General features: G+C 71.5%; 49 protein-coding genes and 1 pseudogene (2 of these 50 cut by a window edge). 20 read left to right on the forward strand and 30 right to left on the reverse strand.

Translation table 11 applies throughout. From position 1 onward, the window contains the following. From ACHBTE_RS12880 to ACHBTE_RS12905, 6 genes are all read right to left on the reverse strand, one after another. Positions 1-251, reverse strand: the 5' end (the start) of a protein-coding gene (locus ACHBTE_RS12880; protein ID WP_394723873.1) for an ABC transporter substrate-binding protein. Its footprint begins 751 nt before the window's first position; the window shows 251 of its 1002 coding nt (coding positions 1-251); its start codon is at positions 249-251; its stop codon lies beyond the left edge, outside the window. A 97-nt stretch (positions 252-348) separates the two neighbouring features. Further along, complete coding sequence (locus ACHBTE_RS12885) at positions 349-1332, reverse strand: PLP-dependent cysteine synthase family protein (RefSeq protein ID WP_394723874.1); 984 nt, start codon at positions 1330-1332, stop codon at positions 349-351. Further along, positions 1329-2468, reverse strand: coding sequence for a histidinol-phosphate transaminase (gene hisC / locus ACHBTE_RS12890; protein ID WP_394723875.1), 1140 nt, complete (start codon positions 2466-2468; stop codon positions 1329-1331). The genes ACHBTE_RS12885 and hisC overlap by 4 nt, the downstream gene beginning before the upstream one ends. Next, the gene (locus ACHBTE_RS12895; protein WP_394723876.1) at positions 2465-3868 is read right to left on the reverse strand and encodes an MATE family efflux transporter; all 1404 of its coding nucleotides are present in this window, start codon (positions 3866-3868) and stop codon (positions 2465-2467) included. The genes hisC and ACHBTE_RS12895 overlap by 4 nt, the downstream gene beginning before the upstream one ends. 29 nt (positions 3869-3897) lie before the next feature. Next, complete coding sequence (locus tag ACHBTE_RS12900; RefSeq protein WP_394723877.1) at positions 3898-4878, reverse strand: ornithine cyclodeaminase; 981 nt, start codon at positions 4876-4878, stop codon at positions 3898-3900. A gap of 50 nt (positions 4879-4928) precedes the next feature. Next, positions 4929-6323: an alanine racemase gene (locus ACHBTE_RS12905; RefSeq protein WP_394723878.1), complete on the reverse strand. Its 1395-nt coding sequence runs from the start codon at positions 6321-6323 to the stop codon at positions 4929-4931. A gap of 374 nt (positions 6324-6697) precedes the next feature. Between ACHBTE_RS12905 and ACHBTE_RS12910 the strand changes: the two genes are divergently transcribed. After that, entirely contained in the window at positions 6698-8083 is a 1386-nt protein-coding gene (locus tag ACHBTE_RS12910; protein ID WP_394723879.1) for an MFS transporter, read from the forward strand. A gap of 69 nt (positions 8084-8152) precedes the next feature. Here ACHBTE_RS12910 and ACHBTE_RS12915 read toward each other — a convergent pair whose 3' ends face one another. The 4 genes from ACHBTE_RS12915 to lnt form a co-directional block, all read right to left on the reverse strand. Beyond that, positions 8153-10099: a helix-turn-helix domain-containing protein gene (locus ACHBTE_RS12915; protein ID WP_394723880.1), complete on the reverse strand. Its 1947-nt coding sequence runs from the start codon at positions 10097-10099 to the stop codon at positions 8153-8155. 85 nt (positions 10100-10184) lie between these two features. Beyond that, on the reverse strand, positions 10185-11030 hold the full coding sequence (locus ACHBTE_RS12920) for a 3-hydroxybutyrate dehydrogenase (protein ID WP_394723881.1): 846 nt from the start codon (positions 11028-11030) through the stop codon (positions 10185-10187). A gap of 54 nt (positions 11031-11084) precedes the next feature. Then, positions 11085-11564 carry an NUDIX domain-containing protein gene (locus ACHBTE_RS12925; RefSeq protein ID WP_394723882.1) on the reverse strand — a complete coding sequence of 160 codons (480 nt, stop codon included), beginning with the start codon at positions 11562-11564 and terminating at the stop codon, positions 11085-11087. Between the two features lie 88 nt (positions 11565-11652). Next, the gene (lnt, locus tag ACHBTE_RS12930) at positions 11653-13305 is read right to left on the reverse strand and encodes an apolipoprotein N-acyltransferase (RefSeq protein WP_394723883.1); all 1653 of its coding nucleotides are present in this window, start codon (positions 13303-13305) and stop codon (positions 11653-11655) included. Positions 13306-13776: 471 nt separating this feature from the next. On the opposite strand from lnt, the gene ACHBTE_RS12935 reads away from it, so the two are divergent. Further along, positions 13777-14781, forward strand: coding sequence for an O-antigen ligase family protein (locus ACHBTE_RS12935; RefSeq protein ID WP_394723941.1), 1005 nt, complete (start codon positions 13777-13779; stop codon positions 14779-14781). 37 nt (positions 14782-14818) lie between these two features. On the opposite strand, the gene ACHBTE_RS12940 is transcribed toward ACHBTE_RS12935, so the two are convergent. After that, positions 14819-15361 (reverse strand): hypothetical protein, encoded by a 543-nt coding sequence (locus ACHBTE_RS12940; RefSeq protein ID WP_394723884.1) that lies wholly within the window; start codon positions 15359-15361, stop codon positions 14819-14821. 104 nt (positions 15362-15465) lie between these two features. Further along, positions 15466-16251, reverse strand: a complete 786-nt coding sequence (locus tag ACHBTE_RS12945) for a glutamate racemase (RefSeq protein ID WP_394723885.1) — start codon at positions 16249-16251, stop codon at positions 15466-15468. 57 nt (positions 16252-16308) lie between these two features. Here ACHBTE_RS12945 and ACHBTE_RS12950 point away from each other — a divergent pair, with 57 nt between their 5' ends. Beyond that, on the forward strand, positions 16309-17484 hold the full coding sequence (locus ACHBTE_RS12950) for a glycosyltransferase (RefSeq protein WP_394723886.1): 1176 nt from the start codon (positions 16309-16311) through the stop codon (positions 17482-17484). 25 nt (positions 17485-17509) lie between these two features. Here ACHBTE_RS12950 and ACHBTE_RS12955 read toward each other — a convergent pair whose 3' ends face one another. Further along, complete coding sequence (locus tag ACHBTE_RS12955; protein ID WP_394723942.1) at positions 17510-18796, reverse strand: TerD family protein; 1287 nt, start codon at positions 18794-18796, stop codon at positions 17510-17512. Between the two features lie 298 nt (positions 18797-19094). On the opposite strand from ACHBTE_RS12955, the gene ACHBTE_RS12960 reads away from it, so the two are divergent. From ACHBTE_RS12960 to ACHBTE_RS12975, 4 genes are all read left to right on the forward strand, one after another. Further along, on the forward strand, positions 19095-19529 hold the full coding sequence (locus tag ACHBTE_RS12960) for a DUF6643 family protein (protein ID WP_394723887.1): 435 nt from the start codon (positions 19095-19097) through the stop codon (positions 19527-19529). A gap of 43 nt (positions 19530-19572) precedes the next feature. Then, the gene (locus ACHBTE_RS12965) at positions 19573-20400 is read left to right on the forward strand and encodes an MOSC domain-containing protein (RefSeq protein ID WP_394723888.1); all 828 of its coding nucleotides are present in this window, start codon (positions 19573-19575) and stop codon (positions 20398-20400) included. A 177-nt stretch (positions 20401-20577) separates the two neighbouring features. After that, on the forward strand, positions 20578-21183 hold the full coding sequence (locus tag ACHBTE_RS12970) for a hypothetical protein (protein ID WP_394723889.1): 606 nt from the start codon (positions 20578-20580) through the stop codon (positions 21181-21183). Between the two features lie 110 nt (positions 21184-21293). Further along, a complete protein-coding gene (locus tag ACHBTE_RS12975) occupies positions 21294-23738 on the forward strand; it encodes a right-handed parallel beta-helix repeat-containing protein (protein WP_394723890.1) in 2445 nt (814 codons plus the stop codon). Between the two features lie 69 nt (positions 23739-23807). Here ACHBTE_RS12975 and ACHBTE_RS12980 read toward each other — a convergent pair whose 3' ends face one another. Then, positions 23808-26144: a hypothetical protein gene (locus tag ACHBTE_RS12980; RefSeq protein ID WP_394723891.1), complete on the reverse strand. Its 2337-nt coding sequence runs from the start codon at positions 26142-26144 to the stop codon at positions 23808-23810. A gap of 295 nt (positions 26145-26439) precedes the next feature. Between ACHBTE_RS12980 and ACHBTE_RS12985 the strand changes: the two genes are divergently transcribed. Next, positions 26440-27267 (forward strand): DeoR/GlpR family DNA-binding transcription regulator, encoded by an 828-nt coding sequence (locus ACHBTE_RS12985; RefSeq protein ID WP_394723892.1) that lies wholly within the window; start codon positions 26440-26442, stop codon positions 27265-27267. A gap of 72 nt (positions 27268-27339) precedes the next feature. Next, positions 27340-27819, forward strand: a complete 480-nt coding sequence (locus tag ACHBTE_RS12990) for an SRPBCC family protein (protein ID WP_394723893.1) — start codon at positions 27340-27342, stop codon at positions 27817-27819. Between the two features lie 760 nt (positions 27820-28579). Here the strand turns inward: ACHBTE_RS12990 and ACHBTE_RS12995 are convergent. Further along, a complete protein-coding gene (locus ACHBTE_RS12995) occupies positions 28580-29704 on the reverse strand; it encodes a PLP-dependent cysteine synthase family protein (protein ID WP_394723894.1) in 1125 nt (374 codons plus the stop codon). Between the two features lie 340 nt (positions 29705-30044). On the opposite strand from ACHBTE_RS12995, the gene ACHBTE_RS13000 reads away from it, so the two are divergent. Beyond that, a complete protein-coding gene (locus tag ACHBTE_RS13000; protein ID WP_394723895.1) occupies positions 30045-30368 on the forward strand; it encodes a hypothetical protein in 324 nt (107 codons plus the stop codon). 184 nt (positions 30369-30552) lie between these two features. After that, a complete protein-coding gene (locus ACHBTE_RS13005; RefSeq protein ID WP_394723896.1) occupies positions 30553-31101 on the forward strand; it encodes an ATP-binding protein in 549 nt (182 codons plus the stop codon). Between the two features lie 70 nt (positions 31102-31171). Here ACHBTE_RS13005 and ACHBTE_RS13010 read toward each other — a convergent pair whose 3' ends face one another. Genes ACHBTE_RS13010 through ACHBTE_RS13020 form a run of 3 tightly spaced genes read right to left on the reverse strand, consistent with a single transcriptional unit; the run spans position 31172 to position 34766 of the window. After that, entirely contained in the window at positions 31172-33733 is a 2562-nt protein-coding gene (locus ACHBTE_RS13010) for an ABC transporter permease (protein ID WP_394723897.1), read from the reverse strand. Beyond that, positions 33730-34479: an ABC transporter ATP-binding protein gene (locus ACHBTE_RS13015; RefSeq protein ID WP_394723898.1), complete on the reverse strand. Its 750-nt coding sequence runs from the start codon at positions 34477-34479 to the stop codon at positions 33730-33732. The genes ACHBTE_RS13010 and ACHBTE_RS13015 overlap by 4 nt, the downstream gene beginning before the upstream one ends. After that, positions 34476-34766, reverse strand: coding sequence for an SHOCT domain-containing protein (locus ACHBTE_RS13020; protein WP_394723899.1), 291 nt, complete (start codon positions 34764-34766; stop codon positions 34476-34478). Before ACHBTE_RS13020 ends, ACHBTE_RS13015 begins: the two co-directional genes overlap by 4 nt. A gap of 226 nt (positions 34767-34992) precedes the next feature. Between ACHBTE_RS13020 and ACHBTE_RS13025 the strand changes: the two genes are divergently transcribed. Genes ACHBTE_RS13025 through ACHBTE_RS13040 form a run of 4 tightly spaced genes read left to right on the forward strand, consistent with a single transcriptional unit; the run spans position 34993 to position 36836 of the window. Then, positions 34993-35574, forward strand: a complete 582-nt coding sequence (locus ACHBTE_RS13025; protein ID WP_394723900.1) for a TetR/AcrR family transcriptional regulator — start codon at positions 34993-34995, stop codon at positions 35572-35574. 27 nt (positions 35575-35601) lie between these two features. Continuing rightward, complete coding sequence (locus tag ACHBTE_RS13030; RefSeq protein WP_394723901.1) at positions 35602-36174, forward strand: DUF4865 family protein; 573 nt, start codon at positions 35602-35604, stop codon at positions 36172-36174. 17 nt (positions 36175-36191) lie between these two features. Further along, positions 36192-36368 (forward strand): DUF1272 domain-containing protein, encoded by a 177-nt coding sequence (locus ACHBTE_RS13035; protein WP_394723902.1) that lies wholly within the window; start codon positions 36192-36194, stop codon positions 36366-36368. A 21-nt stretch (positions 36369-36389) separates the two neighbouring features. Beyond that, positions 36390-36836 (forward strand): tautomerase family protein, encoded by a 447-nt coding sequence (locus ACHBTE_RS13040; protein ID WP_394723903.1) that lies wholly within the window; start codon positions 36390-36392, stop codon positions 36834-36836. 161 nt (positions 36837-36997) lie between these two features. Here the strand turns inward: ACHBTE_RS13040 and ACHBTE_RS13045 are convergent, their stop codons facing one another. The 3 genes from ACHBTE_RS13045 to ACHBTE_RS13055 form a co-directional block, all read right to left on the reverse strand. Continuing rightward, on the reverse strand, positions 36998-37447 hold the full coding sequence (locus ACHBTE_RS13045) for an RpiB/LacA/LacB family sugar-phosphate isomerase (RefSeq protein ID WP_394723904.1): 450 nt from the start codon (positions 37445-37447) through the stop codon (positions 36998-37000). A gap of 134 nt (positions 37448-37581) precedes the next feature. Next, positions 37582-38820: an ROK family protein gene (locus tag ACHBTE_RS13050; protein WP_394723905.1), complete on the reverse strand. Its 1239-nt coding sequence runs from the start codon at positions 38818-38820 to the stop codon at positions 37582-37584. A gap of 36 nt (positions 38821-38856) precedes the next feature. Continuing rightward, complete coding sequence (locus tag ACHBTE_RS13055; RefSeq protein ID WP_394723906.1) at positions 38857-39501, reverse strand: alpha-ketoglutarate-dependent dioxygenase AlkB family protein; 645 nt, start codon at positions 39499-39501, stop codon at positions 38857-38859. 90 nt (positions 39502-39591) lie between these two features. Between ACHBTE_RS13055 and ACHBTE_RS13060 the strand changes: the two genes are divergently transcribed. Further along, positions 39592-40725 carry a methyltransferase gene (locus ACHBTE_RS13060; protein ID WP_394723943.1) on the forward strand — a complete coding sequence of 378 codons (1134 nt, stop codon included), beginning with the start codon at positions 39592-39594 and terminating at the stop codon, positions 40723-40725. Here the strand turns inward: ACHBTE_RS13060 and ACHBTE_RS13065 are convergent. Beyond that, entirely contained in the window at positions 40715-41575 is an 861-nt protein-coding gene (locus ACHBTE_RS13065; protein WP_394723907.1) for a ketose-bisphosphate aldolase, read from the reverse strand. The two genes, ACHBTE_RS13060 and ACHBTE_RS13065, sit on opposite strands and share 11 nt — an antisense overlap. Positions 41576-41631: 56 nt before the next feature. After that, on the reverse strand, positions 41632-42513 hold the full coding sequence (locus tag ACHBTE_RS13070) for an SIS domain-containing protein (protein ID WP_394723908.1): 882 nt from the start codon (positions 42511-42513) through the stop codon (positions 41632-41634). Between the two features lie 135 nt (positions 42514-42648). On the opposite strand from ACHBTE_RS13070, the gene ACHBTE_RS13075 reads away from it, so the two are divergent. The 3 genes from ACHBTE_RS13075 to ACHBTE_RS13085 all read left to right on the forward strand — a co-directional run bounded on the left by ACHBTE_RS13075 (position 42649) and on the right by ACHBTE_RS13085 (position 46300). Continuing rightward, positions 42649-43428 carry a DeoR/GlpR family DNA-binding transcription regulator gene (locus ACHBTE_RS13075; protein WP_394723909.1) on the forward strand — a complete coding sequence of 260 codons (780 nt, stop codon included), beginning with the start codon at positions 42649-42651 and terminating at the stop codon, positions 43426-43428. A gap of 291 nt (positions 43429-43719) precedes the next feature. Continuing rightward, complete coding sequence (locus ACHBTE_RS13080; protein WP_394723910.1) at positions 43720-45555, forward strand: glycoside hydrolase family 15 protein; 1836 nt, start codon at positions 43720-43722, stop codon at positions 45553-45555. Positions 45556-45646: 91 nt separating this feature from the next. After that, positions 45647-46300, forward strand: a complete 654-nt coding sequence (locus ACHBTE_RS13085) for an isochorismatase family protein (protein ID WP_394723911.1) — start codon at positions 45647-45649, stop codon at positions 46298-46300. A 52-nt stretch (positions 46301-46352) separates the two neighbouring features. On the opposite strand, the gene ACHBTE_RS13090 is transcribed toward ACHBTE_RS13085, so the two are convergent. Continuing rightward, positions 46353-47345, reverse strand: a complete 993-nt coding sequence (locus ACHBTE_RS13090; protein WP_394723944.1) for a hypothetical protein — start codon at positions 47343-47345, stop codon at positions 46353-46355. 234 nt (positions 47346-47579) lie between these two features. Here ACHBTE_RS13090 and ACHBTE_RS13095 point away from each other — a divergent pair, with 234 nt between their 5' ends. Beyond that, on the forward strand, positions 47580-49871 hold the full coding sequence (locus ACHBTE_RS13095) for a heavy metal translocating P-type ATPase (protein ID WP_394723912.1): 2292 nt from the start codon (positions 47580-47582) through the stop codon (positions 49869-49871). 84 nt (positions 49872-49955) lie between these two features. On the opposite strand, the gene ACHBTE_RS13100 is transcribed toward ACHBTE_RS13095, so the two are convergent. From ACHBTE_RS13100 to ACHBTE_RS13125, 6 genes and pseudogenes are all read right to left on the reverse strand, one after another. After that, entirely contained in the window at positions 49956-50408 is a 453-nt protein-coding gene (locus tag ACHBTE_RS13100; RefSeq protein WP_394723913.1) for a phospholipase, read from the reverse strand. Positions 50409-50603: 195 nt separating this feature from the next. Then, positions 50604-52340 (reverse strand): DNA polymerase/3'-5' exonuclease PolX, encoded by a 1737-nt coding sequence (gene polX / locus ACHBTE_RS13105; protein WP_394723914.1) that lies wholly within the window; start codon positions 52338-52340, stop codon positions 50604-50606. 62 nt (positions 52341-52402) lie between these two features. After that, positions 52403-53666, reverse strand: a pseudogene (locus ACHBTE_RS13110) (DegT/DnrJ/EryC1/StrS family aminotransferase). 144 nt (positions 53667-53810) lie between these two features. After that, complete coding sequence (locus ACHBTE_RS13115) at positions 53811-54938, reverse strand: GNAT family N-acetyltransferase (protein ID WP_394723915.1); 1128 nt, start codon at positions 54936-54938, stop codon at positions 53811-53813. A 175-nt stretch (positions 54939-55113) separates the two neighbouring features. Beyond that, a complete protein-coding gene (locus ACHBTE_RS13120) occupies positions 55114-55881 on the reverse strand; it encodes a class I SAM-dependent methyltransferase (protein WP_394723945.1) in 768 nt (255 codons plus the stop codon). Positions 55882-55974: 93 nt separating this feature from the next. Then, positions 55975-55980 carry the end of an aminotransferase class V-fold PLP-dependent enzyme gene (locus ACHBTE_RS13125; RefSeq protein WP_394723916.1) on the reverse strand. It continues 1212 nt past the right edge of the window, so only the last 6 of its 1218 coding nucleotides appear in the window; its start codon lies off the right edge, out of view; it ends in the stop codon at positions 55975-55977.

Raw genomic sequence — 55980 nt, forward strand, 5'->3', positions numbered from 1 at the left:
TTCTCGATCTCATAGCCCGATCCGGCGATCCGGTCCCCCACCCCCAGGTGGATGAGGATCTCGGCGGCGGTCTGGTTCAGCGTCACGACCTTCTGCGGCGCGGCCTTGTAAGTCACGTCGGTGCCGCAGTTCTTGATGGTGAACGGGTAGGTCGTCCCGCCCTTCGCCGCCGTCGTCGCCTTCCCGGCAGCATCGGCGGCCGAGTCGCCGCCGCACCCGGCGACCGCGAACATAGCCGCGGCTGTAAGCATTGTGGTAATCATTTTCATTTTCATCGGCTGATCGTACCAATCCGTAAGTGGTGCCAGAAGGGCGTCGCGTCGCAGTGATCGGCTCGTCGGCCGGGTGCTACCCCAGCATCGCGGCCAGCCGGTGGACGACCTGCTCGTCGAACAGGCCGTTGGCGGCCATCCAGTCGTCGTTGAACACGGTGTCCAGGTACTTGTCGCCGCCGTCGCAGACCAGGGCGACGATGGTGGTCCCGGGCCCGGCGCTCCGGGCATGCTCCAAGGCCTTGTAGACCACGCCGCCGGCCGAACCGCCGATCAGGATGCCGAAGTTCCTCGCCAGGTAACGGCAGGTCTCGAAGGCCTCCGAGTCGCTGGCCTTGACCCCCTCGTCGATCACTTCGTAGTCGACGACGCCGCCGATCTCCGAGCCCTCGGGCGTACCGGTGCCGGACTGGTGGTACGGCGCACCCGGCCCGCCGAAGACCACCGACCCGACCGGCTCGACGCCGATGATCTTCAAGTCCGGGATGCGCTCCCGCAGGACGCGGCCGGTGCCGCAGAGCGAACCACCGGTGCCTACAGCCCCGTACAGGTAGTCGATGTCGTCGCCGAGGTCGTCGTGCAGTTCGCGGGCGAGTGGCCGGTAGCCGTTGGGGTTCCCCTGATTACGGTGTTGGGCGGTCCAGTACGCGCCGTACTCAGCCGCGAGTCGCTCGGCCACGGTGTCGCGTTCGGCGGTGGCGAGGCCCTCCTCGTCCCCGGCGACGTTGAGTATGTCGGCGCCGTAGGCGAGCATGCCGCGCAACTTGTCCGTGCTGGAGTGGTTGTCCACCACGGCGGTGAACTTGTATCCGCGTTCGGCGGCGATGAGCGCCAGGCCGAGCCCGGTGTTGCCGGAGGTGGACTCGACCAGCCACCCGCCGGGGGCGAGCAGCCCCGCCTCCTCCGCCTCGTCCACCATGTTCCTGGCCATCCGGATCTTGGCGGTGCCGGTGGGATTGAACTGCTCCAGCTTCAGCAGGACGGTCGCCGAAGCGTCCGCAACTGACAGTTTGAGCAGGGGCGTTCGGCCTATCAGGTCGGATACCTTGCTCTTGATCACAACTTTCCCTTCGCGCAGATCTCCGTCAGACACCGCACGAACACGTCGTTCTCCTCGGGCGTCGACAGGGAGGCTCGGATGTAGGTCTCGTATCCCGGCTCGCGCCACGCTTTGGCGATGATTCCGGCGCGGAGCAGCTCCTGAGCGACTTGGTCGGAGCGGCATCCGGTGTCGATGAACAGGAAGTTGGTCGAGGACGGGACCACCCGCAGTCCCGCGCCGCGCAGCCGGTCCGTGACCCTGGCGATCTCCAGACCGGTCCGGCGTACCGTTTCCGCCAGGTGCTCGTGGTCGCCCAGCGCGGCGATGGCGGCGTCCTGGGCGGGTTGGTTGACGTTGTACGGGGTACGGACCCGGTCCAGTGCCTGGATCAGGGTGGCGTCGGAGGCGATGCCGTACCCGACCCGGAAGGCTGCCAGACCATATGCCTTGGAGAAGGTGCGCAGTACGATCCACGGCCGGTCCTGGCCGCGCAGGGCCTCCAGTCCGTCGGGGTACTCGGGGTCGGTCCGCGCGAACTCGCCGTACGCCTCGTCGAGCACGAGCAGCGCCGATTCCGGCATGGCGGCCACGACTTGCTCCAGTTCGCCGGCGCTGAGCATCGCGCCGGTGGGGTTGCACGGGTTGGCGAGAAAGACGAGCTTCGGTCCCCCGGCCAGTGCGTCACGCCAGGCGGCCGCGTCGAATCCGAACTCGGCGGTCACAGGGACCTTGACGACCCGGGCGCCCATGACGCGGGGGAAGATCTCGTGCAGGGCGAACCCGGGCGCCTGGGTGACCACCAGGTCACCGGGATCGAGTACTGCCTGGCACAGCAACTCCAGGATGTTCTCCGAACCGTTGCCGAGCACGACGTGTTCGGCGGGCACGTCCAGGTTCGTCCCGATGGCCTCGGCCAGCCGCTTGCCGGTGGGATCGGGGTAGCGGGAGACACCGCCGGCCAGGGTGCGTCGTACGGCTTCGGCGACCGTGGGAGAGATGCCGTACGGGTTCTCGTTGTTGGAGAGTTTGATCACGTGGCCGCCGCTGAGGGCGGCCACCTCGTCCGGGTCGGCGCCGGGATCGTAGAGCGGCAGGCCCGCCACTTCGCTGCGTATCAACGACGCCGAAGTGGCTGGTGCGAGGACGGGGTTCATGACGGCTCCGGTTGCGGGACGGGGGCGCCTGACGTCTCCCGGTGGAGCCGGTCGACGCGGCGCAGGAACGCGACCAGCAGGATGGCGGCGGTGGCCGCGAGGCCGATGGTCTGGCCGATCCAGACGCCCTCGACACCGAAGTCGGCGGTCACCCCGAGCAGGTAGCCGGCGGGCAGCCCGATCAGCCAGTAGCCGACCAGGGAGATCCGGAAGGGCCCGGCGGTGTCGCCGATGCCGCGCAGGATGCCGTTGCCGATGTTCTGCGTGGCGTCGAAGACCTGCATGAGGGCGGCGATCAGCAGTCCGGTCACGGTGAGCGCGACGATGTCCGAGTTGTCGGCGTGCTCGGCCGAGATGAACAGGGACACGATCGGGTTCGGGATCGCCAGGTACAGGACGGCGATCACCAGCGTCGCGATCATTCCCCAGGCCGTGCCCAGGAGTCCCATGCGGCGTGCTGTCGTGTAGTCGTTCACGCCGTCGGCCTCGCTGATGTGGATCGACGCCGCGTGGGACAGGCCGGCGGAGATCATGAAGACGATGTAGACGATCTGGTTCAGCACCGTCTGCGCGGCCAGGGCGTTCACGCCCAGGGAACCGACGATCAGGGTGAGCACGCTGAAGAACCCGGCCTCCGAGGCATACGTTCCCGAGATCGGCAGGCCGAGGCGCCAGACGGACCGGACCGCGCCCCCGTTCCAGCGCCGCGCGTCGGGCGAGGTGAGGTGCGGGCGCAGGACGCTGTCGCGCAGGATCACCGCGATGAACGCCAGGAAGGACAGCAGGAACACCGTGACGGTGGCGATCGCGACGCCGACGAATCCGAACTCCGGCAGGCCGAACTTGCCGTAGATCAGTGCGTAGTTCAGGCCGATGGTCACTCCGACCGAGGCCAGTGTGATGGCCAGCAGCGGGCCGGGGCGCTTGAGGCCGGTGGTGAAGTGCCGCAGGTTCTGGAACCACAGGCAGGGCAGCATGCCCGGGGCAAGGACCACCAGGAAGTCACCTGCCTTGTCGACCACCTTCGGGTCCTGGCCCAGCAGGATGAGCAGCGGGCCGATCAGCAGCAGCACCGCGCAGAACGCCACACCGCAGACGGTCGCCCAGAAGAAGCCCGCGAACAGCAGGGCGCCGATCCGTTCCCGGTCGCCTTGCACCCGCGCCTCGGCCACCAGATTGCTGACCCCGGTGACCAGGCCGGTCCCGGTGGTACGCAACTGGTTGAACAGCGCGATGGCCAGACCGGCGGCGGCGATCTCGACCGCCCCGAGCCTGCCCAGCATCACGATGTCCACGGTGGTCAGCGCGACGTAGGCGAAGTTGGTCAGGATCAGCGGAAACGCGAGCTTCAGCAGCGCCCGCGAGTTCCTGACCCACCAGCCGACGCCGGCCTCTGTCATGTCGGTCGTGTCGGTTGTCCGGGTACTGCTCACCAGAAGTTGACCTTTTCCCCGCGCCCGCTCGCCTGCGCGAGATCGGCTATGTACCGGCCCAGCGCGGCGTCCGTGACCGCCATGCCGCTGTTGTAGGCGAAGACCACGTCGTCCGGAGTGCGCCGGGCAGGTGCCCGGCCGAGCAGGACGTCGGGCAGCTGGGCGTCGACCGACGGCAGGCTGCCGTCCTCGCCCCGCAGGTCGTCGCAGGTGGCGTGCATCTGGGCGGTGTCGGTGGCGATCCGGTAGTCCGCGCCGTGGCACACGTCGGCGTGCACGCCGTACCCGAGGAGTACGGCGACCGAGCCCGGCTTCATCCAGTCGCGCCGGACCTCCTCCGTGGCCGACAGGCCGGCGGCGCCGATCACGATGTCCGCCTCACCGGCGGCCTCCCGGAGATCCTTGACGATCTCGACCTCGCGACCGTCGACACTGTCCTGGACCGCGCGCAGACCCTCGGGGTAGGTGCCGAACACCTGCAGGCGCTCCAGCTTCGGCAGGGCCGCGACCAGCATCGGCAGGGCCGCCTGCCCCTGAACGCCGGTGCCGACGACCAGGGCGGTTCGAGCGTCGGGGCAGGCCGCGCGGGCGAACAGCGCGGTGGTGGCCGAGGACCGCAAGGGGCCGAGCTTCACCACGTCCATCAGCGCGATGGGCGCCCCGGTGGTGTCGTCGACGAGGAAGACGAAAGAGTGGAACCGGTAACTGTCCCGGGTGCGGCGCGGGTCGAACTCGTAGACGGCCTTGAAGCAGACGGTGCCGCTGCCCGCGTCCCTGGCCACCATCGAATAGCTCAGCGAGTGATGGTCGGGATCGTCGATGATCGTCTTGACCGGGTTGTTCGAGCCGCCTTCGCGCAATGCGCGGTACGCCTGCTCCACGACCTCGATCACCTGGTGGTGGTCAAGGTCGAGACCTTCTTGCTGGGACTGCGGCAAGAGCCACAACTGCCCCGGCGGGGCGTAGCTCTGTGACATGCGGGGTTTCTCCTTCATTCGAGGTCGCGTCGGATCGGTTCGAGGTCGCGTCAGATTCCGTCCAGGTGCCAGCGCGGCCGGGCCCCGCCGTCACCGAGGCGGAGCACGGCTTTCAGGGGTAGCGCGGCGTCATGGAACGGCGATTCGTTGGAGTCCATCTGGTAGCCCGCCGTGTTGAGGTAGACCAGGTGGTCACCGCGCCGGACGGGCCGCGGGAAGCCGATCTTCCGCCAGGTCACCAGGTCGCTCTCCAGGCAGGTCGAGCCCGCGACGCAGGCCGGGAACATCTCGTCGGCGGTGGACTGGGCGGACACCAGCAGCGGGTCGGGGAGGTAGTCACTGTTGAACCACTGCTCGGAGAGGCTGAAACTGCTGCCGGCGACCGTGACGATGGCGTACCCCTCGGTGTCCCGCCGGTCGTCCACCTGCTGTACGCGGTACATGGTGAATCCGGCCTGGTCGAGCAGGGCCCGGCCGGGCTCCACGACGAACCGGATGCCGGTGCGTCGTGCCTTCGCCGACAACGTCTCGGCCCCGTCGACCGGGTGCGACATGATCGCGCGCACTGCCTCGGCGGCCGTCTGCCCGCCGTACGGATAGAAGTCCTTGAAGTCCTTGGCCGCGTGGTAGTGGGCCGGCTCGTTCTGCTCGATGAACTCGTCCCAGAGTCGCGGCTCGACATAGCGGACCGGCAACCCGCCGCCGATGTCCACCAGTTCGGCGGAGAGCGAGCCGCGCCGCCTGGCGTCGAGGCAGTGCTCGATCATCTCGTTCGCCGCCGTCGCGCGTTCCGCGGCGGAGTAGCCGTTCAGGTGGAAGGAGAAACCGCGGAGGCTGATGTGATCGGCGAGTTCCGCGCACAGACCGACGGCGGCGTCACGCTCGGCGGCTGACAGCCCGAAGCGACTTCCCGGTTGACCGGCCGTACGGGACCTCAACAGGACACTGGCCTGCCGTCGCGCGAGCCGTGCGGTCACAGCGAGCCGACGTAGCTCACTGATCGAGTCGACGGCGACCAGGCAGCCGTGCTGAACGGCGAGAGCGTGCAGGGTGTCGTCCTTCTCCGGGCCGGAGATGCCGATCCGGTGTCCGGGCACCCCGCCGGCCAGGGCCTTGACCAGTTCGGGGGTGCTGGCGGCGTCGATCCCGACACCGAGGGCAGCGGCCGACTTGACGTAGCAGTCGGCCTTGTTCGCCTTCTTGGCGAACAGGATGTCGGCGGTCGCGCCCGTCTCGGCGAACGCCCGCCGGAGTTGGGTGACGTTCTCCTCGAAGATCTCGGGCAGCACGACGTGCAGCGGTGATCCCAGACCGTCGAGAAGGTCGGCGAGCAGGGCACGGTGACTCGCCAGGAGGGTGGAGACGGTGGGATGCCGGAGTGCGGTGAGCGCGAAGGGCCGCACTCCGGCCATCGGAGGCGCCGGCGCCTGCGGTGAGATAAGCACACCAGATTCTTACACGAGGATGACACTCATTTTCAATAAGCGCTCAGCGGTGGTGCTCTGCTCGCCCGGTGCGGACGGGCACTAATGCCACTAATCAGGCGCGAGGTCCGGTGAATCCGTCGAGTTGGGAGGTCAGTAAGAGGCCGACCGCCGATCGCACGAAACATCCCCTCCGCCCGGGAATGCGTTGTGACAGCAGTCCTCTCCACCAGGGGCACCGGCCTCAACAGTGGGCCTTCCCAGCACTGACATAGGGGCAACACGCACACCCGTCCCCTGAACTATGTAGTCCCACCACATGTGCCCCTGACCTGCAGATTCCTACCGTGTGCGAACACACACCCGTCCCCACCGCACACGAGGAAGTGGCGCACATGGCCTCCGCAGCAACCGCTCCCCCACCACCGGGCAACCTCAAGCGCATCGTCGCCGCCAGCCTCATCGGCACCACCATCGAGTGGTACGACTTCTTCCTGTACGGCTCCGCCGCCGCCCTCGTCTTCAACAAGCTGTTCTTCCCGGACTCCGATCCGCTCGTCGGCACCCTCCTCTCCTTCCTGACGTACGCCGTCGGATTCGCCGCCCGGCCGCTCGGCGCGCTTGTCTTCGGCCATTACGGGGACCGGCTCGGCCGCAAGAAGCTGCTGGTGCTGAGCTTGTTGCTGATGGGCGGGGCGACCTTCGCGATCGGATTGCTGCCCACGCACGCCACGATCGGGTCCGCCGCACCCGTGCTGCTGACCGTGCTGCGTCTGGTTCAGGGTTTCGCGCTCGGCGGTGAGTGGGGCGGGGCGGTACTCCTGGTGTCGGAACACGGGGACGCTCGACGGCGCGGCTTCTGGGCCTCGTGGCCGCAGACCGGCGCGCCCGCGGGGCAACTGCTGGCGACCGGTGTGCTGTCCGCGCTGACGGCCCTCCTCTCGGAGGGCGCGTTCGAGAGCTGGGGCTGGCGGATCCCGTTCCTGCTCTCCGGCGTCCTGGTGATCGTCGGTTTGTGGATTCGTCTGTCTGTCGATGAATCGCCTGTCTTCCGGCAGGCGTTGGCCCAGGCAGAGGCCCGCAAGGCGGCACACACCGCCGAGGCCGAGCGGATGCCGCTGGTCTCCGTGCTGCGCCATCACTGGCGTGACGTCCTGGTGGCCATGGGCGCACGCATGGCGGAGAACATCAGCTACTACGTCATCACCGCGTTCATCCTCGTCTACGCCACCACCTCGGCCGGTGTCTCCAAGCAGACCGCTCTCAACTCCGTCCTGATCGCCTCTGCCGTGCACTTCGCGGTCATTCCACTGTGGGGCGCGTTGTCGGACCGTATCGGCCGTCGGCCCGTGTACCTGTTGGGCGCCGTCGGTGTCGGGCTGTGGATGTTCCCGTTCTTCCGCCTCATCGACACCGGAGGCTTCGGCAACCTGATCCTCGCCGTCACCGTCGGCCTGGTGCTGCACGGCGCCATGTACGCGCCTCAGGCGGCCTTCTTCTCCGAGATGTTCGCGACCCGGATGCGCTACTCCGGGGCCTCGATCGGCGCCCAGTTCGCCTCGGTCGCGGCAGGAGCCCCCGCACCGCTCATCGCCACGGCGCTGCTGTCCGACTACGGCAGCTCCACGCCGATCGCCCTGTACGTCATCGCCGCGGCGCTCCTGACGGTGCTCGCCGTGGGTGTCGCCAAGGAGACCCGCCACCGGGACCTGGCCGACATCGACGCCTCGGCGGACACGGAGCCTACGGCGCCCCGAGCGGCGGACGCGCACAAGGTCTGACCCGCGGCTCGCCACGCACGGCCCGCCCCGCCCCGGGTATCCGGCCCCCGTACGTCTCGCGTACGGGGGTCAGCGCTGTGCCGAGGCCGACAACCGGTGCAGTCGCAGGGCCAGTTGGATCTCCAGGGCGCGGCCGGGGCTCTGCCAGTCCTCGCCGAGGAGGCGGCCGACGCGCTCCAGGCGCTGGGCGACCGTGTTGACGTGGACGTGCAGTGCGTCCTTGGTGCGGGCGGGGCTCATCCCGCACGCGAAGTAGGCGTCGAGGGTGCGCAACAGGTCGGTGCCGCGCCGTTCGTCGTAGGCGACGACCTGGCCGATCGTACGGCCGACGTAGCCGGAGATGTCCCGGTCGCCGGCGAGCAGCAGGCCCAGGAAGCCGAAGTCCTCGGCGGCGGCGCCGTCTCCGGAGCGGCCCAGCAGCCGCAGGGCGTCGAGGCAGCGTCGGCCTTCCTCGTAGGCGGCGGCCACGGCGTCGGGGTGCACGGCCAGGTTCTCGACCGGTGCGGAGGAGCCGACGGTGACCGCCTCGTGGACGGCCGTGCCGAGGTGCCGGGCGGTGCGGCGGGCCAGGTCGGTGGCGGTGTCGCCGGGTTCGAGTGGCAGGAGCAGCACTGTGCCGCCGTCGCGGGCTGCGGCCAGACCGTGTCGTGTCGCCGCGAGGTGGGACGCGGCGGACCAGAGGCGCCGGCGGGCGTCGGCCTCCTGGTCGGCGTCGGCCGCGGCGGCCTCGAGGCGGGCGGCGACGACGACATGGGTGGCGTCGAGGTCGGCGTCGAGGCGGGCGGCGCGCTCGCGCAACAGACGCGGGTCGCGGTCGCGCGCGTCGAGCAGGTCGTCCAGCAGCTCGCCGCGGACGCGCTGTTCGGCCTCGGCGGCGGAGCGTCGGGCGAGCAGCAGCAGGGAGGTGACCATGGCCGCCCGCTCCAGGGTGCGCTGGTCCACGGGGTCGAGTCCGGGGTGGCCGCGCAGTACGAGAGCACCGAGCAGTTCGCCGCCCGCGGACACCGCGGCGATCCAGTCGTCGTCGTGCCGGACCGCGTGACCCTCGGCGCGGGACGCCTCCAGCGCCCGGGCCGGAGCTGCGGCGGCGTCGGCGAACTCGACCGCGCCGTCGAGGACTTCGGAGACCGCGGCGGCCACGTCGTGCACCCCGCCGCCGCGCAGCACCAGTTCGGCGAGCCGGTCGTGCACGTCCGAGGCTCGTTCGATCACTCCGCTGCGGTCACGGATGATCTCGTTGGCCCGCTCCAGGTCGGCGAGGGCCGAGCGGGTCTCGGTGAGCAGGTTCGCGGTGTCGAGGGCAGCCGCGGCCAGGGCGGCGAAGGACCCGAGCAGCGCGATCTGCTCCCGCTCGAAGACCCGGGCACGCCGGTCCGCGGCGAACAGGACCCCGATCACATGGTGCCCCAGCATCAGGGGCACGCCGAGGATGGCGACCAGTCCCTCGTCACGCACGCCGGCGTCGATGGGCAGGGTGTGCTGGAAGCGGTCGTCCTTGAAGTAGTCGTCGGTGACATAGGGACGGGCCGTCTGCGCCACGAGGCCGCCGAGGCCCTCGCCCATGCCGAGCCGCAGCTGCTGGAAGCGGGCGGCGACCGAGCCCTCGGTCACCCGCATATAGGTGTCGCCCCTGGCCGGGTCGTTCAGGCTGAGGTAGGCCACGTCGGTGCCGAGCAGCGACCGGGCGCGCTGCACGATCGCTTGCAGCACGGAGTCCAGGTCCCGCAGGCCGGCCAGGTCGTGGGCCGTCTCGAAGAGGGCCGACAGCTCGGCCTCTCGTCTGCGGCGCCCTTCCAGCTCGGAGCGCACACGCAGCGCGAGCAGCTTGGCCTGTTCGAGGGCGACGATCTGCTCGGTGGGTCTGCCCTCGGCGCGGGCGAGCAGCACCGGCTGCTCGTAGGCGTCGGCGGACGCACCCCGGGCCAGCAGCTCGAGGAACGGTGTCTCGGCGCTGCTCAGGGGCGCTCCGGCAGCGGTGGCGGAACGCTCGGCGGGGTGCACGTGATCGCTGGACATGCTCACAGGATTGCTCATCGCGCCCTCACCCCGTCAGCCCTGTGGACAACTCGCCAGTCGGCAGGATGTTCGACGAGCGGGCGGGTCAGTGGGCGGTCCAGCCGCCGTCGAGAACGAGTGACATGCCGGTCACGAAGGAGGCGTGCGGGCCGCACAGATACGCCACGGCCTCGGCGACCTCCTCCGGTTCGATGAGCCGTTTGACCGCGCTGTCCTGCAACATCACCTCGGTCAGCACCCGTTCCTCGGGGATGCCGTGCGCCCGAGCCTGGTCGGCGAGCTGCTTCTCGACCAGGGGGGTGCGCACATAGGCGGGGTTCACACAGTTCGAGGTGACGCCATGGGGTGCGCCCTCCAGGGCGGCTGTCTTGGAGAGTCCCTCCAAGCCGTGTTTGGCGGCCACATAGGCCGACTTGAACGCCGATGCGCGCAGCCCGTGGACGGAGGACACATTGACGATCCGCCCCCAGCCCTGCCCGTACATATGGGGCAGGGCACCACGGATGAGCCGGAAGGGCGCCTCCAGCATCACGGTGAGCACCGTGTGGAAGGCGTCCGGCGGGAACTCCTCGATGGGGCGCACCAGCTGAAGACCGGCGTTGTTGACCAGGATGTCGGTACCGGCGGCGGCGAGCTCGGCGGCGTCCAGGTCGGTGAGGTCGAGGACGTGTGGCTCGACGGTGCCCGGGAGGGTCCGTGCGTTCTCGGCGAGCGCCTCCAGGCCTTCGGCGTCCCGGTCGACCGCTCTCACCTTGGCCCCCGAGCCCGCCAGCCGCAGCACACAGGAACGGCCGATGCCGCCGGCGGCACCGGTGACGAGGGCGGTGCGGCCACCGAGGTCGAGCGAGGAGTACGGCGAGGACGTGGAGGAGGGGGAGAACGGGGTGGGCGGGGACGCGCCTTGAGCCGGGGGCATGCTGGGCGGGGTCATGGATCGACCCTAGGCAGCACCCCCGCGAGGCCACATATGGCCGCCGCCCATACTTCAGTCCGCGCTCATGGGCTGGAACCACGTGGGTTCATCGGACAGCGCCTGCTTGATCCGGAACAGCTGGCCTTCGTCCATCACGGGCAGCGCGTCCACGTCGAACCAGCCCACATCCACGGACTCGTCGTCGTTCACCCGCACTTCGCCGCCGACGGCTCGGCAGCGGAAGGTGATGTCCATGAACTGGCACATGTCGCCGTTGGGGTAGGTCACCTCATCGCTGGACCTGACGAGGACCACACGTTCGGCGACGCACCGGACTGCGGTCTCCTCGTACACCTCCCGCACGGCGCAGGCCGCGGGCTGCTCACCCGGGTCCGGGATCCCGTTGATCACCGTCCACTTGCGGTTGTCCGCGCGCTGCCCCAGCAGGACCCGCCCCTGGTCGTCGAAGACGACGGCGCTTACCCCGGGAAGCCACAGCAGCTGGTGACCGGCGGAGGCCCGGATCGTACGAATGAAGTCAGGAGTAGCCATGGCCCCGACCCTAGTGCGGCCTGGCCGCGGCGCGGGGCAGAGGGGCGACCGGCGCGAGGTGACCGGCACGGACCACCGCCGGGCGCTGTCACCTGCCTGGGTCGGCGGCGTCCGTCGGCTCGTGCGCGGGCTGGGTGCGACCGGCGCGTCGAGTGCGCACCCCGGACCCGATCGCCCAGCCCAGACCGCCCGCGGCGACCAGCACCAGGGCGATCTCCGGCAGGACGCCGAGCCCCGTCGCGGGTGTCTCGGAGGAGCGCAGCGGCACCTTCTGGACCAGTGAGTCGGCCACGAACATGCCCGTCCGCTGCGTGATGCGCCCGTCCGGCATGATGATCGCGCTGACGCCGCTGGTCACCGGAACGGTGACGGTCCTGCTGTGCTCGACGGCGCGGACTCGGGACATGGCGAGCTGCTGGTAGGTCATCTCGCTGCGGCCGAAGGTGGCGTTGTTGCTCGGCACGGAGATCATCTGCGCGCCGTCGACGACCTCGGAGCGCACGGCCCAGTCGAAGGCCGCCTCGTAGCAGGTGACCAGACCGACCTCGGCGCCGTCCATGGTGAACACACCCGGCTCGCTGCCCCGGCTGAAGTCCTTGCGGACCATGGACGTCCAGGTCTCGTTGATCGCGCCGACCAGCGAGCGCAGCGGCAGGTACTCGCCGAACGGCTGGATCTGCCGCTTGTCGTACGTGTCGACGGGGCCCTTGACCGGGTCCCACAGAATCTGCTCGTTGAGCAGCTTGCCGTCCCGCTCGACGACGCCGCCGACGGAGATGGGTGCGCCGATGGCCTTGGCCGCGTCGTCGATGACATCGCGGGCGTCGACGTTGGCGAAGGGGTCGATGTCGGAGGAGTTCTCCGGCCACAGCACGAAGTCGGGCTTGGCGACCTTGCCCGCCTTGACCGCGGCGGCGAGGCGCTCGGTCTCACGGGCGTGGTGGTCGAGCACGGCCCGCCGCTGCGCGTTGAAGTCCAGCCCCGCGCGCGGCACATTGCCCTGGATGACCGCGACGGTCGCGGTGCCGTCCTCGGCCTTGTCGCTGACCAGGGGCCGCGCGGCCACGGCGCCCGCCACGGGTACGGCCACGCTCAGCAGGGCCACGGTCGCGGCGGACCGCTGAACGGCCCCGGTGCGCCGCCGCTCCACCAGGAGGCGTACGACGTCATAGAGACCGAAGCCGCACAGGACGACCGCGAAACCGAGGACCGGGGTGCCGCCCACCGCGGCGAGGGGCAGGAAGACGCCGTCGGCCTGACCGAAGGCGATCTTGCCCCAGGGGAAGCCGTTGAACGGCGCACGCGCGCGTGCCGCCTCTCCGGCGATCCACAGTGCCGCCGCCCAGACCGGCCGGCCCGGCAGCTTCGACACCGCGGCGATGCCCACACCGACCAGCGCGACGAAGACGGCCTCGATGGCGACCAACGCGAGCCACGGGCCGGGACCGACCTCCACGCCCGTCCACACCAGCAGCGGCAGCAGGAACCCGAGCCCGAAGAGATAGCCGAGACCAAATGCCGCCTTCCAGCCACGGCCGCGCAGTACCCAGCCGAAGACGGCGAAGGCCGGCAGGGCCAGCCACCACAGGCTGCGCGGCGGGAAGCTGACGTAGAGCAGCACTCCGGAGAGCGCGGCGGCGAGAGCCGGGACCAGGCGCATGAGCCGGCCCGCGCGCGAGGTGGGCGCGATCTGGGCCTCCAACTGGTCCGACTCGTCCACGGAAGTTGCGGTGACGGTCACTCCGGGAGTGTACGGCGGTCGGCTTCGGCGCGGACAGCGCGGTCGGGCGGGCAGCGGGGCTCCCACGTGGGCGCCTGCGGTCGGCCGACTGTCGGCACGGCAGGAATGTCCCAGACATCTCAGGCTTCTCGAACTTCTTGGATGTCTCGGACATCTTGATTTCCAGGACATCACGGATGCCTCGGATAACTCGTACGGATCCCGATCACCCGCCGCCCCCGTGGAGCCCACTCCCTCCCGCCGACCTCCCCTCGCCGCATCGCTCCTGCACGACACGTCCACAAACCGTCCATCAGCGGTTACGGTATGCCGGTGCCCCAGTCGTAGCGCCGGTCAGGTCCGGGCGGCCGGGGTCCGTCACAGGTCGGGGGACCGGGTTCGGGGGGCGGGGTGGGTCTCACGAGGACGACGTCTGCGGCAGGTCCGGATGAGGACGGCGACAGACGAAACGTTTCTGATGCCACGGGCGTGGTGGTGCTGGGAGTCTGCGCCGCATGGTCGCTGATCTCGGCCGCCGTTCACGACGGCCGACCCGAAGGCGTCCTGCTCGCCATCCTCGCGGTGGCCGCCGGTTACGCCGCGGGCCGGATCTGCGGGGCGCTGCTGCCGGTCGCCGCGCCGTGTGCCGGAGCACTGGCCGGGGTGGCGCTGACGCTGACCGTTCCGCACCTCTCCCCCGGGCCGCAGATCGTCGCCCCGCTGGGCCACGCCGGGGCCACCGCCGCCGTACTGACCCTCTCCGCCGGTGCCGCGTGCTGCGCCGCCTGGGCCGCCTCGGCACCGGCCCTGCGGCTGCTGCTGCGCGCGCTCGCCGTCGCGATCGCGGTGACCGCGGCCGTGCTCGGCTCGACCGCCGGCTTCATCACCTGCACAGCCGTCGTCCTGTGCTCGCTCGCCGCCGGCCAGGTCCGCAACCGCGGCGCCGGCATCGCCGCACTGGCTCTGGCGGCGACCTCGATCCCGGCCCTGACCTGGGCAGTCGCCGGCGGCGCGGTGCCCGGCGGGTTCGCCTCCTGGCTGGAGAACCAGCTGACCCCGCACCGGATCCAGCTGTGGCGGGACGCCCTGCACCTGGCGCGCGAGGATCTCGCCCTCGGTGTGGGTCCGGGCCGCTTCGGCGAGCTCAGCACGACGGCAACCGGCACGCTGCTGTCCGATGGCAAGCCGCACTCGGCGCCCCTTCAGCAGGCGGCGGAACAGGGAGTCGTCGGCCTGCTCCTGCTGGCGGCGGCCTTCTGCTGGGTGCTGTTCGCACTGTGGCGCACCGCGCGCCCCACCCCGGTCGCACTCACCGCGGGCGCGTCCCTGACCGCGCTGGCGGCGATCGCCGCGATCGGCAACGCGCTCAGCTTCACGGCGGTGTCGGTGGGCGCGGGGCTGCTGGCGGGGCTGGCCACGGCACGCCCCATCGTCCACGGGCCGTCGAAGCGCGAGAGCGACGTACGCGCGCGTGCCGACGACCGGCTGACGCCGTGACCACAAGGACAGACGGGTGTGACGTCGGGCGTCGACGTCAGAGCGCCGTGCCGGGCGCCCGTGTCCGCAGACGGTCCCTGATCACCCCTACGGCCGACTCCGCGTCGTCCACGGTGATCGTGAACGTATGGCCGTCCCACAGCCTCAGCACCAGGCCCTCGCCGCGGCGTACGACGACGGCGGTTCCCTTCTCCGGCCGCCACCGGTATCCCCAGCCGCCCCAGTGACGTGGCGTGACGTGCTCGACGAAGTCGGCGCCCGCGACCTCGGAGAGGGGAATGCGGCGGCGCGGCACCCCGATGTGTCCGCAGCGCACCTCGAGGCATTCCTGGTCGACCTTCAGGGCGACATGTACGAAGGCCAGGGTGCCGAAGAGGACGAGCAGACCGGCCGCGATACAGCCGACGACGGCCATCACGAGCGGGGCGACCCCGCCCGTCCAGGGCGAGTCGATGGCGAGTTCGATGCCGAGCCCCATGCAGGCGGCGCCCACGAGCGCCATCAGCCACTGGACCCGGTTGGTGGCCCGCCCGGTCCAGACATCGGGGTGCGGTTTCCTGCCGTGGAGGTGGTCCCTCATGCCTATGAGGTTACTCAGGTTTCGCTCCGCTGGTACCGGGCTGCAGAGGGTGACTGGGCCGACCGGGCGCAGCCGGAGCGACACCCTCCGTTCGTGCCCCCAGATCACCTGGCCGGGGCGATCGCCTGGAGGAGGCGGCCTTCCTCGTACGCGAGGGCGGGGTCGGGGAGCGCGCCCTCACGGCCGCTGAGAATCACCGTCAGGGTGCCGCTGGCCGCGACCTCGGGGGCGGGCTGTTCGCCGATGCGGCGCAGCGCCTGCGCGGCGACCGCTCCGGCGGAGCCGTGCAGGACGAGCGGCGGGTGGCCGGGGCGCTGGACGGCCGTGCGGATGCGCTCGGCGACGAGTTCGTAGTGGGTGCAGCCCAGGACGACGGTCGTCACGTCCTTGGGGGTCAGCGCGGCTGCCGCGGCGACGGCGACCTCGATCGCCGCCTCGTCCGCGTGTTCGACCGCTTCGGCCAGACCGAAGCACGGCACCTCGGCGACGCGCACGCCCTCGGCGAAGTCCCTGATGAGGTTCCGCTGGTAGGGACTGCCCGTGGTGGCGGGAGTGGCCCAGATCGCGACCGTGCCGCCGCCGGCGGCGGCAGGCTTGATCGCCGGGACGGTGCCGATGACCGGGATCCCGGGTTCGAGGCGGGCGCGCAGGGCGGGCAGGGCGTGCACGGTCGCGGTGTTGCAGCCGACGATCAGGGCGTCCGGCCGGTGCGCGGCGGCGGCAGCAGCCACGGCCACGGCGCGCTGCGTGAGGTCCTGCGGCGTGCGCGGGCCCCAGGGCATGCCGTCGGGGTCGAGGGAGAGCACGAGATGTGCGTCGGGTCGCAGCCGCCGTACCGCGGCGGTGGCCGCGAGCAAGCCGATTCCGGAGTCCATCAGCGCGATCTTCACCCGGCCACGATAGATGATGGGCCCTTGCGGACCGGCCCGGTGGGGCAGACTGCGCAGGTGAGCGCGATCGCGTGGACTGCTGCCCTGTCCCTCGCCGCCTGGCTGTGGCTGCTGCTCGGCCAGGGCCTCTTCTGGCGGACGGACATGAGGCTGCCCCCTCGGCGGGATCCGGACGAGTGGCCGTCGGTGTGCGTCGTCGTCCCGGCACGCGACGAGGCCGCGGTGCTTCCCGCGAGCCTGCCGTCGCTGCTCGCCCAGGACTATCCGGGGCGCGCGGAGATCTTCCTCGTCGACGACGGCAGTTCGGACGGCACCGGGGAGCTGGCCCGTGAACTCGCACGGCGCCACGGCGGACTGCCGCTGACGGTGGCCACCCCCGGCGAACCGGCCCCCGGCTGGACCGGCAAACTCTGGGCCGTACGGCACGGTATCGGCCTGGCACGCGCGCGTGATCCCGAGTATCTGCTGCTGACGGACGCCGACATCGCGCACGCCCCGGACAGCCTGCGGGAGCTGGTCGCGGCGGCGGGCACCGGAGGCTTCGACGTCGTCTCGCAGATGGCCCGGCTGCGGGTGGAGAGCCGGTGGGAGCGCCTGGTCGTCCCGGCGTTCGTGTACTTCTTCGCGCAGTTGTATCCGTTCCGCCGGATCGCGCTGAAGGGCGCCCGGACGGCAGCAGCGGCGGGCGGCTGTGTGCTCCTGCGCACCGAGACGGCCGAGCGGGCACGGATCCCGGACGCCATCCGGCACGCCGTGATCGACGACGTGGCGCTCGCCCGGGCCGTCAAGCAGAGCGGCGGCCACATCTGGCTGGGGCTGGCAGAGCGGGTGGACAGTGTGCGCCCCTGTCCACGGCTGCACGACCTGTGGCGGATGGTCTCGCGCAGCGCGTACGCGCAGTTGCGGCACAACCCGCTGGTGCTGGCCGGGACGGTCGCCGGGCTCACGCTGGTCTATATGGTGCCGCCACTGGCCGTGGTGGCGGGGCCGGTCGGCGGCAACGTCGCGGCGGCGGTCGCCGGTGGTCTCGCCTGGCTGGTGATGACGGGGACGTATGTGCCGATGCTCCGTTACTACCGGCAGCCGCTGTGGCTCGCTCCCCTGCTGCCGTTCACCGCGTTCCTCTATCTCCTCATGACGGTCGATTCCGCGGTGCAGCACTGCCGGGGGCGGGGTGCGGCCTGGAAGGGTCGCACCTACGCGCGTCCGGACGCCGTGCCCGACGAAGGCTGACCCGCGGCGGTCGGGAGCCGGCCGGCTACTTGCGGCCGGGCGTCCAGTTCATGCCCCAGCCGTAGGCGTAGTCGACCGTCCGCTGCGGACTGACCCCGCGCTCGGGGATCAGATAGCGGGCCTCGCGCTGGACGATCAGGTCGTTTCCGGTGTTGGTGATCAGGGCGAGCGCGCACACCGTCGACGGGACCGTGCACTCGTCGAGCGAGAAGTCGACCGGAGCGCCGTGCTGCGGGGTGAGGGTGACCGTGGCGTGCAGGTCGGCGAAGGAGCGTGCCCCTTCATAGATGGTCACGAAGATCAGGATGCGGCGGAAGTCCCGCTGATGGTCGAGGTTGATGGTGAGGTTCTCACCGCTCGCCATGGCACCGGTCCGGTCGTCGCCGTCGAGGTGGATGTACGGCGGCTGGTGCAGGGCGCCGAAGGCGTTGCCGAGGGACTGGATGACTCCCTTCCTGCCGTCGGCCAGCTCGAACAGGGCGCACAGGTCGAGGTCGAGGTCGTTGTGCATGGCGACCGGGCGGCCCAGCTTGCTCGCCCAGCCCGAGAACTGCTTGCGCACCTCCCAGTTGAGGTTCACGCGCATGGCTCCCGAGGTGCCGCCCTGCTTGGTGAGCGAGACCGACGGGGCGGCCTTGGTGAGCGTCACCTTGCTGAGGCTGACCGGCGGGGCCTGGGGGGCGGGCGGGGGAACCGGCGGCATGGCGGGCGGCGGTGTCGTCATCGGGGTCGCCATGGGCGGGGGCGGCGCCGTCGCGGGGGCGGCGGTGGGGGCCGGGGCGGGCGTCTGCTGGGGTTCGTCGACCGTGATGCCGTAGTCGGTGGCGAGGCCCTCCAGGCCGCTGCCGTATCCCTGGCCGACGGCCCGGAACTTCCACGCGCCCTGGCGGCGGTAGAACTCGCCGAGGACGAAAGCGGTCTCGACGGTGGCGCCCGTGCTGTCGAACCGGGCGACGGCGGTGCCCTGGGCGGCGTCCTGGACCTCGATGTAGAGGTCCGGCACCGCGCCGAACGATCCGCCGTCCGAGGAGGCGGCGAGGATGACGGTCTCGATGGAGGGCTCCACGCGCGCGAGGTCGACGAGCAGGCTGTCGGTGACGCGGCCGTCGGTGTTCCGCTTGCCTTCGTGCCGGACGGCGCCGGACGAGTGCTGGGGCTGGTTGTAGAAGACGAAGTCCCCGTCGGAGCGGACCTTTCCACCGACCAGCAGCAGCGCCGAGGCATCGGCGTCGGGCACGCTCGGTCCGGAGCGCCAGCCCAATTCGACTCGCAGTGCCGTCGTAGGCACCGGAGCATTCGATCCTTTCGACATTGTCATGTCCGCCCCCATCAAGGTTCTCGCTGCGCCAGGTGTGTCCCCGGCGGCTCATCGGTTTCTCTCCGGGCCAACCTATTCCCCGCACCGGCGGACTCCTACGACGAGTCCGGGAACCCGGTGGTCAACCGCCGGTAACGCGCCCTCAACTCGGCCTTTACAGGATCTCAACGCCGATCGGCGTCCCTTTTTGCCAAGTTCGCTCGCATTGGGGATCCGGCGTCACTGCGGACACATAAAACAACCCTCTTATCGGTCTCCCCAACCAGCACATCGTGGGCTTAACGTATGCGCCATGACCTCCCCCCGCTCCACCTATGGCGGCGGCTACTACTCCGCCTCCTTCCCGGACACTCCGATCTACGACTCGCTCGTGGCCGAGCGGGGCACCCCGCAGATCGCTCCGATCCGGGTCCCCGCCGCGTACGACACTCCGGGCAGCGCCCTGCCCGCCCTGCCGTCCGCACTGCCCGCCCTCCCCGCGGGACCGTCCCAGCCCTCCTACGGTTATCCGCAGGCGCAGCAGCCCTCCCCGTTGCAGCATGCGCCGGCGGCCTACATCCCGCAGCAGGCGGCCCCGCCGCGTGGCTACCCCGGTCCGCAGGCGCAGCAGCCCCGGCCGGCGGCACCCGGCGGCATGGGCTACGAGGCGATGCGCCCCGCGGCTCCCCGCCCCGTCGCGGCTCCTTATCAGGACCCGTACAACAACCAGCAGTACCGCGGCTACTGACCCGTTCCCCCGGGCTGTCGGCGCCACCTGGCACGATGGCCCCATGGGGCATGCACAGCTGCGGTCGATCCACCTGCATCCGGTCAAGGCGTGCCGGGGCACCGCGCCCCGGGAGGCCGTCGTGGAGCCCTGGGGGCTGCGCGGAGACCGGCGCTGGGCGCTGATCGACGACGGGGGAAAGGTCGTGACGCAGCGCCGGCACCCACGCCTGGCGCTGATCGCCGCCACATTGCTGCCCGGCGGCGGTGTCCGGCTGTCCGCGCCCGGCATGGAATCGCTGACCGTGCCCGTGCCGCGGCCGGTCGGCCTGCTCCCCGTGGAGCTCTTCAAGGACAAGGTGGAGGCTGTCCTCGCCGAGGCCGACGCCGCGCATGCCTGGTGCAGCGCCCATCTCGGTACGCCGGTACGCCTCGTGCACATGGACGACCCCGGCACACGCCGGCCCGTCGACCCCGAGTACGCGCTGCCGGGCGAGACCGTCAGCTTCGCCGACGGCTATCCCCTGCTGCTCACCTCCGCGGCCTCTCTCGACGCCCTCAACTCCCTCATCGCCCAGGGCGACCACGCGGAGGAGGGCCCCTTGCCGATGAACCGGTTCCGGCCCAACGTGGTCGTGTCGGGCACCGCCGCCTGGGCCGAGGACGACTGGTCGCGCATCGCCATCGGCGAGGTCGCCTTCCGGATCCCCAAGACCTGCGGGCGGTGCGTGGTGACCACGACCGATCAGGGCACCGCCGAGCGCGGCAGGGAGCCGCTGTACACCCTGGGCCGGCACCGACGCCTCGGCGGCAAGCTGGTGTTCGGCCAGAACCTGGTACCCCTGTCCCGCGGCACGATCCGGGTCGGTGACCCGGTCACGATCCTCGGCTGAGAAGATCCCGCCCAGGTGTGGGGTTCGGGAACCGGGGCCGGGGGTCCGTGCGTTGGGCTTTCGTGAGAAGTTCATGAGAGGCCCCGGGCGGGGGTGATGTCGCTCGCTCTGCGACGGTCCGTGGGGGAACGGGCTCCGCCGGGGGTTGTCAGGGAGCGGGAAGGGGGTGGCCGGACGATGCGGGCGATCAGCGGACTCTGGCGCTGGCGGCACAATCCGCTGCGCCGTAGGACCGATGTGATCGAAGGCTGGGTCGCCCTCGCGGCGCTCTCTCTGATCCTCGTCGTCGCCCCCTGGGCCGGCTCCCTGGTCGGCGGCCTCGCCCAGGACACACTCCAGAAGTCCGTCCGCGAACAGCGCGCCTCCCGCCACCTGGTGACGGCGACCGTGCTGCGCGAGCTGGACGGCTCCCCGCTGGACAGCGACCCGGAGGCCGCCACGGGTCGGAGCGCGCGCAGCCAGGTCATGGCCGACTGGACCGCACCGGACGGCAGCGTCCACCGGGCACCGGTCATAGCGGGCCTCGACAGCCCCCAGCCCGGCGACCGCTTCACGATATGGACGGACCGCTCGGGACGCCCCGTGGCCCGCCCCCTGGACTCAGCGACGGCCAGGACGCATGCCGCGCTCGCCGGGTTCGGCGCCGCCCTCATAGCCGTCGGCCTGGTCGAGAGCGGCAGACGACTGATCCTGTGGCGCATGGTCCGCCGCCGGTACGCGTGTTGGGACCAGGCCTGGGACAAGGCGGGCCCCGACTGGGGCCGCACCGGCACCGGCAGCTGAGGGCCTTTCCGGCTCTGGTCAACCCACCGTCCGCGCGCACGCTACGGTGGACCGGCCGAACTCTTCGGCAGCAAAACCCGCGTACGACGAGGTGGGGGCACATCAACGCCATGGCACAGGGCACGGTCCAGGTGACGCACACCGGCTCATCGCGGTGGCGGCGCCGCACGGGTGAGTACGCATCGCTCGCCGCCGCCCTGGAGGCCGCGGCCGACGGTGACGTCCTCACCGTAGCCCCCGGCACCTATCGGGAGAACCTCGTCGTCCAGCGGGCGGTGACCCTGCGCGGTCCGGAGGGCTCCCCCGGCTCGGTGCGCATCGCGCCCCTGGACGGTGTGCCGCTGACGGTGCGTGCCGCCGCGGTGGTGCAGGACCTGCATGTGGAGGGCCAGGACGCGGCGGCGCCCGCGCTGCTGGTCGAGGAGGGCGCCCCGGAGCTGTCGGACGTCCGGGTCGTGACGCGGTCGGCCGCCGGGATCGAGGTGCGCGGCGGCGCCCGGCCGACCCTGCGGCGCTGCACGGTCGACAACCCCGCGGGCATCGGCATCGCCGTGCTCGACGGCGGCAGCGGCGTGTTCGAGGAGTGCGAGGTCGTCGCGGCCGGGCAGGCCGGTATCGCCGTGCGCGGCGGCGCCCACCCACGTCTGGAGCGCTGCCGGGTCCACCACGCCGCGGGCTCGGGGCTGACGGCCACCGGGGAGAACTCCTCGGTGGAAGCCGTCGGTTGCGAGATCTACGAGGTGCGGGGCTCCGGTGTGCAGATCACCGGCCGCGCCACCGCCCATCTCACCGACTGCGATGTGCACCGCACCACCGCTGACGGGGTCACGCTGGACACGGACGCCGTGCTCACCCTGGCCGACTGCCGGATCCACGACATCCCGGAGAACGCGGTCGACCTGCGTTCCCGTTCGGTGCTCACCCTGACCCGTACGACGGTGCGTCAGTTCGGGCGCAACGGCCTGTCGGTGTGGGATCCGGGCACGCGCGTGGACGCCAACCAGTGCGAGATCTTCGACAGCACCGGCGACTATCCGGCGGTGTGGGTCAGCGACGGCGCCACCGCGGTGCTGGACTCCTGCCGGGTGCACGACGTGCCGGACGCCCTGTTCGTCCTCGACCGCGGCTCCCGCGCCGACGTCGTCGACAGCGACCTGTCCCAGGTGCGCAACACCGCGGTGTCGGTGAGCGACGGCGCCACCGCCCAGCTCGACGACTGCCGGATCCGGGACGCGGCGACGGGCGCCTGGTTCCGCGACCACGGCAGCGGCGGCACCCTCAACAACTGCACCCTGGACGGCATGCAGACCGGCGTGATCGTCACCAAGGGCGCCGACCCCACCATCGAGCGCTGCACGGTCGACTCCCCGGCCGAGGCCGGGTTCTACGTCTCGGCGGGCGGCCGCGGCACGTTCCTGAACTGCCGGGTGCGGGGCAGCTCCGGCTATGGCTTCCATGTGATCGACGGGTGCCGTACGACGCTGCGCAAGTGCCGTGCGGAGCGGTGCGCACGGGGCGGTTACGAGTTCGCGGACGGCGGCACGGACGCGGCCTCCGGGGCGGGCCCCGACGTCGAGGACTGCACCAGCGACGAGAGCGCGGGACTCAGGCAGCAGCCGCCCGCGCCGGAGCCCGTCGTACAGACCGCGCACCAGTCCCCCGGCCTCCTCGGCGCCATCCCGGGCCAGCGCACCACCGAGCAGGAGCCGCTGGTCGCCGCCGGGCAGGCGGAGGAGAAGCCGACGCGCACCTCGAAGGCGGTCCTCGGTGAACTGGACGCGCTGGTGGGCCTGGACAGTGTCAAGCGGGAGGTCCGCGCCCTCACCGACATGATCGAGGTGGGCCGGCGCCGCCAGGAGGCGGGCCTGAAGGCGGCGTCGGTCAAGAGACACCTGGTCTTCACCGGCTCCCCCGGCACCGGCAAGACGACGGTCGCCCGCCTCTACGGCGAGATCCTCGCCTCGCTCGGTGTGCTGGAGAAGGGGCATCTGGTCGAGGTGTCCCGGGTCGACCTGGTCGGTGAGCACATCGGCTCCACGGCGATCCGCACCCAGGAGGCCTTCGACAAGGCGCGCGGCGGTGTGCTGTTCATCGACGAGGCGTACGCGCTGTCGCCGGAGGACTCGGGCCGGGACTTCGGCAAGGAGGCCATCGACACGCTGGTGAAGCTGATGGAGGACCACCGTGACGCGGTCGTCGTCATCGTGGCGGGCTACACGGCCGAGATGGAGCGGTTCCTGTCGGTCAACCCCGGTGTGGCCTCCCGCTTCTCACGGACCATCACCTTCTCCGACTACGGACCCGACGAACTGCTGCGGATCGTGGAGCAGCAGGCCGAGGAGCATGAGTACCGTCTCGGCCCGGGCCTTTCCGAGGCCCTGCTGAAGTACTTCACGGCGATCCCCAAGGGCCCCGCGTTCGGCAACGGCCGCACGGCACGCCAGACCTTCGAGGCCATGGTGGAGCGCCACGCGGGCCGGGTCGCCCAGCTCGAGGAGCCGAGCACCGACGACCTGACCCTGCTGTACGCGGAGGACCTGCCCGAACTGCCCTGAGCCGCCGCTCGGGCCGGACCGGCAGGGCCCGCCGGTGACCTGTCCCTGTCCCTGTCTTGAGCCTCGGGGTCAGCAGTCGGGCCCCGGCCGCGGCGCGGGCACCTCCGGGCGCAGCCGTGCCAGCAATCGCTCCCGTTCCTCGGCGAACGCCGGGTCCGCCTGGTAGTCGCTGTGGCCCAGGATCGGGGCGGGCAGGGGGTGATCGACGGTACGGCCGTAGGCCATCGGGTCCTTGAGGGCCTCGCGGTCGACCGCGGGGCCGCACTCGCCGGGCAGCCGGACCGGGCCGCCGATGGGGTCGGTGAGCCGGTGGACGTTGCGCCAGCAGTCGACCTCGGAGTGCAGGGCGGCGAGGGCGGCCGGGCCGAAGTAGGCCGGGAACCAACGGCCGTAGAGGCGTTCCAGCGGGGAGCCGTAGGTCAGCAGGGCTACCCGTCTGCGGTCGGAGGGCCGCAGCTGCCAGACGGCCGCGGCGGCGAGCACACTGCCCTGCGAATGCCCGGAGATGACCAGCCGACGGCCCTCCTTTGCGCGTGTCCAGGTCGCCATCCGCCAGGTCAGGTCGGGTACCGCGCGTTCGGCGTAACACGGCGGTGCGAAGGGGTGCGCGGCGCGCGGCCAGAAGGTGCCGACGTCCCACAGGATGCCGATGGTGCGGCGTGCGGAGGCGTCCTTGTAGGCGCGTCTGCCCCAGGTGACGAACAGTATGAAGCCGACGCCGATCAGCCAGGAGCCGAGCGCCTGGGCCGTCTCGGCGGCGCCGTGGACGAAGGCGTACGCGCCGTCCGCGGCCTCGCTGGGGGTCTTGTCGCTCACCAGCGCGCCGGCCAGGGCCCCGGCGCCCAGGAGCAGCGTCGCGGTGGAGGTGACGGCGACGACGAGCGGGGCCCGGTCGGTGAGCGTGGCCATCGCGCGCGTGCTCGCGATACGGCGGGTGCGCGCCCTGTCCCGGGGCTCCCCCGCGTAGTCGAGTTCGACCGCGCCGAGCTCGCTGCGCCGCAGCAGCCAGGCCCGCCACGCCAGCAGGCCGAAGAGCAGCACCAGAACGACCAGCAGCGGTGGGATGACGGATGCCTGCCAGGTCAGCAGCACGGGCGGTCCGGCGATCGAGGCCCCTGTGCCGTCCAGCCAGTCGGAGACCCGTTGGGACACCCCGCCGGACATCACCCCGCCCAGGGCGCAGGCCAGCATCGCCACGGCCGGCCCGCCCAGGCCCCGCATCGCGGCACGCGGGTCGGGACGGGTCCGGTGCAGGACATGGGCGACCACGGCGAGGACGATCACCAGCAACCCCTGGAGGAAGGCGATGGCGCCGAACGTGGTGTCGCCGGGGAGACGGCCCTCGGACTGCCAGCCGGGACGCTCCCAGCCGGCGTAGACCAGGGCGAACGTCAGCAGCGCGAGGGCTGCGAGCGGCAGGCCCCGTACGAGACGGTCGTCGAGCTTGCGGTCGAGGCGGTGCTCGCTGCGGCCACGGCGGCAGACCACCCAGATCACGACGACGGCCCCGACGACGATCGCCGCCTCCAGGAGCCTGCCCAGCACGTCGAGCGGCACCGGCCCGCCGGCGCGGCGGTCGAAGCGGGCGGCGGCCGAGCCGACCGCCGCGGCGACCGTCAGCAGGCCCGCGGCGGTGTGCGCGGCACGCAGCCGGGCGACCAGCCGGCGGCCGTACCAGAACCCGGGGCGGCCCAGGGAGGTGCGGCCAAAGTCCTCGTCCGGCTCGGGCTCGTGGGACATGGGCTGCTGCGACTCGTAGGCGCTCCAGGTGCGGCGGGAGAGGTACCAGAGCAGGCCGGTCAGGGCGGCGGGCACCACCGCCGCGAGGGCGAGGCGGCGGCCGGGTCGGCTCCACCAGCCGCCGTCGGAGACCACGGGCGACAGGAAGCCCAGCCAGCTGTGCCGCTCGGCGCACGTAGGCGTGCCCGCGCACTGCCAGGCGGCCAGGTCGAGGGCTACCTCGCAGGCGGCTGCGACCAGCAGCACCGTCAAGGTCAGTCCGGCGAGCCGCACGAGCAGGCCGTACAGCCGCACGGTCCGCTGACGGCCCTCGGTGGTGGGGCGCATCCAGTGCGCGAGGTTGACCACCATGAACGGCAGTAACAGCAGCCACAGGGCGCGTGCGCTGTTTCCCGAGGTCAGGTTGCACCAGACGTACGCCTCGGGCACCGGTCGGCCCTGGTGGTCGTCCGGCCTGTCCTCCGCATCGACGTCGTCGGCGCGCCGGAACATGGCGGCGGTGTCGTCGCCGGTGATCCGCACGGTGCGCGGATCGTCGAGCATGTCCTGCGGCGTGGTGCCGCCGACTCCGTGGACCAGCAGTTCCAGGGCGATCCTGGTGTTCTCGGGGCGCGGGACGGGGCCGTCGGGCCCGTACGATGCCGCGCGCTCCTGCGCATGTTCCATTGTTCGCACTTCCCCCGTGACGAGCCGTCGGCTTCTGTCTGTGCGGGCACAAGGATCTCCGCTGATGGGGCCCCTTACACCTCTCGTCACGGAATCTCCCCGATCCGTGGGACGAAGAGGGGAACTCCAGGTGTCCAAGTGACATGACCGCGTCGTGACAGCCAGTGGCGCGACCGGTACCCACCCGTGCGAGTATGGGACGCCCGCGCACCGGAAGGGACGAGAATGTCCTTGTCGGAGGCTGTGCAGGGTGTCTCGGACGGCTTGAGGACTCGAGGAAAGGACCGGAGCGTACGTGAGCGAGAATCAGAACCTCCTCGCGGAGCAGCGGCGCGCCCTGATCCTGGACGAGGTACGGCGCCGAGGCGGGGTTCGTGTCAATGAGCTGACCCGCAAGCTCGGCGTGTCGGACATGACGGTGCGACGCGACCTCGACGCGCTCGCCCGGCAGGGTGTGCTGGAGAAGGTGCACGGCGGCGCCGTCCCGGTGGTCGAGGCGAGCACTCATGAGCCGGGCTTCGAGGCCAAGTCGGGTCTGGAGCTGACGGCCAAGGAGGACATCGCGCGGGCCGCCGCCGAGCTGGTCGCTCCGGGCTCCGCGATCGCGCTGTCCGGCGGTACGACCACGTACGCGCTGGCGCATCAGCTGGTCGACGTGCCCGATCTCACCGTGGTCACCAATTCGGTGCGCGTGGCCGACGTCTTCCACGCGGCGCAGCGCACCTCGGGGCCCCGGCAGGGCGCGGCCACCGTCGTTCTGACCGGTGGGGTGCGCACCCCGTCCGACTCGCTGGTGGGGCCGGTGGCCGACCAGGCGATCGGGACGCTCCACTTCGACATGCTGTTCCTCGGGGTGCACGGGATATCGGCCGAGGCCGGTCTGTCCACGCCGAACCTCGCGGAGGCCGAGACCAACCGCCGCCTGGTGCAGTCGGCGCGGCGGGTCGTGGTGATCGCCGACCACACCAAGTGGGGTGTGGTGGGGCTGAGTTCCTTCGCCACCCTGGACCAGGTCGACACGCTCGTGACGGACCCCGGCCTCGCGACCGAGGCACGCGCGGAGATCTCGGAGCAGCTGCGCCTGGTGGTGGCGGGCGAGCCCGACGACGACGCCGGCGTCTGACGGTAGAGACAACTGACGAGGCGCCAGTTATGGTGGCGCTGCCCGGAGCGTCGGCATAGGGGGTTTTCGTCCATGGCTCACCTGCTGCGTGAGGTGGGGCTCGACTTCATCGAGCGTGCGCCCGTACGGCACGTCTTCGCGCGGGAGATCTCCGCCGCGCCGGAGGCGGTGTTCCACGCGCTCGCCGAGGATGTGCCGGGCTGGGCGCAGTGGTTCGCGGCCGTCACTGTGGCCCGTCCGCTCGACGGCGGGGCCCGGCGCGAGGTCCGGCTCAAGGGCGGCACCCGCTTCGAGGAGACGATCCTCGTGGCGAAGAGCCCCGAGACCTACGCCTACCGCGTCGACGTCACCAATGCGCCCGGGGCCCGGGCCATCGTCGAGGAGTGGCGGCTCGCCCCTGCGGGGACGGGGACGCGGGTGCAGTGGACGTTCGCGGTGGACGGCACGGCACCCTTCAGGTTCGCCTTCGGCCTCGCCCGCACCGGCCTCGACCGGGTGTTCCGGCAGACGGTGACCGCGCTGGACCGGCGTCTGATGTCACCGGCGACGTAGCTCCCGCAACGCGGGTACGGCGACCTGGCTCACGCCACGCGGGTATGCGACGTAGCTCCCGCCACGCTGCACGCGATCGGCCTCCCCGGCGCCCTGGCACCCGTCCGACGCGGACCGGGCGGACGCGTCCTGAGTTCCTGAGCTCTCCCTGGCTGACCGGCTGCGCCGCCACGGACGCCCGAGGGACCGTCGCGCCGTTCCGGGGACTTCCGAGGAACCGACCGGAGCTCCGCGAGCCACTGACAGACGAAACGCGCCCCTGCGTGCCGAGACGGCGGACTGACCGCGGCCGTGCGCGCCGCCGCCCGGCGAAACGCGCCACTGCTGTGCGCCTCCGACGACCTGACCGCGGGCAGCGCACCGATGACAGCCGAACCCCTCCTCGGCACACCCCACCGCCCAGGCGCTGCTTTACGCACCCCGGCCGACCAGCCCGCGCCGCCGCACACCCCCGACACCCCCGGACATGCGCCCATCCGCCGACCGAACCCCACCTCGGACCACCCCCGACCGACCAGCCGCGGCCTTACGCACCCCGGCCGACCAGCCCGCGCCGCCGCGCACCCCCGGACATGCGCCCATCCGCCGACCGAGCCCCACCTCGGACCACCCCCGAACGACCAGCCGCGGCCTTACGCACCCCGGCCGACCAGCCCGCGCCGCCGCGCTCCCCCGATTGACCAGCCCTCCCGGCACACACGCCGGACCGACCGGCCGCGGACCTGAAGCCGGTCGTCCGCACCGGCCCGGCGTGCGGCCCTCACTCGGGCCATACGCCCGTCTCCAGCAGCTGCTCGATGGCCGCCGAGTACGGTGCGATGTCCAGGCCCTGCTCGGCCAGCCACGCGTCCGAGTAGTACTTGTCGAGATACCGGTCCCCCGGATCGCACAGCAGCGTCACCACGCTCCCCCGGCGGCCCTCGGCGACCATCTCGGCGACGATCTTCAGCGCGCTCCACAGACCGGTGCCCGTCGAGCCGCCCGCCTTGCGGCCGATTGCCTGCTCCAGGGCCCGTACGGCGGCGACACTCGCCGCGTCCGGCACCCTCATCATCCGGTCGACGGCGCCGGGCACGAAGCTCGGCTCCATGCGGGGCCGGCCGATGCCCTCGATCCGGGAGGCGCAGTCGCAGGTGACGTCCGGATCGCCGGTGGTCCAGCCCTCGAAGAAGCAGGAGTTCTCCGGGTCGGCCACACAGATGCGGGTGTCGTACTGCATGTAGTGGACGTACCGGGCGAGCGTCGCGGAGGTGCCGCCGGTGCCGGCCGTGGCGACGATCCACGCGGGCTCCGGGAACCGCTCCAACTCGAGCTGGCGGAAGATGGATTCGGCGATGTTGTTGTTGCCGCGCCAGTCCGTGGCCCGCTCGGCGTAGGTGAACTGGTCCATGTAGTGGCCGCCGGTCTCCACCGCGAGGCGTGCGGACTCCTCGTACATCTTCCGTGAGTCGTCCACGAAGTGGCATTGCCCGCCGTGGAACTCGATCAGACGGATCTTCTCGGCGCTCGTCGTGCGCGGCATGACCGCGACGAAGGGCACCCCGATCAGCTTCGCGAAGTACGCCTCGGAGACGGCCGTCGAGCCACTGGACGCCTCGATGACCGGTCGGCCCGGCCGGATCCAGCCATTGCACAGGCCGTAGAGGAAGAGTGAGCGGGCGAGGCGGTGCTTGAGGCTGCCGGTCGGATGGGTGGACTCGTCCTTGAGGTACAGGTCGATGCCCCACTGCTCCGGCAACGCGAAGCGCAGCAGATGGGTGTCGGCCGAACGGTTGGCGTCGGCCTGGACCTTGCGAACGGCTTCTTTCAGCCAGCCGCGATAGGCGGCGTCGCTGCGATCGACGTCGAGGGTCACGCCGGACGGGGTCTGCTGGACGATGCTCACGGCGATGCTCCTCAGGCTCGGCGGCAACGGCGACTCGCGCTGCCGTCACTTCGAGCATAGACACCTTCCGCATGCTTCTCACCTGCATAAACACGCCTTTGGGAGCCTCAAAGGCACCCCTGGGTCAGCGGACTCGCCGCACCCGGGGGCGGATGCGCGCGAGTGCTTCCGAGCGCCCCCACGGACTGCGTCCCGCGCACTGGTGCCGGCGGCGGGACGGGGGCAAACTGCACCGGACGGGACGACGATCCCGAACCGGGGGCACACTGGATCAGGACCGGAGCCGGCCACATCCACACGAGGACACGCCGGCACACCGACGCACACGAGGGGGCGGGGCATGGCGGAGGCGGATTTCACGGCCACGGGCGTGCGTATCGGGAAGCGACTGCGCTCGCTGACCCGGGCCGGCCAGGTGCGGATCAGCGACGGCAGGCTCCAGCTGCTCACCAGCTACGGCAGCGAGATCGACAGCGCTCCGGTGCAGGCGGTACGCGCCTCCAAGCCCTGGTTCGCCGCGGACGACCGGGCGTTGGCGGACCTGAACGGCAAGCGCTACTCGCTGACCCTGGGCGATCACGACCCCGCCCCGGGGGAGCCGGGGCCGCCCGCGGCGCGCCGGTTCATCGAAGCGGTACGGAAGGCTGCGGGGCGTAAGGGCTGAGTCACTGCGAGTTGCGGTATGGCAGCTCATGCGTCACTCTGGTCTCACGTCACTCTGGGTTTACCGGCGATAACGCTGCGAACCAGCCCGCCGGTCATGACAGCAGGCGGCCGTTTCCTCAAAGCACCCTGCTGGATCCGAACTCCGTGTTCTTCCGGACCTCTTCAGTCGGGGAGTCGCAGCCGTGATCAGTCACCCAAGCAGGCACTGCACGGTGGAGCTCCAAGCCCTGCCGTCGCGGATCGGTCAGGTCCGCAGAATCGTATCGGCGCAGTTGCGCTACTGGCATCTGGATCCATTGATAGACCGCGCCGCGCTCTGTGTGACCGAGTTGTTGACCAACGTCCATCTGCACGCCCAGCCGGACAAGACATGCACGGTCGAGATCGAGTTGCTGCTCGACCGGCTCACGGTCTCGGTGCGTGACAGCGACCCACGGCTGCCGGTCGTGGCGGACGCCGCCGACGCGGACACGCTCGCCACCTGCGGGCGAGGTCTGGCGATGGTGGCCGCCGTCAGCGACAGCTGGGGCGTGCGGCCGGACGGCGACTCCGGCAAGGTCGTGTGGTTCACGCTGCCCGCTCCCGCGCACGCGGTGGTGCGGGGCATGGGCGCGCGCTCGCCGCTGGCGACGACCGTGGAGCAGCCCGTGCGACAGTTCGCGGAGGTCGGTGCGCGGGTCGATCTGCACCGGCGCGAACGTGCTCCCGCCCGGTCGGCTGTCGTGGGCTGACCGGGCGGTGACCAAGTCGGGCGGCTGACGGACGGAGGGCCGGGCGTCGCCTGCCGAAGGCTCGGGAATGTCACTCCGTGGCGATTGCTCGCAGGACGTCCAGGCGGGCCGCTCGGCCTGCGGGGCGCAGGCCCGCCAGGGCTCCCGCCGTGAGGCCGACGAGGGCGACCAGAGCCAGTTGGAGGGGTGGCATCGCGAAGGCGAAGCTGCTGTCGCTAGTGCCGTCGGAGGCCGCCACCAGGACCCAGCCGAGGAAGGCTCCGAGCATCAGGCCGCCGGCCGTACCGAAGGCCGCCACCAGGACCGATTCCCAGCGGACCATGGCGCGCAGTTGGGAGCGGGTCTGGCCCACGGCCCGCAGCAGGCCCAGTTCACGGGTGCGCTCGTGGATCGCGAGAGTGAGCGTGTTGGCTATGCCCAGGAGGGCGATGAGCACCGCCAGGGCGAGGAGCGCGTAGACGAGGGTGAGCATCATGTCGATGCCGCCCGCCGAGGACTGCGCGTACTCCTCGCGTGTCTGGACCTCGGGGTCGCCGTACGGCGCCGCCGCCTTCTCGACCGCCGCCTTGCCCGCGTCCGTGCCGACACCGTCCTTGAAGGAGACCGCGAGCAGGGTGTCGGCGTCCTGCGTGCGGTGCGGGGCCCAGGCCTCGCGGGTGATGACGTAGTCCCCGGCGAGTTCGGACCGGCCGTAGAGCGCGCGGACCGTGAAGGTCCGCTCCTTGCCGTCGGTGAAGGTGAGGCGCGTCTTGTCGCCGGTCGCCAGGTCGTGCTTCTCCGCTTCGCTTTCCGTGATCGCGATACCGTCGGTGCCGAGCGTGCTCAGGGAGCCCTGGATGTCGCCGAGGTCGAAGGTGCGTTCCAGGGCGAGGGGGTCGGTGACCGTCAGGGCCCGACCCCTGCCGTCGACTTCGGCCACGCCCCGGCCGAGCCCCACGGCCGTGTCGACCTCGGGAAGCCGCTGGACGGCCGCTGCGAGGCGGGGGCTCAGCCCGCTGCCGCCCGCGCCGAACGACGGGGTGCTGACGGCCACGTCGCCGGCGAAGGAGCGGGAGACGGTCTGGTCCATGGTCGCCTTCAGGGAGGCGCCGAACACCGTGAACAGCGAGACCACGGCTACGCCGATCATGAGGGCGCTCGCGGTCGCGGCCGTGCGCTTCGGGCTGCGCAGGGCGTTGCGGCGGGCCAGGGCGCCGGTGACGCCGCGCAAGCGGTCCAGGGGGCCGCCGAGGACACGTACCGCCGTGGTGGCGGCGACCGGTCCGAGGACCACGAAGGCGATCAGGGCGAGGACGGCGCCGGTGCCCGCCAGCCAGACGGACGGGGTGAGCAGGACGCCGCTGACGGTCATGCCGATCGCGAGGGCGATCAGGCCGAGGCCGGTGACCGCGCGGGCGCGGGAGGCGCCGGAGGTGTCCACGGCCGTCTCGCGCAGCGCCGCCAGGGGTGCGGTGCGGCCGGCGCGTACGGCGGGCAGGAGTGCGGAACCGAGGCAGACCACGAGGCCGACGGCGAGGGGCAGGGCCATGGACAGTGCGCTGACCACCAGGTCGCCCTCGGGGAAGGGGAACCCGATCGCCGGGAACAGGGCCTGGAGGCCGGCGGCGATGCCGATGCCGCCTGCCAGGCCGGCCGCCGACGCGGCGACGGCTACGGCGGTCGCCTCCGTGAGGGTCGACGCGGTGACCTGGCGGCAGGAGGCGCCGAGGGCGCGCAACAGGGCGTTCTCGCGGGTGCGTTGGGCCACCACGATCGCGAAGGTGTTGTGGATGGAGAAGGTCGCCACCAGGAGGGCCACGCCCGAGAACACCAGCAGGAACGTGGTGAAGACGGTCAGGAACTGACCGGCGATCATGTCGGTGTTCTCCTCGGCCGCCTCCTGACCGGTGATGGCCTCGACGCCCGCGGGGAGGACGGCGGTCAGCTCGTCGACCAGTTGCTCCTGGCTGACGCCCGGTCCGGCCCGCACCTGGATGCTCGCCGCTTCGCCGGGGCGGGCGGTGAGGTACTTTTCGGCGTCGGCGCGGGTCATGCCGGTGAAGGTCACCTGCGCCATGCCGTCCTCGCCGCCGAAGGTCGCGAGGCCGACGACGGTGACCTCGACGGGGTCGGGGGTGCGCAGAGTCGTGGTGTCACCGATCTCGAGGTCGCCGCGGTCGGCGGTGCCCTTGTTGACCACGACCTCGCCGGACTGCCGCGGGGCGCGGCCCTCGGCCAGTCGGTACGGATTGAGCCCGGGGTCGGTGATCCAGTTGCCGGCGAGGGTGGGCGGGCCCTGGCCACCGATGGGGTCACCGTCCTTGCCGATGAGCTGGCCGGCGCCCTGGATGTCGGGCGCGGCGGCGGCGACGCCGGGAACGCGCTCGATCCGGGTCACCAAGGCGGTGTCGACGGGCTCGCGGACGCCCTCGCTCTCGCCGGGCGTGGTGATGGCGTCGGCGCTGCGTACGACGGCGTCCGTGCCGCTGGTGGCGTTGCCGAACATCGTGTCGAAGCTCGCGCGGAGCGTGTCGCCCATGACGAGGGTCCCGGCGAGGAAGGCGACACCGAGGAACACCGCGAGGAACGTGCCGGCGAAGCGGCGCTTGTGGGCGCGCAGGGAGGACACGCTCAGGCGGACGGACGCGTTCATGACGGCACCTCGAAGGCTTTCATCCGGTCCAGGACCTTGTCGGCGGTCGGGGACTGCATGCGGTCGACCAGGCGGCCGTCCGCGAGGAAGACGACCTCGTCGGCGTGGGCGGCGGCCACCGGGTCATGGGTGACCATGACGACCGTGCGGGAGGTCTGGCGTACCGCGCGGCCGAGCAGTCCGAGGACCTCCTCGCCCGATCGGGAGTCGAGGTTGCCGGTCGGCTCGTCGGCGAAGACGACGTCCGGTCGGCCTGCGAACGCCCGTGCCACGGCGACGCGTTGCTGCTGCCCGCCGGAGAGTTCGGCGGGCCGGTGGTGGAGCCGGTCGCGCAGGCCGACGACGTCGATCAGCGCGTCGAGCCACTCCTGTTCGCCGTTCGCGCCCGCGAGGTCCAGCGGCAGCGTGATGTTCTCCGCGACGGTCAGGGTCGGCACCAGGTTGAAGGCCTGGAAGACGAAGCCGACCCGGTCGCGGCGCAGGAGGGTGAGGCGGCGGTCGTCGAGGGTGCTCAGGTCGGTGTCGCCGATGTGGGCGGCGCCCGAGGTGAGTGTGTCGAGGCCGGCCGCGCAGTGCATCAGGGTGGACTTGCCGGAGCCCGAGGGCCCCATGATCGCGGTGAAGCGGCCGACCGGGAAGTCGACGCTCACCCCGTCCAGGGCCCTCACGCAGGTGTCGCCTGTGCCGTACACCTTCACGGCGTCGACGACCCGGGCGGCGGTCCGGGTGACGATCGCGGTGGTCATGCCGCACCGCCCTTGCCCGTGCGGCCGAACTGCTCGTCCAGGACGGACAGCCGGCGCCAGTACTCGTCCTCGTCGATCTCGCCGGAGGCGAAGCGGTGGCCGAGCACGGTGATGGGCGAGTGGTCGTCGGGGGCCGCCGTACGCCAGGGGCCGCCGCGAGCGCGTCCGCGCCACACCGTGCGACGCAGCAGCGCGATGCCGCCGATCACGACGGCCGCCCAGAGCAGCGGGAAGAGGAGGATCCACGGGCCGGGCCCGCCGTCGGCGAAGTGAGCCAGGGTCTGCATCTCGAGTCATCTCCCAAGTCGGTTCGGGTGGGTTGTTCGGGTTGTTCGGTGATGCCTCGAGATTCGCTCCGCACAGGGGTCCGGGTCGTCGTACGGCCAGCGGCAGTGCGGGTACCTCACGGGGAGTACTCGGGGGTGCCGGCGCTGCTCCGGCGGGGGCGCGGGCGGCCGTGGTTGCGGCTTCGGACGGCGTCGCGGCACGGGCTCGACTTCTGTAACTACTAGTATGTACAGTGAGGGCATGAGCACCTCGGACACCTCGGACCGACTGATCGAGTCCACCCGTGAACTGCTGTGGGAGCGCGGTTACGTGGGCACCAGCCCCAAGGCGATCCTCGAGCGCGCGGGCGCCGGGCAGGGCAGCATGTACCACCACTTCAAGGGCAAGCCGGATCTCGCCCTGGCCGCGATCCGGCGGACCGCCGAGGAGATGCGGGCTACCGCCGAGGGAGTACTCGACGGCCCGGGATCGCCGTACCAGCGCATCGAGGCGTATCTGCGGCGCGAGCGCGAGGTGCTGCGCGGCTGTCCGATCGGGCGGCTGACGATGGACCCGGACGTGATGGCGAGCGACGAGCTGCGCGCGCCGGTGGACGAAACGCTCGACTGGCTGCGGGAACGGCTCGCCGGGATCGTCGAGGAGGGCAAGGAGCAGGGCCGGTTCGCGTCCGGACTGGTCGGCGAGGAGGTCGCGGCGACGATCGTCGCGACGGTCCAGGGCGGCTACGTCCTCGCTCGCGCCTCCGGGTCGCCCGCCGCCTTCGACGTCGGTGTCCGAGGCCTACTCGCCCTTCTCTCACCGCGCTAGTCACTCGCACCGCTGGAAGGCGGCCCGATGCATGCGATGCAGTACGCCGTCACCCTGCCCGCCGACTACGACATGGAGATCGTCCGCCGACGCGTCGCGACCAAGGGGCACTTGCTCGACGCCTGGGAGGGCCTGCGACTCAAGGCGTACCTGGTGCGCGAGCGGGGCGCACACGGGTCACCGGTCAATCAGTACGCCCCGTTCTACCTCTGGAACACCCTCGCCGGTATGAACGCCTTCTTGTGGACAGGCCCGTTCCAGGGCATCGTCGACGACTTCGGCCGCCCGTCGGTGCGCCAGTGGGCCGGGCTGGCGTACGAGGAGGGCGTCGCGGCCCGCTCCCGCGCGCGGGTGGCGGTACTGCGCCGCCGACAGGTGCCTGACGGGGCGCTGTTGAGTGACTTCATGGCCGACGCGGCGCGCGAGTCCGGGCGGTTGGCCGGTGAGGACGGCGCGATCCTCTCGGCTTCCGCCGTGGACACGAGCCGTTGGGAGGTGATCCACTTCTCCCTCCGGGAGAACCATCCGCCCGAGGCCGACGGCGACGTGTACGAGGTGCTGCGCATCTGCGCACCGGGGCGCGGCCGTTCACCGGGCTGACGAGAGAAGGCGAAGACATGGCACTGGAGATGCGCGATCGCTGTGAGCGCTGCGAGACGGCGGCGCTGCCGCTCGACGCGGCTGCCCGTATCTGCTCGTACGAGTGCACCTTCTGTGTGGCGTGCAGTGACGAGATGCGGGACGTCTGTCCCAACTGCGGTGGCGAGCTGGTCTCGAGACCTCGCCGATCATGATGCCCTGACAAGGAGGCCCCCATGCCCTTCGTCCGCATCGACGCGCTCGGCTCGGACCCCGGCCGCCTCGACGCCCTGGGCCGTGCCGTGCACGACGCCTTGGTGGAGGCGATCGGGATTCCGCCCGACGACCGGTTCCAGGTGCTGACCGGGCACGACGGCAACCGAAGCACGCTTCGGTACGACGACGCCTACCTCGGCATTCGCCGGGACGACGGCTTGGTGTACGTCACGATCACGATGCGCTCCGGTCGGACTCCCGAGCAGAAGCAGGCGCTGTACCGGCGAATCGCCGAACTCACCCACGCCTACGCGGGGACCGAGCCGCGCAACGTGTTCGTCAATCTGCTCGAGAACGAGCCCGCCGACTGGTCCTTCGGCGAGGGAGTGGCGCAGTACGCGCAGTCGCCCGCCCCGGCGGACGCGCCCGTTCCCAGCGGGCCGGTGCCGACGCCGCCGGAGGGCTAGGGGGTGTTTCGAAAGTCCCGCACAGCACCCACGGCGCCCGGCACGCACCCTCGCCGCACCGGCCAAAGGCCCAAGTACGTCCAGTACGAGGGCCTTCGTCCGGCACGCCGAGGGCACGCACCGGACACCGCGGGCACCGCACGAGACTTTCGAAACACCCCCTAGAGCCTGCTGTCGTCCAGTCGGCCGATGTGGGCGACGTTCCCCCGGTCCTCGGCGTCGGTGCTCGCCTTCGCCGCGAACCAGGCGTCGAGGATCTCCTTGAGCAGGGGCTGCGAGGTGAGCCGCAGGCTCAGGGCGAGGACATTGGCGTCGTTCCAGCGGCGGGCGCCGTCCGCGGTGTAGGCGTCCGTGCACAGGGCCGCCCGTACGCCCGGCACCTTGTTCGCGGCGATCGACGCGCCCGTGCCGGTCCAGCAGCACACGACCGCCTGGTCCGCCGTCCCGGCGGCGACCTCGCGGGCGGCGGCCTCCGAGCAGGGGGCCCACTGGCTGTTGTCGCCGGGGCTCAGCGCGCCGTGGGCGACGACCTCGTGGCCGCGCTCGCGCAGTTCGGCGACGAGGAGGCGGGCCACGGGCTCGTCCATGTCCGAGGAGACGGAGATCCGCATGGGTCGAGCCTACCGCCAGGCGGGGAGGGGCCCCAGGTGGCATCACGGCCTTGCGGCGGCACCGCCTCCGAGGACGGTCGAACGTCGCTCACGCCCGTGGGGGAAACTGGATTCCCGGGCGGCTGCCGGCCGGCCTACGTGAGCGCGCCGAGCGGGTCGTCCAGGACCGGCTGCCAGGCCAACTCGGCGGCGCCCACCAGGCTGTTGTGGTCCAGGGTGCACGCGAGGATCGGGACGCCGCCGCTCTGCCCCCACAGGCTGCGGTCGGCGACGACCGCGCGCAGGCGTTCGGGGTCGGCGTCGAGCAGGGTGCGGTGCAGGCCGCCGAGGATGATCCGGTCCGGGTTGAGGATGTTGACCAGGCCGGCCAGCCCGAGGCCGAGGCGGTCGATGAGGGCCTCGGTGGCGGTGCGGACCGTCGGGTCGTCGTACTGGCTGCGGATCAGGTCGATGGCCTGCTTGAGCAGGGACACCTCGGGTCCGGGAGCGCGGCCCGCCGCCGTCAGGAAGGCCAGCGGATCGGCCTCGACGTCCAGGCAGCCGCGGCTGCCGCAGTGACAGGGTCTGCCCTCGGGGTTGACCGTGAGGTGGCCGACCTCCAGGGCCAGACCCGAACTGCCGGTGTGCAGACGGCCGTCCAGCACCAGCGCGCCGCCGACGCCCCGGTGACCGGTGGCCACGCACAGCAGGTCACGGGCGCCGCGTCCGGCGCCGTGCCGGTGCTCGGCGAGCGCGGCGAGGTTGACGTCGTTGGCGGCGAAGGCGGGTCCGGTGATGCCGGCCGCGCGCACGCACTCCGTGAAGATACGGCGGACGGGGGCACCCACGGGCCACGCGAGGTGCAGCGGGTTGAGCGCGAGGCCGTCCGGTTCGGCGACCGCGGACGGCACGGCGAGTCCGGCGCCGACACAGCGCCGGCCCGTCTCGCGCAGCAGGGCGGCGCCCGCTTCGACGACCGACCCGAGGACTTTCGCGGGGTCCGCGTCCACGGTCTCGCAGCCGGGCGCGGTGGCGACGATACGGCCGCCGAGGCCGACCAGCGCGGCCCGGAATCCGTCGGCGTGCACCTGCGCGGCGAGGACGACCGGGCCGTCCTCGGCGACCGCCAGCCGGTGCGAGGGCCGTCCCTGGGAGCCGGCCGCGGCGCCGGGCCGGGCATCCACCCTGATCAGACCGAGCGCCTCCAGCTCGGCGGCGACCGCTCCGGCCGTGGCCCGGGTGACCCCGAGCTCGGCGGTCAGGACGGCACGGGTGGGGGCGCGTCCGGTGTGCACGAGCTCGAGCGCGGGTCCGAGCGCACCGCGCCCCCGGTCCAACCGCGCCCTCGAGGTGGTCCCTTCCCCCGCCGTCCGGGGGTCCGCCTTGCCACTCATGAGGGGGAGTCTCCCATGATCCGCAGATGCCATGGCCTACAGGCCGCTCACTCTGAGCGTGATGTTCAACCGCCCGGTCAGCCCCAACTCCGGCGGAGCCGTGCCCGGCTGCACCCTGGGCACACCGTGGTGAGCGAGCCGTGCGGGGCCGCCGAACACGAACAGATCGCCGCTGCGCAGTTCGACGTCCGTGTACGGCCGGGTCCGGGTCTCGGTGTTGCCGAAGCGGAAGACGCAGGTGTCGCCGAGGCTCAGGGACACCACGGGGGCCGGGGACCTCTCGTCGCTGTCGCGGTGCATGCCCATGTGCGCGTCGCCGTCGTAGAAGTTGATCAGTGCGATGTCGTACGGCTCGTCCCCCGCCTCGCCGAGCGCGTCCCGTACGGCGCGCCGGCCCAGCTCGCCGAGCCAGTCGGGGAACGGTTTCACCGGGGCGCCGTCGCCGTCGACGACCGTGGGGGCGTAGCCGTACGGGTACCAGTGCCGGCCCAGGCAGACCTGCCGGGCGGTCATCGTGCCGCCGCCGGGTGTGCGGACCGTGCGCAGGCCGGCCGGCGGGCGCGCCCATTCACGGCAGGCCCGCAGCAGCTCGCGCCGGCGTCCGGCGTCCAGCCAGTCGGGCACGTGCACAGCGCCCGGCGTGACCTCGGTGCGTGACCGGGGGAACAGCTCGGCGTCCATGCCTCCCATCCTCCCCCACCGTCCGTGAGCTGCGGCTCGTGCGGGCCCGGCCCTGTGGTCGCTTAGCCTTGACGCACGATGAACGACCGGATGACGACGCCCTGGGCCGAGCTCGCGCTGGCCCGTTTCCCCGAGGACCCGCGTGACAGGCTGCGTGCCTGGGACGCCTCCGACGAGTACCTCCTCAGGCACCTCGCCGAGCGGGAGGTCCCGCTGTCCGGCACGGTCGTGGTCGTCGGTGACCGCTGGGGTGCCCTGGTCACGGCGCTGGCGGCGCACCGGCCGACGCAGATCACGGACTCGTACCTGACGCAGGAGGCCACCCGGGCCAACCTCGCCCGGCAGGGCGTCGAGCCCGGCGCGGTCCGGCTGCTCACGACACAGGACCCGCCGCCGGACCGGATCGACGTGCTTCTCGTGCGGGTGCCGAAGAGCCTTGCGCTGCTGGAGGACCAGTTGCTGCGGCTGGCGCCCGCGGTGCACGAGGGCACGGTCGTGGTCGGCACCGGCATGGTGAAGGAGATCCACACCTCCACGCTCCAGCTGTTCGAGCGGATCATCGGCCCGACCCGCACCTCTCTCGCGGAGCGGAAAGCCCGGTTGATCTTCTGCACGCCCCAGCCGTCGCCGGCCCGGCCCGCCAACCCATGGCCGTACACCTACACCCTCCCCGACGGGATCGGCGCCGCCTCGGGTCGTACGGTCGTCAATCACGCGGGGGTGTTCTGCGCCGAGCGGCTCGACATCGGCACGAGGTTCTTCCTGGGGCATCTGCCGGGCGGCGGTGGCCACCGGCGGGTGGTGGACCTCGGGTGCGGCAACGGTGTCGTCGGTACGGCAGTGGCGCTGGCGAACCCGGACGCCGAGGTGCTGTTCGTGGACGAGTCGTTCCAGGCCGTGGCGTCGGCGGAGGCGACGTACAAGGCGAACGGGGTGGCCGGGCAGGCCGAGTTCCGGGTCGGCGACGGCATGGCGGGTGTGCCGGCCGGCAGCGTCGACCTGGTGCTCAACAATCCGCCGTTCCACTCCCATCAGGCGACGACCGACGCGACGGCCTGGCGGATGTTCACGGGAGCGCGGCGCGCGCTGAAGCCGGGCGGTGAGCTGTGGGTGATCGGCAACCGGCATCTCGGCTACCACGTGAAGCTGCGGCGGCTGTTCGGCAACAGCCGCCTGGTCGCCAGTGACCCGAAGTTCGTGGTGCTGGCGGCGGTCAAGAAGTAGCGGTCCCCAGCACCGCGATGATGCGGGCCACCGCTTGCACCATCGCCTCGCGGCCCACGCTGAGGTATGTGCGGGAGTCGACCGCGTCGGGGTTCGCCGCGAGGAATTCCCGGATCGCGCCCGTCATGGCGACGTTGAGGGCCGTGCCGACGTTGACCTTGGCGATGCCGCCCGCGACGGCCGCGGTGAGCTCGTCGTCGGGGACGCCGGAGGAGCCGTGCAGGACGAGGGGGACGTCCAGGGCGGCAAAGAGGCGCTTGAGGAGATTGTGGTCGAGGGTCGCGGTGCGGGTCGTCATGGCGTGCGAGCTGCCGATGGCCACCGCGAGGGCGTCCACACCGGAGTCGGCGACGAAGGCGTGCGCCTCCGCGGGGTCCGTCCGCGCGCCGGGGGCGTGGGCGTCGAGCGGCGACTCACCGTTCTTGCCGCCGAGCCGCCCCAACTCCGCCTCGATCCACAGCCCTTGGGCGTGCGCCCAGTCGGCGGCGGCCTTCGTCGCGGCGAGGTTGTCCAGGTAGGGCAGGCGTGCCGCGTCGTACATCACGGAGCTGAATCCGACGCCCGGCGCCTGGCGCAGCAGGTCGTCGCTCTGGACGTGGTCGAGGTGCAGGGCGACGGGGACGGTGGCACGTTCCGCGGCGGCGACGGCCGCGCGCGCGAGCGGCATCAGCCGCCCGTAGCGGAACTTGACGGCGTTCTCGCTGACCTGGAGGACGACGGGCGAACCCACCGACTCCGCGCCGGCGATGACCGCCTCGATGTGCTCCAGAGTGATGACGTTGAAGGCGGCGACTGCGGAACGGGTGGCGGCGGCGCCGGCGATGAGCTCGCCGGTGGTCACGAGGGGCACGGCCTGTCCTTTCAAGCACGCGAAGGGTGCGCGTCTCAAGCACGCGAAGGGGCGCGTCAGGGGGCGAGGATCACCGAGCGGGTGAGGTGGCGCGGGGTGTCGGGGTCGAGGCCGCGGGCCGCGGCGACGGAGACGGCGAGCCGCTGGGCGCGGACCAGTTCGGCGAGAGGGTCGAGGCGGCCCTCGATCCACAACCCGCCGGTGGCGCGCACCTGTTCGGCGAGCCCCTCGGGTGCCGGGCCGAACATCCAGGTCGCGGTTCCGCTCGTGGTGATGCTGATCGGGCCGTGCCGGTACTCCATCGCCGGATAGGCCTCGGTCCAGGACAGCGAGGCCTCGCGCATCTTCAGTCCGGCCTCGTTGGCCAGTCCGACCGTCCAGCCGCGGCCGAGGAAGGTGAACTGGGTGCAGTCCACGAGCCCCTCGGGCAGGTCCTCGGTGAGCGCGGTGCGGGCGTCGGCCACAGCCGCGTCGGTGTGCAGCCCGAGGTGGGCGCGGAGCAGGGTGAGGGCGGTGGTCGCGAAGCGGGTCTGCACGACGGATCGTTCGTCCGCGTAGTCGAGCACGACCACCTCGTCCGCGCCCGTCATGACGGGCGTGTCCGGGTCGGCGGTGATCGCCGTGGTGCGCGTGCGTCCCTTCAACCGTCCCAGCACGTCGAGTACTTCGGTGGTGGTGCCGGAGCGCGTGAGGGCGAGGACCCGGTCGTAGGAGCGGCCGTGCGGGAACTCCGAGGCGGCGAAGGCGTCGGTCTCTCCCTGGGCCGACCCCTCGCGCAGTGCGGCGTAGGCCTGCGCCATGAAGTACGAGGTCCCGCAGCCGACGACCGCGACCCGCTCCCCCGCGACCGGAAGCAGCCCGCCGGCTCCGGCGGCCTGCTCCGCGGCGCGCGTCCAGCACTCCGGCTGGCTGTTGAGCTCGTCCTCGACATGCGTCATGCCGCCACCCTCCCGGCCCCCATGCAGCCTGAATGATTGTTCTTGCAAGATATAGCGTCTTTTCGAGCAGAATCAAGCATGACTGGCTGAAAGGGGTGCGCTAAGGTCGCCAGGAGATCGAGCAATGGAGGCCGGATGTCGCGCGACGCCCGCTGGAAGTCGCTGCTGGAGCTGCTCGTCGAGCGGGGCCGGCTGGACGTCGAGGAGGCGGCGGCCGAGCTGGGGGTGTCGGCGGCGACGATCCGACGTGACTTCGATCAGCTCGCCGAACAGCAGATGCTGGTCCGCACACGGGGCGGGGCGGTCGTGCACGGGGTGTCCTACGAACTGCCGCTGCGCTACAAGACCGCCCGGCGCGCCTCCGAGAAACAGCGCATCGCCAAGGCGGTCGCGGACCTCGTGGCGCCCGGCGAGGCGGTGGGGCTGACCGGCGGCACGACGACCACCGAGGTCGCGCGGGCCCTGGCCGTACGCGGGGACCTGGGGTCCGGCTCGCCCGCGCTGACCGTCGTCACGAACGCACTCAACATCGCCAACGAGCTCGCCGTGCGACCCCAGTTCAAGATCGTGGTCACCGGTGGGGTCGCGCGCCCCCAGTCGTACGAGCTCATCGGACCGCTCGCGGACGGGGTGCTGGCCCAGATCACGATCGATGTGGCCGTACTCGGCGTCGTCGCCTTCGACGTCACGCACGGCGCCGCGGCGCATGACGAGGCGGAGGCGGCGATCAACCGGCTGCTGTGCGAACGGGCCGAGCGAGTCATCGTGGCCGCCGACTCCAGCAAGCTGGGGCAGCGGGCGTTCGCCCGGATCTGCGCGGTCGACGCGGTGAACACACTGGTCACGGACACGGCGGCCACGCCGGAGACGGTGCGGCGCTTCGAGGAGGCGGGGCTGAGGGTCATCACGGTCTGAGCCCCGGCGGAGCCGACCCGCGGTCACCTGCGCCGGGCTGACGCCGGTCCGCGAGCGGTGCTCGACGGGGGGCGAGCCGTGGTCCGCCCCGGCCGGCATCGGTCAGGTCTGAGCCCTGGTCCTCGCCTGACGACGATCGCCGAGCCCCAGCACGCGCGGGAGTGCACCGGCCGGCCGATCCGAACCCCCGCCGGGCCGCACCGGCAGGGCCCCGGCGCCGATCCCGGCCGCCCCGACCCCCGATTCCCCCTAGGCTGGGAGCGAAGCGCACGGTGGGGCGAGGAGGGTGCGATGAGCACGACACCGAGCGACCACGGCGTACCGGCGGGATCGCGCTATCTGCCCATCGCCGAGCACGGGCTGATCGGCGATCTGCGCAGTGTGGCGCTGGTCGGGACGGACGGCACGATCGACTGGTACTGCTGCTCCTCCTTCGACGCGCCGAGCGTCTTCGCCGCGATCCTGGACGCCGACAAGGGCGGATGCTTCGAGCTGGCGGCGGCGGTACCCGCGCGGACCAAGCAGTTCTACTTCCCGGACACCAACGTCCTGATCACCCGGTTCTTCACCGAGGACGGCGTCGGCGAGGTGCAGGACTTCATGCCGGTCGGCGGCGACGCGGTGGAGACCGAGCGGCATCGGCTGATCCGACGCGTGGTGTGCGTGCGCGGATCGATCCCCTTCCGGACCCGGGTCGCGCCCCGCTTCGACTACGGCGCCCGGCCGCACACGCTGCGCATGGTCGGCGATGTCGCCGTCTTCGAGTCCGCGAAGCTGACCCTGGGGCTGACCGCGACCGTGCCGCTGGAGGCCGACGGCCAGGATGCGCGGGCCGAGTTCAAACTCGCCGAGGGCGAGTCGGCGGTGTTCGCGCTGGACCAGGTCGGCGGGGACGTGACCCCCCGCCGGTGCGCGCGGGCCGAGGCCGAGGAGCAGTTCAACAGCACGGTGGCGTACTGGCGGCACTGGCTGTCCGCCTCCCGGTACCGGGGCCGCTGGCGGGAGATGGTGCACCGCTCCGCCCTCACCCTGAAGCTGCTCACCTACGCGCCCACCGGCGCCATCGTGGCGGCGCCGACCACGAGCCTGCCCGAGCGGGTCGGCGGCGAACGCAACTGGGACTACCGGTACGTCTGGGTACGCGACGCCGCCTTCTGCGTGTACGCGCTGCTGCGCCTGGGCTTCACCGGCGAGGCCGAGGCCTTCATGGACTTCGTCACCCGGCACATCACACCGGGCGACGGCAAGCCGTCGGGCCCGCTCCAGATCATGTACGGCATCGACGGCCGCAGCGATCTGCCCGAGCGGGAGCTGGACCACCTGGAGGGACACCTCGGTTCCGCACCGGTGCGGGTCGGCAACGCCGCCGCCGACCAGCTCCAACTCGACATCTACGGTGCCCTGATCGACTCGGTCTACCTCTACGACAAGTGGGCCAAGCCCGTCTCCAGCGACCAGTGGGAGGACGTGTGCGCGCTGGTGGACTGGGTGTGCGGGAACTGGGACCGGCCGGACGAGGGCATCTGGGAGACCCGCGGCGGACGCAAGAACTTCCTGTACTCGCGGCTGATGTGCTGGGTGGCGATCGAGCGGGCCATCCGCATGGCCAACCGGCGTGGGCTGCCCGCCGATCTCGAGCGCTGGAGGGAGAGCCGGGACACGATCTACCGGCGGATCATGAAGCGCGGATGGTCCGAGCGGCGTAACGCCTTCGTCCAGCACGAGGACGGTGACGTGCTGGACGCGGCCGTACTGATGATGCCGCTGACCAAGTTCATCGCGCCGACCGACCCCAAGTGGCTGTCCACCCTCGACGTGCTCACCGAGGAGCTGGTGTCCGACTCGCTGGTCTACCGCTACGACCCGCAGTCGAGCCCGGACGGACTGCACGGCGACGAGGGCACCTTCTCGATCTGCTCGTTCTGGTACGTCGAGGCGATGGTGCACGCCGGCCGGATCGACGAGGCACGCCTCGCCTTCGAGAAGATGCTGACGTACGCCAACCATCTGGGCCTGTACGCCGAGGAAATCAGCCACACCGGTGAGCAACAGGGCAATTTCCCGCAGGCGTTCACCCACCTCGCGCTGATCAGCGCGGCTTTCAACCTGGACCGCGCGCTCGGGTGAGGCGGGATCACGACGGTCACCCGCAAGACATCGAATTTAGGCGAGGCTAACCTAATACGGGTTCCCTCAACTCACCCGAAGGGCACCCCAGATGACTTCCGGCTCGATCTTCCCGTACGTCATGCCGACCCCCGAGATGCTGCCCGACGACACGACGGGGTGGACCCTCGATCCGGCCCGAGCGGCGCTCGTAGTCCTGAACTTACAGCGGCGCTTCGTGCGCGCGCTGGAGCAGCAGGGCGCCCCGATCCCCCAACTGCTCGCCAACACGGTCCGGTTGGTGAGCGTCGCCCATGCCGCGGGCGTCCCCGTCATCCACTCGGTGCCCGCCGGCGAGCGCGGAGCCGCCTCGTACGTACAGCAGTCCGGCGCCCCGGCGGACGGGGACGGCGAGGCGTTCGCCGCGCAGGTCGAACCGCGCACCGGGGACACGGTGCTCACCACTCGCAAGCACAGCGCCTTCGCCCGTACGCGGCTGGACAGCCGGCTGCGCGACCTGGAGCGGGACCAGGTCGTGATCACGGGGCTGTTCGCCCGGGTCGGTGTGCTGATGACGGCCGCTGACGCCTGGGTGCAGGACCTGGAGCCGTTCGTCGTCGCGGACGCCATCGCCGATCTCTCGGCCGGGAGCCATGAGTTCGCGCTCGAATGGGTCGCGGACACCTGCGGGACGGTGACGTCCACGGGACGTGTGCTGGAGGTCTTCGAACCGGCCGTGCCGGTGGCGACAGCGGCAGCGGTGTGAGCGGCGGCGGCGCGGCCGAGCACCTCGGGGCCCTGCCGGGCCCGGACTCACCTCAGTGCCCATGTCCCGGCGTCTCGGCATGTCCGGAGTCCTGCGCGTCCCCCGCTGTGGTCTCCTGCGCGGGCGCCGGCCCACCGGCCCGGACCGTGAACGCCGCGGTGTGCACCTTCCCGTCGTGCTTGAAGTCGAGGAACAGGCGGTAGGTGCCGCTGCTCGGCGCCGTGGCGGTGAACGAGATCCCGGGGCCGGGCTTCGTCGCGCCGTCGCCGGGCTCGCCGTTGGGGTGGACATGGAGGTGGGCGAGGTCACCGGAGCGCAGGGCGACCAGATGACCGTAGGCGCCGAGGTACGGCTGGAGGTCGGTAACGGGGCGGCCGTCTCGCGAGACGTTCAGCTTCAGCTCGCTCGCCCTGCCCGGGCGCAGGCCGCCGTCGAGACGGACGTCGTAGCCATGGATCTCGGCGGTGGAGCCCGGCGCGGGCAGCCGCTGCGGCTCGTAGCTACCCGCGGCCGCCAGGTCGGCGCCGAGGGTGAGGTTCTCGGCGTTCTTCTTCGCCGGGGTGAAGTCGGCGAAGACGCGGTATCCGCCGGCGCGGGGCAGCTCGACGGGGATGCTCCAGGTGCCGTCGGCGGCGCGGGTGGGGTGCAGATGGCGGTAGGTGACCAGGTCGCGTGAGGCCACGATGAGGTGCAGCTCCTTCTCGTGCTCGCGCTGGTACGCGGTGACGGCCCGGCCCCCGCTGTCGCGGATGACGAAGCTCAGGTCGGCCCGCTCCCGGGCCGCGACGCTCGGGGTCCGAAGGTCGAGGGTGTAGCCGCCCTCGGAGATCTGGAGCCCTCCGGCCGGCTTCGTCTCATTCCCGCCATGGTCGCCGTGGCCGGCGCCTCCTTCCGGCTTCGGCGCGGCCTCCGCGCTGTGGCTGTCGTGCCGGGCGGGCGCCGGGTCCTCGACGACGGGGTCGATGCCCTGTCCCACGCCGTAGGCGGTGCCGAAGGTCGCGGCCAGAGCGGCGGCGAACGCGCTGATCTTCAGTCCGGCATGCATGGCGATCTCCTGATCTCCGGTGGCCTCGATGCCGCTCACGATACCCCTGGGGGGTATTAAGTCAACCCCGATCCTGCCCCGATCCCAGCTTGCTTTCGGTACCCCCTAGGGGTATACAGGACCTCTGACCAATCATACCCCCACCCCGTATACCCCCACCGCCTGAACCGACCGGCCCCCGAACCCTCCGAGCCCGGCCGCACCTGGCGCGACCCCACCGCACGAGGAGCAGCGATGACCACCACCGCGCCCCACCCCGCCACCGAGGTAGAACTCGCCATCGGCGGCATGACCTGCGCCTCGTGCGCGGCGCGCATCGAGAAGAAGCTGAACCGCATGGACGGTGTGACCGCCACCGTCAACTACGCCACCGAGAAGGCGAGGGTCAGCCACACCGGCGAGGTCTCCGTCCAGGACCTGATCGCGACCGTCGAGGCGACCGGATACACCGCGCGCGAGCCCGCGCCGCCGGTCCCACGCAGCCAGGACGCCGGCGGACGCGACGGCGGGCACGAACGGGGCGACCGGGACGACCCGGGCGACGGCCTACGGCCGCTGAGGGAGCGGTTGATCACCGCCGTGACGCTCGCCGTGCCCGTCGTCGCGATGGCGATGATCCCGGCCCTTCAGTTCGAGTACTGGCAGTGGCTGTCGCTCACACTGGCGGCACCCGTCGTGACCTACGCCGCCTGGCCCTTCCACAAGGCGGCGTTCACCAATCTGCGGCACGGCGCGGCGACCATGGACACGCTGATCTCGGTCGGCACCTCGGTGGCGTTCCTGTGGTCCCTGTGGGCACTGTTCCTCGGCAGCGCGGGCGAACCCGGCATGACGCACCCCTTCGAGCTGACCATCGCCCGCGGCGACGGCTCGGGGAACATCTACCTGGAGGCGGCGGCCGGGGTGACCGCCTTCATCCTGGCCGGCCGTTACTTCGAGGCGCGCTCCAAGCGCAAGGCGGGCGCGGCGCTGAAGGCACTGCTGGAGCTGGGCGCCAAGGACGTCACGGTGCTGGGCGCCGATGGCACCGAACGTACCGTCGGTGTCACGGAGTTGAGGGTCGGTGACCGATTCCTCGTCCGTCCCGGCGAGAAGATCGCCACCGACGGGACCGTGGTCGAGGGCTCGTCGGCGGTGGACGCCTCGATGCTCACCGGTGAGTCCGTGCCGGTCGAGGTCGCCGAGGGTGACCCGGTCACCGGTGCCACGATCAACGCGGGCGGCCGTCTGGTGGTCGAGGCGACCCGGGTGGGTGCCGACACCCAACTCGCCCGGATGGCCCGGCTGGTGGAGGACGCGCAGAACGGCAAGGCCACGGCGCAGCGGCTCGCCGACCGCATCTCCGCCGTGTTCGTGCCGAGCGTGATCGCCCTCGCCCTGGGCACCCTCGGCTTCTGGCTCGGCAACGGCGTGGGTCTGGCGGCGTCGTTCACCGCCGCGGTGGCCGTACTGATCATCGCCTGCCCGTGCGCCCTGGGCCTGGCCACGCCGACGGCGCTGATGGTCGGCACGGGGCGGGGCGCCCAGCTCGGGATCCTGATCAAGGGCCCGGAGGTACTGGAGTCCACGCGCGAGGTCGACACGATCGTCCTCGACAAGACGGGCACGGTGACCACCGGCCGGATGACGCTGCTGGGCGTGCACACGGGCGAGGGCGCCGACGAAGCCGAGGTCCTGCGTCTCGCGGGCGCGTTGGAGCACTCCTCCGAGCACCCGATCGCCCGTGCCGTCGCCGACGGGGCGCTGGAGAGGCTGACGTCGTTGCCCACGCCCGAGGACTTCGCGAACGTGCCGGGTCTGGGGGTGCAGGGTGTGGTCGAAGGTCATGCCGTACTCGTGGGCCGGGAGCGGCTGTTGGCGGAGTGGGCCATCACACTGCCCGAGGAGCTGCGGCGCGCCCAGGCGGACGCCGAGGCGGCCGGGCGGACGGCTGTCGTGGTGGCGTGGGACGGTCGGGCGCGGGCCGTCCTGGAGGTCGCCGACGCGGTGAAGGAGACCAGCGCGGAGGCGATCGGGCGACTGCGCGCTCTCGGTCTCACCCCGATGCTGCTGACCGGTGACAACGCCGCCGTCGCCCACGCCGTCGCCCGCGAGGTCGGGATCGCACCCGAGGACGTCGTCGCCGAGGTGCTGCCGCAGGACAAGGCCGATGTCGTCAAGCGCCTCCAGAGCGAGGGCCGTTCGGTCGCGATGGTCGGTGACGGCGTCAACGACTCGGCCGCGCTCGCCCAGGCCGATCTGGGCCTGGCGATGGGCACCGGCACGGACGCCGCGATCGAGGCGGGTGACCTCACCCTGGTCCGCGGTGACCTGCGTGCCGCGGCCGACGCCATCAGGCTCGCCCGCAGGACGCTCGGCACCATCCGGTCGAATCTGTTCTGGGCCTTCGCCTACAACGTCGCCGCCCTGCCGCTCGCCGCGGCCGGACTGCTCAACCCGATGATCGCCGGCGCGGCCATGGCCTTCTCGTCGGCCTTCGTCGTCGGCAACTCGCTGCGGCTGCGGTCGTTCAGGGCGGCGGGCTGATCGCCCACCGAAGCGATCGGTCACCGAAGGCAGAAGAGGGGGTGCCGCCTCAGCGGCACCCCCTCCGTGCTGGTGCGGATGCTCTCAGCCGAAGGCCTTCACGGCCTGGTAGTAGGTCCAGGCCGTGCTGTTGCAGGCGGACTTCGACGCACCGCTGTAGCGCGCGCACACGCGCTTGAGGTCTTCGTAGAATGCGCTGTCGACGCGGGACTTGTTGGCGCTGAAGGCGCCCAGCGCCTTGTAGTTGCGGTAGCCGAAGTCGTGCCGGGCGCAGGACGTGGAGAACGGGAAGCCGAACGGGTTGTCGGGCGAGGAGGAGCAGTAGTCGGTGGACCAGTCGAAGGAGTAGGCGGACCAGGCGGACTGGTTGTTGCGGGCGGCGACCCAGGAGTTGTAGCTGGACGCGCTGGTCTGGGTCCAGCTCGCGAGGACTTGGGGCTTGTCCGCGGGGGCGGCCTCGGCGGCCGAGGCGGCGCCGAGGACGGTGCCGAGGGTCAAGGTCGAGGCGGTCAGTGCGGTGGCAAGTCTGCGGTGCATTCCACACCTCCATGAGACTGCGACCCGTCCGTCGGGTCGCAGGTTCATGACAAGATGATTGACGCGCCAACCAACCTTCACACCACATGTACCCCAATGCGCCCTTAACTCTTGGATGTTGCGGTGAGTCCGGCATGGCGCCTGCCATGCGCAGCGTGCCACCGCCCGCGGCCTCGCCCCCCTACCCCGGCCCGGTCAGCCCTTGGCCAGGAAGCGCCGCAGCCGGGTCAGCGGCCAGGTGTTGATCACATCGTCCTTGGTGAGCCAGCCGCGCTGGGCCGTGCCGACGCCGTAGCGCAGGTTGGCCAGGTGGATGGCGGCGTGGGCGTCGCTGTCGACGGCGAACCGCACACCGTGCCGCCGGGCCCGCAGGATGTCCTCGTCGCGCAGATCGAGCCGATCCGGGTGGGAGTTGATCTCCAGGGCGGTGCCGGTGCGGGCACATGCGGCGAAGACCGCGTCGAGATCGGCGTCGATGCCGGGGCGTTTACCGATGATGCGCGTGGTGGGGTGACCGATGATGTGGACGTGCGGGTTCTCGCAAGCCCGCACGATCCGCCGGGTGAGTGCCTCGCGTCCCTGGTTGAAGTGCGAGTGCACCGAGGCCACGCACAGGTCGAAGCCGGCGAGGAACTCGGCCGGCCAGTCCACCTCACCGTCGGGGCCGATGTTCAGCTCCGCGCCGTGCAGCACCCGCATGCCCCCGCGTCCGCCCCGTTTGCCGTACGTCCCGTCGAGCGCACGGACCTGCTCGCGCTGGGCGAGGATCCGTTCGTCGGTCATCCGCTGCATGGCCATGTCGGGTCCGTGGTCGGTGACGGCGTAGTAGGCGTAGCCGCGCTCGGCGGCGGCGGCGACCATCTCCTCCAGTGGGGCGAGCCCGTCGGTGAGGTCGGTGTGGGTGTGCAGATCGCCCCGGATGTCCGTCAGCTCGATCAGTTCGGGCAGCTCGCCGCGCAGTCCGGCCTCGATCTCACCCCGGTCCTCGCGCAGGGTCGGCGGAATCCAGGGCAGGCCGAGCCGGGCGTACACGTCCTCCTCGGTCTCGGAGACGATCTTCTTGCCGCTCTCGGCGTCGAAGAGGCCGTACTCCGACAGCTTGAGCTTCTTGTGGACGGCCATCTCCCGGGTCCGGATGTTGTGCGCCTTCGCCCCGGTGAAGTACTGCATGGCCGCGCCCCAGGAGTCCGGCGGGACGACGCGCAGGTCGACCTGGAGGCCCTTGCCCGTGCGCACCGATGTCTTCTTCTCGCCGTGCGCGATCACCTCGGAGACGTCCGGCAGCTCGGTGAAGGCCCGCATGAGCGGCGGCGCCTTCTTCGCGGCGACGAGGATGTCGATGTCGCCGATCGTCTCGCGCACCCGGCGCAGCGACCCGGCGTAGGAGCACCGCTCACAGCCGGTGACCTGCGACATCTCGGCGACGATGTCCTCGGCGAGGCTCATCGCGACATCGATCAGGACCCGGTCGCCGGAGGACTGGAGCAGGCCGATGCCGTGCAGGATGTTCTCCTCGGTCTTCGGCCCGAAGCCCTTCAGATCGCGCAGCCGTTCCTCGTGGATGGCGTCCGCCAGCTCGTCGGTCGTGGAGATGCCCAGTTCCTCGTAGAGGACCAGCGCCTTCTTCGGGCCGAGGGTGGGGATCGCGGTCAGCTGCCGGACGCCGGCGGGGATCTTCGCCCGCAGTTCCTCGACGGCCGAGACGCTGCCGTCGGCGAAGTACTCGACGACCTTCTCGGCGATGGACCTGCCGACGTTCGGGATCTCCTTCAGCCCCTTGACGTCGAGCTTGGACACGTCGGCGTGATGGCCGCCGATCGCCCGGGCGGCCTTCTCGTAGACGCGTACCTTGAACGCGTCCCCTCCGGTGATCGAGATCAGGTCCGCGTACTCCTGGAGCAGCGCGGCGACCTCGTCGTTGGGCCGAGCCACACCTCCAGGGTAGGCAGGACGGCTCCGGGTGGCGCGGTCCGGCGCCGCCGGGCACGGTTCTGTCAGGGGGCCTCGGGCACCCCCTGACGGCCGAGGGGCGTGGGCGGTGAGGTCGTGGCGCCGGGTCCGGGGAGCTGGGCCGGGAGCGGCGGGTGCGCCGGGGTGACACGTTCCTCGGTGAGGGCTCTGGTGATCCTGCGGGCCATGAGGGGGTCGGCCGGCAGGGTGTGGGCGGCGAACCAGCGGGCGGCGGCGGGGTCGGGCGACGGTTCGACGAACTCGGCACCCGCGTAGTCGTCGAGCGGCGGGTCGTAGACGTACCCCGTGACGACGCCATGGCTGACCAGGCGTTCGAGGAGCCGGTCGCGGTCGTGGACCAGGAGCGGCACCCGGAACAGGGACGGCGGCCCGTCGTGAGCCGTCCGGTCCCGCAGGGCCGGGGTGGCCCAGGTGGTGCCCGACAGCTGCAGGACACCGGCCCTGCGCCGGGCCAGGTCGCCGTCGAGCAGGGCCATCCGCAGCTCCAACTGCCCTCGGACCAGGGCGCCGTGGCGGGAGCGGAAGCCGTGCAGATCGACCCGGACCCAGGGCTCGTACGCGGCCAGGCTCGGTGCCTGACGGGCGCTGCCGGCGAGGCGGGGCGCGTGCAGGGCCATCCGGAAGTCCTCGCGTTCCAGCAGCTTCAGTTGCTGCATCGTGCGCCACACCGGGCGCACCAGGTGCAGCGTGCGTACGGCGGACCGTGCCAGTGGGCGCAGTGTCGTGGCGAGGTCGGCGTACAGGCGGCGGGGCGTCAGGAGGTCGTCGCGCAGCAGCTCCAGCTCGCGCCGGGTGCGGGCGTCCTCGACGACGAGGAAGCCGCCGGCCATCGCCGCCACATGCTTTGGACAGGCTGAACGCCGCGGCCTTCCCGAAGGTGCCGATCGGCTGTCCGTCCACATGGGTGCCGATGGCGTGCGCGGCGTCCTCGATGAGGGGGATGCCCAACGCATCGCAGCGGCGGCGCAGTTCGACGACGCGGTCCGGCAGGCCGTACAGGTTCGTGGTGAGCACGGCGTCGACGTTGCGCCAGGTCGACTCCGGTACGGCGGCCGGGTCGATGTTGCCGTCCCAGCGGGACACGGGGGCTTGTACGGGGCGCAGTCCGGCGGCGAGGACGACGAAGAGGATCACGTCGTCGTTCACCGGGGACATCAGCGCCCGTGCGCCCGGCCGGCACCAGCGCCGCAGCGCCAGGTACAGGGCGAGTCGGGCCGAGGGCGTGTAGACGCATTCGCGTCCGATGCGCCGTGTCATCATCGCGGCGAGCCGCGATCCGTACGGCATGGTCACCTCTTCCGTGGAAGGGTCCGAAGTCGGATTGCCCGGGGCGGGTGGTGCGCGCCCGCGGCCGGCGGCGGAAGCGGGGCGGATCCCGGGCCGCGGCCGGTGAGGACACCGTCGCGTGGCGAAGGACAGGAGCGGCCTCGTTCAGCGGGCGCGGGCCCCGGCGCCCGGCGCGCGGGCCAGGAGAGAGGTGCGCAGTGCGCCGACGGTCTTCAGCAGTCGGTCGGCGGGGTCGCGCAGTCGGGGATGGGCCAGCACGGTGTTCCTCAGCCCGCGCACCGGTCTGCGCCACAGCCGGTGGGCCGCCGCCACCGGGTGCGGGCGGGCCGCGAACCCTTCGGCGACCCGCAGCTCACGCGTCTTGAGCCAGTCCTTGTACTCCTTCTCACCGCGCCCCATGTCCATGAGCGTCACCCCGTCGCGGCCCGCGGCCTCGGCCAGACGCAGATGCATCATCAGGCCGGGCGAGTAGTAGCCGAACTCGGGGTCGTAGGCGGTGAACCAGGCCGCGAACACCGAGCGCGAGCGCGGCCCGAAGTGCGCGGCGACCGGCCGGTCACCGGCGTACACCACGGACAGGACGCCGGTGAAGTGCTCCTCGCGGACCTGGAAGAGATGGTCGACCAGATCCACTATCCATGGCTTGGAGAACCGGTCCATCCGCCCCGTCCTGCGGTACTGGGCGGACTTCCAGCGCATGAGTGTGCGCAACGCGGCCGGATCGCGTTCGTCGTACACGAACCGCACCTCGCCCGCGTCCCGGCCCAGGCGGCGTTCCTTCTTCAGCGTCGTCTTGGCCAGCCCGGGGTAGGTGGCGCGCAGCCACGCCGGGTAGTCGCCCTCGCCGGGCTTGAGGTCCAGGACGGGAGAGGCGAACGTCCCGGTGACGTACGGGCCGAACGGCGGCTGTTCCTCGACGAGATGGTCGAACTCGAAGACGGCCAGTCCGCAGGCCCTCAGCAGTTCCCCGGTGTCCCAGGTCACTCCCGGCCGGTGCACCAGTGCCTGACAGTCGGACAGGCCGAGCCCGATGGCCCGGCCCGCTCCGTACACGGTGCGCTCGTAGGGGAAGAAGCCGACGGCTTCCCCGCCGTCGTGCAACACCGCGACCTGCGCCCCCTTGCGGTACCTGCCGACCCCGAGCGTGAACTCCGGGGCCAGGAAGGGGTTGGCGTAGTCGGGCGACTCGTCCATCGCCCGGTGCCACGCCCGGCGCAGCGACTCGTCCAGTTCCTCGGGTCTGTGAATGGTGATGGCACTCGTGGATCGCATCGCGACCGCTCCCCCCCAAAGTCCCCCAAGAGACGCTTTCGGGCATCTCGCCACCGTGTCCCCCATGTCGAGCTTTGTGGCGAGCTCAAACGTCGCGAACCTGTACGCACACTGTCAAGGCGCCTGAAGGATCCTTTAGCAGCGCTTGGTGACGCGGTGGCGATGCCGTGCCGGATCAGCGGATGGCGACGAGGACGTGGCTGTCGCCGTACTGCCAGACGGCGCCGGCATGCCGGAACCCCGCCTGCCGCAGCAGCCGTTCGTGTGCCCGGACGGAGAGGCGTACGGCGCTGTGGCCGCCTGCGACCGGCTGCCGGCGGCGGCGTTCGGCGAGGAGGTCGGTCAGTTCGGGGTCCGCCGCGGCGGCCTTCCACCAGGCGTCCCAGTCCTCGTGCGCGAGAGCGTGCGCGCGTTCGGCGTGGCGGCGGCCGACGCACTCGGCGAGATCCCCGAGCACGGCGTCGTCGGGCGGGAAGTGGTCGCCGTTGACGAGGACGCCGCCGGGGCGCAGCAGTGCCGCGAGCTGTCGGTAGGTGCGGTGCAGGGCGTCCGGGGCGAGGTAGTGCAGGGCCGTCGTCGACACGGCGGCGTCGAGCGGGCGGTCGAGGCGCAGGGCGTGGGTCCAGCCGTCCTCGCCGATCACCGCGTCGACGTAGCGGGCGGCGTCGGTGTGGTGGGTGCGGGCGAGCTCCAGCAGCAGCGGGTCCATGTCGACGCCCACGATGTCGGCGTGCGGCAGCCGGCGGGCCAGCCGGGCCGCCAGGGAGCCGGGTCCGCAGCCGAGGTCCACGATCAGGGGTCCGGACGGACGGCGGCCGGCCACGGTGTCCTCGACGACATCGGCGATCACCGTGAACCGTTCCTCGCGGTCCACGGCGTACCGCTGCTGCTGGCGCTCCCAACGCCGCACCCATCGCTCCGCCGTCGCCAGGCTCAGCCCCATCCCGCCGTGCACCTCGCCGTTCCGCACCTGTCCGCACCGTCCGCGCCGACCCTACAGGTGGAAACGGTTCCCATTCCGCCGTACGGGGGCGCGTCACCC

This window comes from Streptomyces sp. M41 (assembly GCF_043673425.1).
GTDB lineage: Bacteria > Actinomycetota > Actinomycetes > Streptomycetales > Streptomycetaceae > Streptomyces.

What these genes read in the sequence shown, in the direction of transcription:
- hisC (WP_394723875.1), bottom strand. Translation starts at nt 2,468, where the DNA reads ATGAACCCCGTCCTCGCACCAGCCACTTCGGCGTCGTTGATACGCAGC.
- ACHBTE_RS13080 (WP_394723910.1), top strand. Translation starts at nt 43,720, where the DNA reads ATGAGCACGACACCGAGCGACCACGGCGTACCGGCGGGATCGCGCTAT.
- ACHBTE_RS13055 (WP_394723906.1), bottom strand. Translation starts at nt 39,501, where the DNA reads ATGGACGCCGAGCTGTTCCCCCGGTCACGCACCGAGGTCACGCCGGGC.
- ACHBTE_RS13070 (WP_394723908.1), bottom strand. Translation starts at nt 42,513, where the DNA reads ATGACGCATGTCGAGGACGAGCTCAACAGCCAGCCGGAGTGCTGGACG.
- ACHBTE_RS12970 (WP_394723889.1), top strand. Translation starts at nt 20,578, where the DNA reads ATGCGGGCGATCAGCGGACTCTGGCGCTGGCGGCACAATCCGCTGCGC.
- ACHBTE_RS12960 (WP_394723887.1), top strand. Translation starts at nt 19,095, where the DNA reads ATGACCTCCCCCCGCTCCACCTATGGCGGCGGCTACTACTCCGCCTCC.
- ACHBTE_RS12955 (WP_394723942.1), bottom strand. Translation starts at nt 18,796, where the DNA reads ATGTCGAAAGGATCGAATGCTCCGGTGCCTACGACGGCACTGCGAGTC.
- ACHBTE_RS13075 (WP_394723909.1), top strand. Translation starts at nt 42,649, where the DNA reads ATGTCGCGCGACGCCCGCTGGAAGTCGCTGCTGGAGCTGCTCGTCGAG.
- ACHBTE_RS12965 (WP_394723888.1), top strand. Translation starts at nt 19,573, where the DNA reads ATGGGGCATGCACAGCTGCGGTCGATCCACCTGCATCCGGTCAAGGCG.
- ACHBTE_RS13090 (WP_394723944.1), bottom strand. Translation starts at nt 47,345, where the DNA reads ATGCATGCCGGACTGAAGATCAGCGCGTTCGCCGCCGCTCTGGCCGCG.
- ACHBTE_RS13095 (WP_394723912.1), top strand. Translation starts at nt 47,580, where the DNA reads ATGACCACCACCGCGCCCCACCCCGCCACCGAGGTAGAACTCGCCATC.
- ACHBTE_RS12900 (WP_394723877.1), bottom strand. Translation starts at nt 4,878, where the DNA reads ATGTCACAGAGCTACGCCCCGCCGGGGCAGTTGTGGCTCTTGCCGCAG.
- ACHBTE_RS13050 (WP_394723905.1), bottom strand. Translation starts at nt 38,820, where the DNA reads ATGAGTGGCAAGGCGGACCCCCGGACGGCGGGGGAAGGGACCACCTCG.
- ACHBTE_RS13010 (WP_394723897.1), bottom strand. Translation starts at nt 33,733, where the DNA reads ATGAACGCGTCCGTCCGCCTGAGCGTGTCCTCCCTGCGCGCCCACAAG.
- ACHBTE_RS12975 (WP_394723890.1), top strand. Translation starts at nt 21,294, where the DNA reads ATGGCACAGGGCACGGTCCAGGTGACGCACACCGGCTCATCGCGGTGG.
- ACHBTE_RS13020 (WP_394723899.1), bottom strand. Translation starts at nt 34,766, where the DNA reads ATGCAGACCCTGGCTCACTTCGCCGACGGCGGGCCCGGCCCGTGGATC.
- ACHBTE_RS12980 (WP_394723891.1), bottom strand. Translation starts at nt 26,144, where the DNA reads ATGGAACATGCGCAGGAGCGCGCGGCATCGTACGGGCCCGACGGCCCC.
- ACHBTE_RS13015 (WP_394723898.1), bottom strand. Translation starts at nt 34,479, where the DNA reads ATGACCACCGCGATCGTCACCCGGACCGCCGCCCGGGTCGTCGACGCC.
- ACHBTE_RS13045 (WP_394723904.1), bottom strand. Translation starts at nt 37,447, where the DNA reads ATGCGGATCTCCGTCTCCTCGGACATGGACGAGCCCGTGGCCCGCCTC.
- ACHBTE_RS12920 (WP_394723881.1), bottom strand. Translation starts at nt 11,030, where the DNA reads ATGACCCCGCCCAGCATGCCCCCGGCTCAAGGCGCGTCCCCGCCCACC.
- ACHBTE_RS12895 (WP_394723876.1), bottom strand. Translation starts at nt 3,868, where the DNA reads ATGACAGAGGCCGGCGTCGGCTGGTGGGTCAGGAACTCGCGGGCGCTG.
- ACHBTE_RS12910 (WP_394723879.1), top strand. Translation starts at nt 6,698, where the DNA reads ATGGCCTCCGCAGCAACCGCTCCCCCACCACCGGGCAACCTCAAGCGC.
- ACHBTE_RS13115 (WP_394723915.1), bottom strand. Translation starts at nt 54,938, where the DNA reads ATGCGATCCACGAGTGCCATCACCATTCACAGACCCGAGGAACTGGAC.
- ACHBTE_RS12940 (WP_394723884.1), bottom strand. Translation starts at nt 15,361, where the DNA reads ATGAGGGACCACCTCCACGGCAGGAAACCGCACCCCGATGTCTGGACC.
- ACHBTE_RS13025 (WP_394723900.1), top strand. Translation starts at nt 34,993, where the DNA reads ATGTACAGTGAGGGCATGAGCACCTCGGACACCTCGGACCGACTGATC.
- ACHBTE_RS12990 (WP_394723893.1), top strand. Translation starts at nt 27,340, where the DNA reads ATGGCTCACCTGCTGCGTGAGGTGGGGCTCGACTTCATCGAGCGTGCG.
- ACHBTE_RS13000 (WP_394723895.1), top strand. Translation starts at nt 30,045, where the DNA reads ATGGCGGAGGCGGATTTCACGGCCACGGGCGTGCGTATCGGGAAGCGA.
- ACHBTE_RS13035 (WP_394723902.1), top strand. Translation starts at nt 36,192, where the DNA reads ATGGCACTGGAGATGCGCGATCGCTGTGAGCGCTGCGAGACGGCGGCG.
- ACHBTE_RS13040 (WP_394723903.1), top strand. Translation starts at nt 36,390, where the DNA reads ATGCCCTTCGTCCGCATCGACGCGCTCGGCTCGGACCCCGGCCGCCTC.
- ACHBTE_RS13060 (WP_394723943.1), top strand. Translation starts at nt 39,592, where the DNA reads ATGACGACGCCCTGGGCCGAGCTCGCGCTGGCCCGTTTCCCCGAGGAC.
- ACHBTE_RS12925 (WP_394723882.1), bottom strand. Translation starts at nt 11,564, where the DNA reads ATGGCTACTCCTGACTTCATTCGTACGATCCGGGCCTCCGCCGGTCAC.
- ACHBTE_RS13120 (WP_394723945.1), bottom strand. Translation starts at nt 55,881, where the DNA reads ATGGGGCTGAGCCTGGCGACGGCGGAGCGATGGGTGCGGCGTTGGGAG.
- ACHBTE_RS12915 (WP_394723880.1), bottom strand. Translation starts at nt 10,099, where the DNA reads ATGTCCAGCGATCACGTGCACCCCGCCGAGCGTTCCGCCACCGCTGCC.
- ACHBTE_RS13085 (WP_394723911.1), top strand. Translation starts at nt 45,647, where the DNA reads ATGACTTCCGGCTCGATCTTCCCGTACGTCATGCCGACCCCCGAGATG.
- ACHBTE_RS13030 (WP_394723901.1), top strand. Translation starts at nt 35,602, where the DNA reads ATGCATGCGATGCAGTACGCCGTCACCCTGCCCGCCGACTACGACATG.
- ACHBTE_RS13100 (WP_394723913.1), bottom strand. Translation starts at nt 50,408, where the DNA reads ATGCACCGCAGACTTGCCACCGCACTGACCGCCTCGACCTTGACCCTC.